The 56,388-nt window shown below is 52.8% G+C and carries 56 protein-coding genes (2 of these 56 running past the window's edge); 27 read left to right on the top strand and 29 right to left on the bottom strand.

Annotated elements, in window-relative coordinates; translation table 11 throughout:
• The 3 genes in view from nifS to DFK18_RS11380 are tightly spaced (at most 14 nt apart) and all read right to left on the bottom strand, a layout consistent with a single transcriptional unit that may run on beyond the window.
• On the bottom strand, window positions 1-568 hold the beginning of the coding sequence (nifS, locus tag DFK18_RS11370) for a cysteine desulfurase NifS (RefSeq protein WP_114418383.1). The gene continues 632 nt to the left of window position 1, outside the view; 568 of the gene's 1,200 nt are visible here — the first part of the coding sequence; it begins with the start codon at window positions 566-568; its stop codon lies off the left edge, out of view.
• A gap of 2 nt (window positions 569-570) precedes the next feature.
• Window positions 571-1,551, bottom strand: coding sequence for a Fe-S cluster assembly protein NifU (gene nifU, locus DFK18_RS11375; protein ID WP_114418384.1), 981 nt, complete (start codon window positions 1,549-1,551; stop codon window positions 571-573).
• A gap of 14 nt (window positions 1,552-1,565) precedes the next feature.
• Entirely contained in the window at window positions 1,566-1,889 is a 324-nt protein-coding gene (locus tag DFK18_RS11380; RefSeq protein WP_114418385.1) for a HesB/IscA family protein, read from the bottom strand.
• 379 nt (window positions 1,890-2,268) lie between these two features.
• Here DFK18_RS11380 and DFK18_RS11385 point away from each other — a divergent pair, with 379 nt between their 5' ends.
• The 3 genes from DFK18_RS11385 (at window position 2,269) to DFK18_RS11395 (ending at window position 7,096) form a co-directional block, all read left to right on the top strand.
• On the top strand, window positions 2,269-4,497 hold the full coding sequence (locus tag DFK18_RS11385; protein WP_114418386.1) for a flagellin: 2,229 nt from the start codon (window positions 2,269-2,271) through the stop codon (window positions 4,495-4,497).
• 251 nt (window positions 4,498-4,748) lie between these two features.
• Complete coding sequence (locus DFK18_RS11390; RefSeq protein WP_114418387.1) at window positions 4,749-5,864, top strand: hypothetical protein; 1,116 nt, start codon at window positions 4,749-4,751, stop codon at window positions 5,862-5,864.
• Window positions 5,865-5,896: 32 nt separating this feature from the next.
• On the top strand, window positions 5,897-7,096 hold the full coding sequence (locus DFK18_RS11395; RefSeq protein ID WP_114418388.1) for an MFS transporter: 1,200 nt from the start codon (window positions 5,897-5,899) through the stop codon (window positions 7,094-7,096).
• A gap of 15 nt (window positions 7,097-7,111) precedes the next feature.
• Here the strand turns inward: DFK18_RS11395 and fdxB are convergent, their stop codons facing one another.
• From fdxB to nifE, 7 genes are read right to left on the bottom strand one after another with little or no spacing between them, the layout of a single operon-like run.
• A complete protein-coding gene (gene fdxB / locus DFK18_RS11400; protein ID WP_114418389.1) occupies window positions 7,112-7,393 on the bottom strand; it encodes a ferredoxin III, nif-specific in 282 nt (93 codons plus the stop codon).
• On the bottom strand, window positions 7,393-7,605 hold the full coding sequence (locus DFK18_RS11405) for a CCE_0567 family metalloprotein (RefSeq protein WP_114418390.1): 213 nt from the start codon (window positions 7,603-7,605) through the stop codon (window positions 7,393-7,395). Before DFK18_RS11405 ends, fdxB begins: the two co-directional genes overlap by 1 nt.
• Before the next feature lie 44 nt (window positions 7,606-7,649).
• Entirely contained in the window at window positions 7,650-8,111 is a 462-nt protein-coding gene (locus DFK18_RS11410) for a NifX-associated nitrogen fixation protein (protein ID WP_114418391.1), read from the bottom strand.
• On the bottom strand, window positions 8,098-8,520 hold the full coding sequence (locus DFK18_RS11415) for a SoxR reducing system RseC family protein (RefSeq protein ID WP_114418392.1): 423 nt from the start codon (window positions 8,518-8,520) through the stop codon (window positions 8,098-8,100). Before DFK18_RS11415 ends, DFK18_RS11410 begins: the two co-directional genes overlap by 14 nt.
• Window positions 8,517-9,014, bottom strand: a complete 498-nt coding sequence (gene nifX / locus DFK18_RS11420) for a nitrogen fixation protein NifX (protein WP_114418393.1) — start codon at window positions 9,012-9,014, stop codon at window positions 8,517-8,519. Before nifX ends, DFK18_RS11415 begins: the two co-directional genes overlap by 4 nt.
• A complete protein-coding gene (gene nifN, locus DFK18_RS11425) occupies window positions 8,992-10,383 on the bottom strand; it encodes a nitrogenase iron-molybdenum cofactor biosynthesis protein NifN (protein WP_114418394.1) in 1,392 nt (463 codons plus the stop codon). The genes nifX and nifN overlap by 23 nt, the downstream gene beginning before the upstream one ends.
• Before the next feature lies 1 nt (window position 10,384).
• Complete coding sequence (nifE, locus tag DFK18_RS11430) at window positions 10,385-11,773, bottom strand: nitrogenase iron-molybdenum cofactor biosynthesis protein NifE (protein ID WP_114418395.1); 1,389 nt, start codon at window positions 11,771-11,773, stop codon at window positions 10,385-10,387.
• A gap of 460 nt (window positions 11,774-12,233) precedes the next feature.
• On the opposite strand from nifE, the gene DFK18_RS11435 reads away from it, so the two are divergent.
• The 7 genes from DFK18_RS11435 to DFK18_RS11465 are packed head-to-tail and all read left to right on the top strand — an operon-like array spanning window position 12,234 to window position 22,065.
• Window positions 12,234-12,866 (top strand): restriction endonuclease subunit S, encoded by a 633-nt coding sequence (locus DFK18_RS11435; RefSeq protein ID WP_114418396.1) that lies wholly within the window; start codon window positions 12,234-12,236, stop codon window positions 12,864-12,866.
• Window positions 12,867-14,393: a type I restriction-modification system subunit M gene (locus tag DFK18_RS11440; protein ID WP_114418397.1), complete on the top strand. Its 1,527-nt coding sequence runs from the start codon at window positions 12,867-12,869 to the stop codon at window positions 14,391-14,393.
• Window positions 14,383-15,579 carry a restriction endonuclease subunit S gene (locus DFK18_RS11445; RefSeq protein WP_114418398.1) on the top strand — a complete coding sequence of 399 codons (1,197 nt, stop codon included), beginning with the start codon at window positions 14,383-14,385 and terminating at the stop codon, window positions 15,577-15,579. The genes DFK18_RS11440 and DFK18_RS11445 overlap by 11 nt, the downstream gene beginning before the upstream one ends.
• A 14-nt stretch (window positions 15,580-15,593) precedes the next feature.
• Window positions 15,594-16,928, top strand: a complete 1,335-nt coding sequence (locus tag DFK18_RS11450) for an anti-phage deoxyguanosine triphosphatase (RefSeq protein ID WP_114418399.1) — start codon at window positions 15,594-15,596, stop codon at window positions 16,926-16,928.
• A gap of 9 nt (window positions 16,929-16,937) precedes the next feature.
• A complete protein-coding gene (gene rhuM / locus DFK18_RS11455) occupies window positions 16,938-17,942 on the top strand; it encodes a RhuM family protein (protein WP_114418400.1) in 1,005 nt (334 codons plus the stop codon).
• Complete coding sequence (locus DFK18_RS11460) at window positions 17,939-21,283, top strand: type I restriction endonuclease subunit R (protein WP_114418401.1); 3,345 nt, start codon at window positions 17,939-17,941, stop codon at window positions 21,281-21,283. The genes rhuM and DFK18_RS11460 overlap by 4 nt, the downstream gene beginning before the upstream one ends.
• Before the next feature lie 29 nt (window positions 21,284-21,312).
• Entirely contained in the window at window positions 21,313-22,065 is a 753-nt protein-coding gene (locus DFK18_RS11465; RefSeq protein WP_114418402.1) for a M48 family metallopeptidase, read from the top strand.
• Window positions 22,066-22,071: 6 nt separating this feature from the next.
• Here DFK18_RS11465 and DFK18_RS11470 read toward each other — a convergent pair whose 3' ends face one another.
• The 5 genes from DFK18_RS11470 to nifL all read right to left on the bottom strand — a co-directional run bounded on the left by DFK18_RS11470 (window position 22,072) and on the right by nifL (window position 27,679).
• Entirely contained in the window at window positions 22,072-22,638 is a 567-nt protein-coding gene (locus tag DFK18_RS11470; protein WP_114418403.1) for a nitrogen fixation protein NifQ, read from the bottom strand.
• A gap of 12 nt (window positions 22,639-22,650) precedes the next feature.
• Window positions 22,651-22,902 carry a 4Fe-4S binding protein gene (locus DFK18_RS11475; RefSeq protein ID WP_114418404.1) on the bottom strand — a complete coding sequence of 84 codons (252 nt, stop codon included), beginning with the start codon at window positions 22,900-22,902 and terminating at the stop codon, window positions 22,651-22,653.
• Between the two features lie 9 nt (window positions 22,903-22,911).
• Window positions 22,912-24,393: a nitrogenase cofactor biosynthesis protein NifB gene (nifB, locus tag DFK18_RS11480; RefSeq protein WP_114418405.1), complete on the bottom strand. Its 1,482-nt coding sequence runs from the start codon at window positions 24,391-24,393 to the stop codon at window positions 22,912-22,914.
• Window positions 24,394-24,564: 171 nt separating this feature from the next.
• On the bottom strand, window positions 24,565-26,148 hold the full coding sequence (gene nifA / locus DFK18_RS11485; protein WP_218563950.1) for a nif-specific transcriptional activator NifA: 1,584 nt from the start codon (window positions 26,146-26,148) through the stop codon (window positions 24,565-24,567).
• A complete protein-coding gene (gene nifL / locus DFK18_RS11490; protein WP_114418406.1) occupies window positions 26,141-27,679 on the bottom strand; it encodes a nitrogen fixation negative regulator NifL in 1,539 nt (512 codons plus the stop codon). Before nifL ends, nifA begins: the two co-directional genes overlap by 8 nt.
• A gap of 322 nt (window positions 27,680-28,001) precedes the next feature.
• On the opposite strand from nifL, the gene rsxA reads away from it, so the two are divergent.
• From rsxA to DFK18_RS11525, 7 genes are all read left to right on the top strand, one after another.
• Window positions 28,002-28,577: an electron transport complex subunit RsxA gene (rsxA, locus tag DFK18_RS11495; protein ID WP_114418407.1), complete on the top strand. Its 576-nt coding sequence runs from the start codon at window positions 28,002-28,004 to the stop codon at window positions 28,575-28,577.
• Between the two features lie 21 nt (window positions 28,578-28,598).
• Window positions 28,599-29,123 carry an RnfABCDGE type electron transport complex subunit B gene (locus tag DFK18_RS11500; RefSeq protein WP_114418408.1) on the top strand — a complete coding sequence of 175 codons (525 nt, stop codon included), beginning with the start codon at window positions 28,599-28,601 and terminating at the stop codon, window positions 29,121-29,123.
• A 31-nt stretch (window positions 29,124-29,154) separates the two neighbouring features.
• The gene (gene rsxC / locus DFK18_RS11505; RefSeq protein WP_114418409.1) at window positions 29,155-30,624 is read left to right on the top strand and encodes an electron transport complex subunit RsxC; all 1,470 of its coding nucleotides are present in this window, start codon (window positions 29,155-29,157) and stop codon (window positions 30,622-30,624) included.
• The gene (locus DFK18_RS11510) at window positions 30,621-31,715 is read left to right on the top strand and encodes an RnfABCDGE type electron transport complex subunit D (RefSeq protein WP_114418410.1); all 1,095 of its coding nucleotides are present in this window, start codon (window positions 30,621-30,623) and stop codon (window positions 31,713-31,715) included. The genes rsxC and DFK18_RS11510 overlap by 4 nt, the downstream gene beginning before the upstream one ends.
• Window positions 31,712-32,338 carry an electron transport complex subunit RsxG gene (gene rsxG, locus DFK18_RS11515; RefSeq protein WP_114418411.1) on the top strand — a complete coding sequence of 209 codons (627 nt, stop codon included), beginning with the start codon at window positions 31,712-31,714 and terminating at the stop codon, window positions 32,336-32,338. Before DFK18_RS11510 ends, rsxG begins: the two co-directional genes overlap by 4 nt.
• 3 nt (window positions 32,339-32,341) lie before the next feature.
• A complete protein-coding gene (locus DFK18_RS11520; protein WP_114418412.1) occupies window positions 32,342-33,034 on the top strand; it encodes an electron transport complex subunit E in 693 nt (230 codons plus the stop codon).
• Window positions 33,035-33,102: 68 nt separating this feature from the next.
• The gene (locus tag DFK18_RS11525; protein ID WP_114418413.1) at window positions 33,103-33,375 is read left to right on the top strand and encodes an RnfH family protein; all 273 of its coding nucleotides are present in this window, start codon (window positions 33,103-33,105) and stop codon (window positions 33,373-33,375) included.
• Window positions 33,376-33,519: 144 nt separating this feature from the next.
• Here the strand turns inward: DFK18_RS11525 and DFK18_RS11530 are convergent, their stop codons facing one another.
• From DFK18_RS11530 to nifH, 8 genes are all read right to left on the bottom strand, one after another.
• On the bottom strand, window positions 33,520-34,491 hold the full coding sequence (locus DFK18_RS11530; RefSeq protein WP_114418414.1) for a hypothetical protein: 972 nt from the start codon (window positions 34,489-34,491) through the stop codon (window positions 33,520-33,522).
• A 2-nt stretch (window positions 34,492-34,493) separates the two neighbouring features.
• Window positions 34,494-34,763: a hypothetical protein gene (locus tag DFK18_RS11535; RefSeq protein WP_114418415.1), complete on the bottom strand. Its 270-nt coding sequence runs from the start codon at window positions 34,761-34,763 to the stop codon at window positions 34,494-34,496.
• The gene (locus tag DFK18_RS11540) at window positions 34,760-35,467 is read right to left on the bottom strand and encodes a NifB/NifX family molybdenum-iron cluster-binding protein (protein ID WP_114418416.1); all 708 of its coding nucleotides are present in this window, start codon (window positions 35,465-35,467) and stop codon (window positions 34,760-34,762) included. Before DFK18_RS11540 ends, DFK18_RS11535 begins: the two co-directional genes overlap by 4 nt.
• A gap of 216 nt (window positions 35,468-35,683) precedes the next feature.
• Window positions 35,684-35,875 (bottom strand): 4Fe-4S binding protein, encoded by a 192-nt coding sequence (locus tag DFK18_RS14825; protein WP_114418417.1) that lies wholly within the window; start codon window positions 35,873-35,875, stop codon window positions 35,684-35,686.
• A 179-nt stretch (window positions 35,876-36,054) separates the two neighbouring features.
• Entirely contained in the window at window positions 36,055-36,267 is a 213-nt protein-coding gene (gene nifT / locus DFK18_RS11550; RefSeq protein ID WP_114418453.1) for a putative nitrogen fixation protein NifT, read from the bottom strand.
• 145 nt (window positions 36,268-36,412) lie between these two features.
• Complete coding sequence (gene nifK / locus DFK18_RS11555; RefSeq protein ID WP_114418418.1) at window positions 36,413-37,984, bottom strand: nitrogenase molybdenum-iron protein subunit beta; 1,572 nt, start codon at window positions 37,982-37,984, stop codon at window positions 36,413-36,415.
• A gap of 58 nt (window positions 37,985-38,042) precedes the next feature.
• Window positions 38,043-39,515, bottom strand: coding sequence for a nitrogenase molybdenum-iron protein alpha chain (nifD, locus tag DFK18_RS11560; RefSeq protein WP_114418419.1), 1,473 nt, complete (start codon window positions 39,513-39,515; stop codon window positions 38,043-38,045).
• 66 nt (window positions 39,516-39,581) lie between these two features.
• On the bottom strand, window positions 39,582-40,460 hold the full coding sequence (gene nifH / locus DFK18_RS11565; RefSeq protein ID WP_114418420.1) for a nitrogenase iron protein: 879 nt from the start codon (window positions 40,458-40,460) through the stop codon (window positions 39,582-39,584).
• Window positions 40,461-40,732: 272 nt separating this feature from the next.
• On the opposite strand from nifH, the gene DFK18_RS11570 reads away from it, so the two are divergent.
• The 3 genes from DFK18_RS11570 to DFK18_RS11580 all read left to right on the top strand — a co-directional run bounded on the left by DFK18_RS11570 (window position 40,733) and on the right by DFK18_RS11580 (window position 42,573).
• Window positions 40,733-41,587, top strand: a complete 855-nt coding sequence (locus DFK18_RS11570) for an SIR2 family protein (RefSeq protein ID WP_114418421.1) — start codon at window positions 40,733-40,735, stop codon at window positions 41,585-41,587.
• Window positions 41,580-41,996, top strand: coding sequence for a bacteriohemerythrin (locus tag DFK18_RS11575; protein WP_114418422.1), 417 nt, complete (start codon window positions 41,580-41,582; stop codon window positions 41,994-41,996). The genes DFK18_RS11570 and DFK18_RS11575 overlap by 8 nt, the downstream gene beginning before the upstream one ends.
• A 217-nt stretch (window positions 41,997-42,213) precedes the next feature.
• The gene (locus DFK18_RS11580; protein WP_114418423.1) at window positions 42,214-42,573 is read left to right on the top strand and encodes a 2Fe-2S iron-sulfur cluster-binding protein; all 360 of its coding nucleotides are present in this window, start codon (window positions 42,214-42,216) and stop codon (window positions 42,571-42,573) included.
• 41 nt (window positions 42,574-42,614) lie between these two features.
• On the opposite strand, the gene DFK18_RS11585 is transcribed toward DFK18_RS11580, so the two are convergent.
• Window positions 42,615-43,430 (bottom strand): TOBE domain-containing protein, encoded by an 816-nt coding sequence (locus DFK18_RS11585; RefSeq protein WP_114418424.1) that lies wholly within the window; start codon window positions 43,428-43,430, stop codon window positions 42,615-42,617.
• A 390-nt stretch (window positions 43,431-43,820) separates the two neighbouring features.
• Here DFK18_RS11585 and modA point away from each other — a divergent pair, with 390 nt between their 5' ends.
• The 3 genes from modA to modC are packed head-to-tail and all read left to right on the top strand — an operon-like array spanning window position 43,821 to window position 46,332.
• Complete coding sequence (modA, locus tag DFK18_RS11595) at window positions 43,821-44,585, top strand: molybdate ABC transporter substrate-binding protein (protein ID WP_114418426.1); 765 nt, start codon at window positions 43,821-43,823, stop codon at window positions 44,583-44,585.
• A 3-nt stretch (window positions 44,586-44,588) separates the two neighbouring features.
• Complete coding sequence (gene modB / locus DFK18_RS11600; RefSeq protein WP_114418427.1) at window positions 44,589-45,275, top strand: molybdate ABC transporter permease subunit; 687 nt, start codon at window positions 44,589-44,591, stop codon at window positions 45,273-45,275.
• Window positions 45,268-46,332, top strand: coding sequence for a molybdenum ABC transporter ATP-binding protein (modC, locus tag DFK18_RS11605; RefSeq protein WP_114418428.1), 1,065 nt, complete (start codon window positions 45,268-45,270; stop codon window positions 46,330-46,332). The genes modB and modC overlap by 8 nt, the downstream gene beginning before the upstream one ends.
• A gap of 133 nt (window positions 46,333-46,465) precedes the next feature.
• On the opposite strand, the gene DFK18_RS11610 is transcribed toward modC, so the two are convergent.
• Both DFK18_RS11610 and DFK18_RS11615 read right to left on the bottom strand, forming a co-directional pair.
• Window positions 46,466-47,920 carry an ATP-binding protein gene (locus DFK18_RS11610; RefSeq protein WP_114418429.1) on the bottom strand — a complete coding sequence of 485 codons (1,455 nt, stop codon included), beginning with the start codon at window positions 47,918-47,920 and terminating at the stop codon, window positions 46,466-46,468.
• Window positions 47,921-47,940: 20 nt separating this feature from the next.
• Window positions 47,941-48,825, bottom strand: coding sequence for a LysR family transcriptional regulator (locus DFK18_RS11615; protein ID WP_114418430.1), 885 nt, complete (start codon window positions 48,823-48,825; stop codon window positions 47,941-47,943).
• 99 nt (window positions 48,826-48,924) lie between these two features.
• Between DFK18_RS11615 and DFK18_RS11620 the strand changes: the two genes are divergently transcribed.
• Together DFK18_RS11620 and amt are read left to right on the top strand one after the other, a co-directional pair.
• Window positions 48,925-50,121 (top strand): MFS transporter, encoded by a 1,197-nt coding sequence (locus tag DFK18_RS11620; RefSeq protein WP_114418431.1) that lies wholly within the window; start codon window positions 48,925-48,927, stop codon window positions 50,119-50,121.
• 196 nt (window positions 50,122-50,317) lie between these two features.
• A complete protein-coding gene (gene amt, locus DFK18_RS11625; RefSeq protein ID WP_114418432.1) occupies window positions 50,318-52,657 on the top strand; it encodes an ammonium transporter in 2,340 nt (779 codons plus the stop codon).
• Here the strand turns inward: amt and DFK18_RS11630 are convergent.
• On the bottom strand, window positions 52,628-53,386 hold the full coding sequence (locus tag DFK18_RS11630; RefSeq protein WP_114418433.1) for a sulfite exporter TauE/SafE family protein: 759 nt from the start codon (window positions 53,384-53,386) through the stop codon (window positions 52,628-52,630). The genes amt and DFK18_RS11630 overlap by 30 nt on opposite strands.
• A 101-nt stretch (window positions 53,387-53,487) precedes the next feature.
• Here DFK18_RS11630 and DFK18_RS11635 point away from each other — a divergent pair, with 101 nt between their 5' ends.
• Window positions 53,488-54,129: an MBL fold metallo-hydrolase gene (locus DFK18_RS11635; RefSeq protein ID WP_114418434.1), complete on the top strand. Its 642-nt coding sequence runs from the start codon at window positions 53,488-53,490 to the stop codon at window positions 54,127-54,129.
• 24 nt (window positions 54,130-54,153) lie between these two features.
• Here DFK18_RS11635 and DFK18_RS11640 read toward each other — a convergent pair whose 3' ends face one another.
• Both DFK18_RS11640 and DFK18_RS11645 read right to left on the bottom strand, forming a co-directional pair.
• Window positions 54,154-55,149: a lipid A deacylase LpxR family protein gene (locus DFK18_RS11640; protein ID WP_114418435.1), complete on the bottom strand. Its 996-nt coding sequence runs from the start codon at window positions 55,147-55,149 to the stop codon at window positions 54,154-54,156.
• Window positions 55,150-55,164: 15 nt separating this feature from the next.
• A complete protein-coding gene (locus tag DFK18_RS11645) occupies window positions 55,165-55,527 on the bottom strand; it encodes a 4a-hydroxytetrahydrobiopterin dehydratase (RefSeq protein WP_114418436.1) in 363 nt (120 codons plus the stop codon).
• A 107-nt stretch (window positions 55,528-55,634) separates the two neighbouring features.
• On the opposite strand from DFK18_RS11645, the gene DFK18_RS11650 reads away from it, so the two are divergent.
• Window positions 55,635-56,388: the 5' portion of a WD40/YVTN/BNR-like repeat-containing protein gene (locus DFK18_RS11650; protein ID WP_114418437.1), read on the top strand. The gene runs 371 nt beyond the window's last position; 754 of the gene's 1,125 nt are visible here — the first part of the coding sequence; its start codon is at window positions 55,635-55,637; its stop codon lies beyond the right edge, outside the window.

Genomic DNA, 56,388 nt, shown 5'->3' on the forward strand with positions numbered 1-56,388 from the left:
ATTTCAGATCCATGGGAATCTTGCCCACGGCCTGAACTGCATCTGTATGAAACATGACACCGGCTTCCCAGGCCATTTCAGCCATTTCCACTACAGGGAAGAGGGTGCCGGTTTCATTGTTGGCCCACATAACACTGACAATCGCGACCTGGTCACTCAGCAGCTTGCGATAGGCATCCAGATCCAGACGCCCCTGGCCATCGACCTCCAGGTAGTGAACGGTATAGCCTTCTTTTTCCAGGTACTCACACAGAGCCAGCACTGCAGGGTGTTCAACCACGCTGGTAATGATCTCGCGACGGTTGGGCTGAGCCTTGAGTGCAGAAAGGATTGCAGTGGAATCACTTTCAGTGCCACAAGAAGTAAACAGAATTTCGCTGTCATGCTCGGCACCCAGAAGGGATTGCACCTGTTGGCGTGCCGTTTTCAACGCTTGTCCCACCTGATTACCATACTGGTGCAGAGATGAAGGGTTACCGAACTGTTCGGTAAAATAAGGCAACATGGCATCCACGACTTCCGGATCAACCTGCGTGGTGGCATTATTATCCAGATAGATGGTATCCATGATCAGGCTCCCATTCCGGCAGGTGCTTTACTGACTGGCACCAGTTGTACGAATTCTTTCAACTCTTCCATCATTTGCTGCTGAATACCGGTCAGCGTCATGCTGGCCATCTGGCAGCCACTGCAAGCACCCGTCAGCTTGACGTAAACCCGACGGCCATCAACATCAATCAGTTCGATATCACCGCGATCCCGCTGCAGAGCCGGACGGGCGCGCTCAATCACCTCCTCGATCTTGCGAATCCGCTGCAGATTGGTCAGCTTGGGACCTTCACCCGCAGGTGGAACCGCCGCTTCAGGCGCGGGAGTTGGCATTTCGATCTGGGTCAGAGCCGCTTCAGCATCTGCCGCCACACTCGCTGCATTCTTGGCGGGGGCTACAGGGTTGGCTGCACCGGCAGAGAAGACTTCACCGCGCTCGGCCATCACTCGTGCCAGGATATCTTCGATGCCTTCGTGACAAGCGGAACAGCCACCACCGGCCTTGGTGTAGTTGGTGACTTCTTCCACGCTGCTCAGGTTATTGGCACGAATAGTGTCTTCGATCATGACTTCATCAATAGCGAAGCACTTACAAACCAGCGCCCCTTCTTCATGATCATCGTGCCATTCCTCACCGCGGTAGTTGGCAATGGCCGCCTGCAGGGCTTCACGACCCATGACCGAGCAGTGCATCTTCTCGGGAGGCAGACCATCCAGAAAATCGGCAATCTCCTGGTTGCTGACCTGAAGCGCTTCATCCAGGGTTTTGCCCTTGATGATTTCAGTCAACGCAGAGGAAGAGGCAATGGCCGAACCACAACCGAAAGTCTGGAAACGGGCATCCAGAATGGTATCGGTCTTTTCATCTACCTTGAGCATCAAGCGCAAAGCATCACCACAGGACAGGGAACCAACATCCCCCACACCATTGGCTTCTTCCAGTTCACCGGCATTACGCGGGTTGAAAAAATGTTCTTGAACTTTTTCTGAATAATTCCACATGATCTTGTCTCCCCTCAGGCGGCAAAAGATTTGCCACAGTTACAAGCGGCTTTAGCGTTGGGATTGGAAAATTTGAAACCACTTTCTTCCAGGCTTTCTACAAAATCGACCGTACAGCCTTCCAGCAAGGGCTGGCTTTCAGGATCTACCAGCAAGGTCACTTCTCCGACCTGAAGCGTCAGGTCCTGCTCACCAGCCTGGGTTTCCAGCTGCATGGCATATTTGTGGCCTGAACAGCCACCATCAGAAACGGAAATACGCAAACCGGCCAGGGGGGTGCCTGCCTGTTCGATAAAACGGGAAATAGCTTGTTGTGCACTGGGTGTAAGAGTGACCATGAAGAACCTCCGGACATCAATTGAAAGGTGCAGTTGTTATCACTGCTCTGCTATTGAAGTGGCAAGCCTTGTGCCAAACCTACAAAAAGATTATCCAATTGATATAAAAGGTTTTTTTACAAACTGCGCGTTGTGTCGGAGTGTTCTTTAGAGTACGGCTTCAGGTTTTTGTCGGATTCCACACAAATACATAAAAATCAGTTTTTATTGCTCCGCATCAATAAATAACCCATCGGTGCACCTTTAACAGTGGTGACAAGCGAGTTACTATCTGGAAACAGAAAATAAACAAACTCTGAAATTCTGATAACACATAAACAAAACATATTTTAATGGGAATGCCCTAGGGAAAACCCTCTGGATAAAGGGGAATAGAGTTATGGCCGTCGATTCACAACCTGATCTAGCTTCAACCATTATTCAATCTATTATGGGAGCGGGTATAAAACAGCAGGAAGCTGTAACCTCACCATTTAAAAAGGATAAAGAACCCCAGCTACTGGAAAGGCTTTCATCCAGCCTTAACGAATCCTTTTCCCATCCCCGAAAAATTCAATTCCGAGAGGCCGCTGGCCTGACCCGGGATATTTCCGGCCTGAATGTGGCGAAACGCAATCTGGGTGAAGGCGTGTCCATGCTCCAGACTGCAGACTCCGGCCTGGAACAAATTGAAAAGAACCTGCAGCGCATTGGTGAACTGGCCCAAAAAGCCATGGATCCCTATCTGACCCAGGAAGGCCGCCAGAGCCTTCAGGTTGAAGTCGATGAACTGACGCAACAAATCCAAAAAATCACCGAAAACACCGAATACAAGGGGCTGCAACTGCTCAGTACAGATGCTCTCAGCACGACTTTGCAAATCGGTCATAATGATTCCAGAAGTAGCCGCTTTACGATCGGCCTAGATCAAGGGCTTATGGGGCGCATCACCGCTGCCGAAAACCAGACCAGCAACTCCAGTGGAAGCTCAACCACTGGTGATAGCGGAACCACCACAGATAGCGGCTCCACAGATGGCAGTACGGCTACTGGTGATACAGGTACCGGCACCGGCAGTGATGGCACTACAGATACGGGCACCAATGGAGATGGCAGCACCGATACAGGTACGGGCACGGATACCACCACTGATTCCGGCAGTACCACAACCACGACAGAAACCGTGGCACTTTCCGAACTGGAAACCAACCAGCAACTAGCCGATGCGTTGGGCTGGGAAGTGGATGGCTCGGGTGAAATCAAGGTAGGGCAGGCCACCGCCGATGCCTTGAATAGTCTCTGGACTGACCTGGTAGGGCGCAGTGGCAACCAGACAGCTGGACTGGCCGAGCGTCTGGATCTGGACGCTGCCACTGAAGGTGAAGTCAATCACCAGTACATCTCCGAAACCATCAATGTGAATGGCAAGGATGTCGAGTACAGCTTCAAGGTATCCTTTACCGTCAGCACCAACGGTTCTGGTGAAAAACAGCTGGATGAAGTCATGCCCACCCTCTCATATGAAGAGGAATGGCAAAACGGCAGCCCCATCAGTGTCACCTATGGTGATCAACAGCTGGCTGTTGTCTTTAACCGCAACCTCAACCGCAATCAGCAGCAGGGTTATGACTACCTGGGTGGCGAGCAAAAGGGCGGTTTTCAGAATTTTGGCGTCCTGACCCCCAATTACGAGCCAGTGACCGTCGATAATGTCCAGGAAGTCGCCTCGGAACCCACGACAGGTGGCGATACCTCGACGGGTGACAGCGGCAGTACCGACACCTCAGGAGACGGTACTACAGGTGGTGGCGATACTGGCGGTACCGATACCTCCAGTGACGGCACCAACACCGGTTCTCAGGATTCAAACACTGATACCACCACAGGCGCAGGCTTTCTCAAATCCATCCTGACCAGTGAAACCAATGCCAGTCAGCCTGCCCAGGTGACCAGCGTTGCTGCCGCCCAAACAACTCTGGAAGGTAGTCGTGAAGCTCAGGAATTTATTTCCAGCGTGCGTGAAGACCTGGAAGGTGCCATCCAGGAACTGAATGGTGTGATGGCCGGCAACCAACGCTACAACGATGTTCTTAACGAAAAATCCAATCGAATCCAAGACACCTTGACTGCAGAACAGATGTCTGCCAGAGCTCAGGAGCAGTTGCTGCAGAACACTGAACTGGCAGCTCTGGGCCTGACTCATACAGATCAAAGATCAGTCGTTTCCCTGCTCAAGGATGAAGAGCGCAGCGCCAAGGAACTGCCCTATAGCTTCCCGCCTGAAAAAGATGACGAGAAGGCTGCTCCAGCAACTAAAGCTGCTTCTCTGGAAGAAGATGAGGAAACTCCTGACTACTCAGCCCAGGCAGTGACCGCCACTGAAGAAAGCAGCAATCCCTGGTTGCAGGCAGAGGAAGAAAGCTCAACCAGCCCCTTCGGACAGCTGGCCCCTTCTGAAGAAGAAAAGGACAAAATGCTTGCCAGCCTGATCCAACAGGATGAGGATGAAGAAGATCAGCTGCAAAAGGATGAGGAAGATCAGGACTCTCCGGCCACCAGTCGGGTCACTGATGCCTCCCAGGCCAGTCTTTATGCTCCCTCTGATCTGGGACAATTGGTTTACGGCTAAGAAGCTTTTCGGGGACTAGGCCGGCACCTTAGGCTGCCGGCTTTTTAATGGCCTGTTTTTTAGCCCAGCCGACAATAAATGCTTTTATAAAACACCTTCTCACCCTTAGCTTTCCCCGTTAGGATTAGTCCCTAAATCTTTAATAACAGACAGGTTATTAACCGGGGTTTCCTTTGCAGGCACTGAATCCAAAATATCTGGGCATTAATCTGCTAGCGGTTTTATTTATCGGCATCTGCTGGAGCGGATTAATGGATCTGCTGGCCTTGGACGATATTAATAACTCCCTCAAGGATGCAGCTATCCTTTACGGTATTGCCCGCAGCCTCAATGCCGCCGTGTCGGTATTACAAACGCTGGAAATTGATGCCATTATTGGCAGCCTGGCCATCGGTGAAGTACTCGATCCCTTCAATGATATCATCGAGCGTTTCTCCCAGGTTATGACCACGGCTCTGGCTTCCCTGGCAGCACAAAAAGTACTGATGGTCCTGGTCAGTAATCAGTTTTTCAATCTTCTCCTGACCCTGAGCTACGGCCTCTATTTACTCATCCACCTCTTTTCTGCCCGTCTGGCCCCGGGATTTTTCCGGGTTTTCCTGGTCTTTGCCTTTATCCGAGCCTCCTTTGCTTTGGTTGTAATGGTCAATGCCCTGGTGGATGCTGCGTTTATCCAGCAGCAGGAAGCAGAACACCGGGAAAAAAGCCTGGCCCTGGAAGAGCAAATCACCAGCAATGCCAGTGCCCTGCAAGCCGACCAGGCCGAATTTGAACAACTACTCAGCGAGATGGATCAGCAGATCACGGCCCTGCAGGCTGAACAGCTGTCCACTCGCAGCCGCTTGGATACCCTGACCACAGAAAAGCAAGCACTCACTAACCAGCTGGATGAACACCTCAGATCCCGCGGTGTACTGCAAAGATTCAACCCGCTTAGAGAGCCCGCTCCTCTGGAAACCCTGCTCGAGGAAGCCCTCACCCGCCTGGAAAACCAAGAGCAGTTGGCCCGACAGCAATTGCGACGCCAGCAACAGGAACAACTGGCCCTGGAAGAACGCCAGGAATGCCTGGCAACCCGTCAGGAGGGGGGAAGTTGTACCCTGGGTGAATGGCTGGCAAAAAAGACGGACATCACCGGCATCAAAGAAGAAGTCAGTAATACGCTGGCCGCTCTGGATTCAGCTTTTGAGTCCTTGATCTACCTGATGGCTATAACCCTGCTCAAGAGCCTTCTCCTGCCACTGCTCTTCTGGTTCCTGCTGTATCGTGGCCTCAAGAAAATCTGGTCGTTAAAACTGGTATTCTCTCAGGCTTCGACTTCGGGCAGAAGCAAAACAAAACCAGCGGCACCCAAACACGCCCACTAAATAACCACTGACATTTTATATGGAGACAAGGGATGCTACCCCTCAGTGTATGGGGGCTTGCCTTGGGGCAGGCTCTTTTAATCACCGGCAATATTCTTCTGGTATCGGTGACCGCCTTGATCGGCCAACAATTGGCACCCGCCGCTGCACTGGTAACCCTGCCGGTGGCCCTGCAATTTCTGGGTTTAATGGGGGTGACCCTGCCAGCAGCCCTTTTGATGCGCTGGCTGGGTCGCAAAAAAGGGTTTCTTCTGGGCAACCTGATTGGGGTCGGTGGCGCCCTCCTGGCTTACACTGCCCTAGCCAATGAAAACTTCTATCTCTTCTGTCTGAGTACCTTTCTTTTGGGGATGGCCATCGGTGTCGGTCAGCAATACCGTTTTGCCGCGGTGGAAGCCTGCTCCAGCAGACAAAGTGCCCAGGCGATTTCACTGGTCATGGGTGGTGGCGTACTGGCTGCGTTTCTTGGTCCAAATCTGGCCGTCTGGTCTCAGGGCTTTTTTCCGGACAACGCCTTTCTCGGTGGTTTTGCCGTCCTGGCCGGCCTTTACCTCTTTACCCTGGTTTTGATTTTAAGCCTGCCACTGCACCAGCCGACCCAGGCGGAACTGGCCAGAGGCGGGCGTGGCTATCTGGAGCTACTTAAACAGCCCCGACTGATTGCGGCCATTACTTCGGGCAGCATCGGCTATGGCGTGATGGTCCTGGTCATGACGGCAACTCCCCTGGCCATGCAGGCACAAGCCTTCGCCTTTCAAAATACGGCCAGTATTATTCAATGGCACGTACTGGGCATGTTCCTACCCTCGTTTTTTACCGGACGACTGATTACCCGCCTGGGAGCTCCCCTGGTCATTCAACTGGGCTGCAGTTTGTTATTGCTGTGTGTAGTGGTTACCCAACTGGGTCAGGCATATAGCCATTACTGGTTTGCTCTGGTGGCTTTGGGAGTTGGCTGGAACTTCACATTTATCGGTGCCACCAGTCTGTTGACTTCCACCTATGCAGCCAATGAAAAAGCCAGAGTTCAAGGCATGAATGATTTTCTGGTGTTTGGATTTTCTGCGCTGGGCAGTTTATTGGCCGGTCAATTGCAGCAGGCTTTGGGCTGGGAACTACTCAATATGATGATGCTGCCACCGATTCTCCTGGCTATGCTGCTGGTGGCTTTTAATTTGAGAAAAAAAAGAGCCGGGGATGACCCGGCTCAAGAGGCTACTTCCACCCACTAACTTCACTTTTTGACATCAGGCTGCGGCCATGGGCTCATGGGTATGGCAATTCTTGGGGCATACCCGAGCACAGGAGCTGCAGCCAATGCAGTCATTTGCATCGGCAATGACCATGACGCTCATTACATCATCACAATCATCATCGTCATCCGGTTCTCTTTCTTCCAGATCAAATACATTGCGTGGACACACCTTGAAGCAACGGCCACAGCCGATGCAGGTCTCGTCGTCCAGCGCAGTAACAAAAGTTGGTGTCCACTCATCCCCACCACGGGTCAAACCAGTAATATTACTCATCAGGCTTCCTCCTGGGCTTTTTCCAGTTCTTGCCGGGAAGTATCCCAGGCTTTACAGGCTGCATAGGTTTTCTCTGCAATTTCCGGAAGTTGCTGATAAGCACCGGGCAGAGCATCTTCGACCAGATCGTGCAATTCCATGGCGGCTTCACTGGCACGGCGCTTGGCTTTACGCACTTCCTTTTCGAGTTTTTTCAACTCTTCAGGCGTCATGGTTTTCTCCTCATCATCATCAAATCTTTGAGCCGGCGGGTCCCTCAGGCCGCAGCAGCATCAGGATAGCTTTCCACCAACTTAAGGGCGTTATTGACCAGCTTGTCTGCGTCTTCGCACATTTTTTCCAGGCTGGGAAAACCGAAGCGGTGAACATCTCTCAGGGAACGATCCAGAACCATCAGTTTGCCGACACTGATAATCACGCGACCGAAGCCTTCATGGGTAATATTGAACATGGGCGCAGCCATCTTGCCGCAGCCAGCCTCGATGCGCATGGCAATGGCACTGTAGTAGGCCTTAAGGCGTGCGATCAGCTCTTCATCCGGATCACCGATCACCGGCATTTCCCGACGCTGCTCCTTGGTCACCACGTAAGGCTCAAGAATTTCAGCCTTGCCCAAATCCTCATTCACGCCGTAGCTATCAAACGCACGGGTCTGGCGAACCATTTCCGGAATAAAAGGGTGATCAGGCAAACTGACCGCTTCACTATTTGGGCTCATGAATCATCTCCGTTGTTAAGGGATAAAAATAGACCTTGGGAGGACGCTTGCGAGTGATCCAGCTGCTGGATAAAACCCCCAGAGCCAAACCGGCTACACCACCCAGGGCGGTTGCCAGGTCTCCCCAGGGTGAAGCCACCAGAGCCAGAACCACCAAAAACAGGCAGGGCAGAAAATAGGCCAGAAGGGTCAGCCGTAGCAGTTCTTCCTCGGCCAGTTCCACTTGTAGCTGTTGCCCTTCAAAATAGTCCTCGGCGATCTCGGTACTGGGAAAGTCCATCAGCATGGAGCGTTTACTCCCGCCACAAACCTTTTTTACACCGCAGCTTTTACAGCTGGTCTGGCAGTTGGCCTGGACAGCCAGCTTGCCGTTGGAATCACGGATTACTTCAGCTTGAGTCGGAATCATGATTGCCACTCCTCTTCCTGCCAGCCTTCGCTGGCCATGGCTGCAAAACGTTCTTCGGCAGCAGGGCGTTCCAGTTGACGCAAGGAGCGCTCCAGCCACACCGGGGGCTGGTCTTCCCAAACCGACTGCAAGTCCTTGAGCAGTGCTTCTATGTCCTCATGCGAGTCCACTTTCAAAGGTTGTATATTGGCGGCCAGCAGCTGACGAATGGCTGAAGCCCCTACCGCGTTACAATAGACGGCAGCGCAGCCATCCAGCAGGCGAATCTTGGCGGTCAGCTTGTCTTCCTGACCGTCCTGTAGCGTGGCATCACCGGAAAACTCCACCACCTCGACCAAATGAAAGCCTTTAGCACCCAGTTCATAAATTACGAAGGCCTGGGCCGCGCCAAAATGTTGATTGACGGTTTTTCTGTCGCTACTGGCAAAAGCAATCTTCAGCGAAGACTCCGGCTCTGCCGATGACTGGCTACTAACCAACTTTAAGTGCCGCATGGGAAGCCTCGCTCATCGAATCTGCCGTTGAATAGATAGAAACCCGGGCGGGAATTTCGTGCTTGTGGCCTTCGGACAGCATTGCATTGGCCAATTGAATCAGGGTATTGCGACTGCCTTGATAACCGATCCAAAGCTGATGTTGGGCACCCAGACGGTCGTAGATGGGCCAGCCACAGCGAATCAGGGGAATATCCAGCCGCTCGGCTGTCTGCTCGGCATGGGAGTTACTGATCAACACCTGCGCCTTGGCTTCAGCCGCTTTCTTCTCCAAATCTTCCAGATCACCGATGATCACCTGATCGGTTGCAACCTCTTCAAGCAATTCGGATTTGTGAGGGCTGACTGCGGCCACGACTTCACTACCGATTTCCTTAAGCAGCTGGCTCAGGGAGTACAAGAGATCCGGATCGGCGGCTAGGGCAAAACGCGCCATCCCCAGCATGAAGTGACTGTCCAGTTGGGCATCCTGAAGTTGACTACGCTGACGCTCCAGGCGTGCAGGTACCGGCTTGCCGGTCAATTGATGCAGAGCCAGAACCAGCTTATCGGTGGCGGCAACACCCATGAGGCTGTCCAGACGCAAATCCTGCACCCCGGTTTTTTGTTTCAGCAGATCCGCCGCCTTGAAGAGGGAGTGACCAATCACCAGGGTATGGGCAGCCTGTCCCAGTTGAGCAAAAGAGCTCACCGGCGTTCCCCCGGTAGTGACTGCTACAAAATCCTCTTCCATCAGGTGGCCATCGAGAGAATCCCCGACATCCGGCAGGAAAACAGGCTCAAGACCAAAACTTTCCAGTAAATCGCGCAGGTATTCCAGATCCGCTGAGGTCAACATGGAGGGGGCCAGCACATTGATCTGTTCCGGCTTCTGCCCGACTCGGCTCAGGTCTTCGGGCACCAGATATTCAATCATGGCTTCCAGGGTGCGGGCATAGCCCGTTTCCATACCCCCGACATAATCCGGAGCTTCCACCGGTACCAGCGGCGTCTTTTCTTCTGGATTTTGCTGATAGAAGCGTCGAACCAGACCGCGAACATCACTGCCCTGGGTTTCAGACAAACCGGTTGTGGGGATACCGATCAACGCCGGTTGGCGTTTTTCAATCACGGTTTTGATGCCCTGGAATACATTGTCATCCGCCCCCATGACCGTACTGGTCTGGTCCATGGCCGTGGTTTGCAGGGGAATGGGCTCACGAAAGTGGCGAACAAAGAAAACCTTGGCAAAGGCACTGCAACCCTGGGAGCCATGTAGCATGGGGACACAGCCTTCGATGCCCAGCAAAGCCAGAATGGCGCCCACCGGCTGACTCACCTTCAGGGGATTCACCGCCATGGGCTTGTTGCTCTTGATTACTTCAGCCATCTTACACCTCCCCTGCACTTTGCCAGGGAGCAGGCTGACGCAACTCCTCCCAGATGGGTGATTCCAGGGTCAGACACAGCTGTCTGGCCAGTTCCAGCATGCCGTCATAGCCGGCATAGCCGAATTCGCGTTCCTGGTTGATATCCAAAAAGGGAATTCTGGCCTTAAGGGCGGTGTACATGTTGCGCCCCCCGGCAAGCAGCAGATCAGCCTGGTATTCTTCGATCGTATCCAGCAGGGCTCTGGGGCTGCCTTCGTTCAGCATCTTGGCATCTTCACCCATGATTTCGCGGATGCGAGCCTTGTCCTCTTCGGTGGATTTTTTGGTGCCGGTGGCGACCACGGTCATGCCCAAATCCTGCAGCGCGGAAACAATCGACCAGGATTTCACCCCACCGGTGTAAAGCAGAACCCGTTTACCCCGCAGTCTTTGCCGCCAGGGTTCCAGCAGCTCGTTGATACGTGCTTCTTCACGGGCAATCACTTCTTCAGTGCGCAGCGTCAGGCTGGAATCCTTAAGCAGAAGAGCAAAACTGCGCAAGGCATCGGAGGTATCCTGAACCCCGTAAAAACTACCCTCGAACCAGGGAATCCCGTAGGTTTCCTGCATCTTGCGAGCCACATTCAGCATGGCCTTGGCGCAGACCACCATGTTGGCTTCGGCCCGGTGCATGGTTTGCACCTGATGAAAACGGGCATCGCCGGACAGGGTGCAGAGAATTCTCAGGCCCAGCTCATCCAACAGCGGCAAGACCTGCCAGAATTCACCGGCGATGTTGTATTCACCGATCAGGTTAATATCGTGAACCTGGATTCCGGGGCGCTGTTGGGAAGCAGGCACGGGTTCAGGCTCTGCAGTGCCGATGACATACTTGAACATGGCTTCGCCAGCCAGGCGATTACCCAGATTTTTGGTACCGTAAAAACCCGCTGCATCCACGGGCACCACCGGCAGACCAAAGTGCTCACTGGCCGCCTTACACACGGCTTCAAAGTCATCCCCGATCAGGGCAGGTACACAGGTGTTGTAAACAAAAACTGCGGCTGGTGAGTAATTTTTGATGGCCTGATCAATACTGTGAAAAAGGCGTTTTTCACCCCGCCCCATGATCACATCCTGCTCACTCAGGTCGGTGGTCATACCGATCCGGTAAAGGTGGGGACCGGATGAGCGCGTCCCCCGGTTATCCCAGGAACTGCCTGCACAGGCAATGGAGCCGTGCACCAGGTGAGCCACATCGGCAATGGGAAGAAGGGCGATCTGGGCACCATCAAAAGCACAACCGCCGTCAGAAGCACCGGGTTTGGCCGGGGCACAGCCGCTCTTGGCCTTGGTGTTATGGCTGCAAGCCGGCTCATCCATCAGCACAGCTAGATCTTTTGCTTGCATGGGCTTCCCCTTAATTTCACCTGGATGAATTGCTTGTCGTTTTTTCGACTTACTGATTATTAACGCAAGCCCTGTGCCATGAATAAAAAAGCCGCAAAATTAGTTTAACCAACTGTTTTTAAAGGATTATGTTTAATAATGGCGGTCTGCTAGGAGCTGGAGAGGTTGTTGCTCAAACACAAAAAGGCGGGATTGTTCGACACCTGACAAAAGGCCAATATGGCATTGCATTGAAGCTCTCCTTACCTGATAAAAGTAGAAGCTCTACTGCAAATAAAAGCTTGACATTGATCTACCAAGACTCCAAACTTAGCAATCATTAAGCACCTACTGCAAAATAAATTGGCAGATAGAAGCACCAACGATCTTAATGCGACCAGACAAAGAACACCCTCAGACAAAAAGGAAAAACCAGCATGAGCAATCTCGCAAACCATCACCTCACCATCTTGTGAAAAACATGACAGCGACCAGCATAATTAAAACCCTGGGTGAGTTAGCCACTATTCGGACCGGCTTCACCTTCCGTGGCAAGGTGACCGAGCTGAGCGAAGGCGGTAATGCCCATATCGCTCAAATTAAAGATGCACGCAGTACCTGGGAGGCAACCAACAGGTCAGCACTGGATGCAGATCAGTTACCCAGGATTCAGTGGGATGGCAAGGATAAAGCCCTTGTCAGTGCTGGCTCCGTCATTTTGCCAGCCAGAGGCTCTAAAGGTGGGTATTTTCGGGCATCATATATCACCAGAAATAAGGATGATGCCCTCCCTATTGTGGTCAGCAGTCAGTTTTTAATCATTACACCTAATGATGCTGTATTACCTGAATTTCTCTGCTGGTCTCTGAACCAACCGGCACTGCAATACTGGCTGGCGGAAGGGGCTGGCAGCCAAGGCAGTAGCATTGTGATGCTGACCGCCAAGATGGCAAAAGAGTTAACACTGGATATCCCCAGTCTGGAAACGCAACAGAAAATCCTGCATATCAACCAGTTGTGGGAGCAGGAACAGGAGCTGACACAGGCTCTGCTAAAAAATCGTGAAACCCAAATGCAAGGCATGTTTCAGCAACTGCTTAAGGAATCGAAATAGATGAGTACCGATAAGATCAATCAAGACAACATCAACAAAGCCCTCTGGAACGCTTGCGACACCTTCCGGGGCACTATCAGCGCGGATACCTACAAAGACTTTATCCTGACCATGCTGTTTCTGAAGTACATCTCAGACGTTTGGCAGGATCACTACGATGGCTACAAAGCGGAATACGGTGATGAGCCGGAGCTGATCGAAGAGATGATGAAGAACGAGCGTTTTGTTCTGCCATCTTCTGCCAGCTTTTACAGCCTTTACGAAAAGCGCCACGAGCCAGGTAACGGTGAGCGTATCGATCAGGCGCTACACGCTATTGAAGAGGCCAACGGCACCAAGCTGAAAGACGCCGGTAAAAGTGTGTTTCAGGATATCTCTTTCAACACCGACAAGCTGGGTGAAGAGAAGCAGAAAAACACCATTCTGCGTCACCTGCTGGAAGACTTTGCCAAAGAGGATCTTAACCTGAAGCCCAGCCGTGTGGGCACGCTGGATGTGATCGGTAACGCCTACGAATATCTGATCAAAAATTTCGCTGCCAGTGGTGGCCAGAAGGCTGGTGAGTTCTACACCCCGCCAGAGGTTTCGGATCTGATTGCCGAACTGCTTGATCCGCAACCGGGCGATGATATCTGTGACCCGGCCTGTGGTTCTGCCTCTTTGCTGATGAAGTGCGGCAGCAAGGTTCGTAAGAAACACGACAGCAAGGAATACGCCCTGTACGGTCAGGAAGCGATTGGCTCTACCTGGTCGCTGGCAAAAATGAATATGTTTCTGCACGGCGAAGACAATCACAAAATTGAGTGGGGTGACACCATCCGCAACCCCAAGTTGCTGGATCAGAACGGCAACCTCAAACTGTTTGATATTGTGACCGCCAACCCACCATTCTCGCTGGATAAATGGGGTCATGACGAAGCCGCAAACGACCCGTTCAGCCGCTTCCGTCGTGGTGTGCCGCCAAAAACCAAAGGTGACTACGCCTTTATCCTGCACATGATTGAAACCTTGAAGCCAACCACAGGCCGCATGGGTGTGGTTGTGCCCCATGGTGTCCTCTTCCGTGGCTCATCTGAGGGCAAAATCCGTAAACAGCTGATTGATGAAAACCTGCTGGATGCGGTGATCGGCCTGCCGGAAAAACTCTTTTACGGCACCGGTATTCCCGCTGCGATTCTAGTCTTCAAAAAGCAAAAGACCAAAGAGGAAGTCCTCTTTATTGACGCCTCCCGTGAGTTTAAAGCCGGTAAAAACCAGAACCTGCTGACCGAAGCCAATATCAGCAAAATTGTGGACACCTTCCGCAGTTGTGAAAACGTCGATAAGTACGCTTATGTAGCCACCCTCGACGAGATTAAAGAGAACGACTACAACCTGAATATCCCCCGTTACGTGGATACCTTCGAGGAAGAAGAAGAGATCGACCTGATGGCCGTACGCGCCGAACGTGAAAAGCTGAAAGCTCAGCTGAACGAACTGGAAGGTGAGATGGATAAGTACCTGAAGGAGCTGGGTTATGGTGCCTGAGGGGTGGGAAAAATACCTTGTTGGGAAAATATGTAAGTCGATTGTTCCCGGGCGTAATAAACCCAATGTCTTTGATGGCGATATTCCATGGGTGACTACTCCTGAAATAAAGGGACGCTACGTACCATCTATCCGTCAAGTTAACTATGTCTCCGAGGTAGTCTTAAAAGAGGCGGGAGGAAAAGTCGTGCCAGCGGGAGCAGTTATAATGGCTGCTGTCGGAGAGCTAGGGCTTGTGGCTTTGGCAAGTCAGCCCGTTGTGCTCAATCAGCAGCTACATGCTTTTGTTTGCTCCGATCATGTCTACAACGAGTATTTGGCATATTGGTTAGAAACTCAAAAGCCTTATATGGAAAGTATTGCTTCTAAGACGACCATTCCATATTTAAATAAGACGAACTGTGAAAGCATTCCAGTACTTACCCCCCCTATCCCTGAACAAAAGAAAATCGCCAAAATCCTCTCCACTTGGGATAAGGCCATTACCACCACTGAGCAGCTGCTTGCGAACAGTCAGCAGCAGAAAAAAGCCCTGATGCAGCAACTTCTGACGGGTAAGAAGCGCCTGCTGGATGAGAATGGAGAGAGGTTTCAGGGGGAGTGGAAGAAGGTAAGGCTGGGGACTGTGGCAGATATGAATAGCGGGGGCACACCAAAATCCAATATCGAAGAGTATTACGGAGGAAATATTCCGTGGGTATCTATCGCTGACATGACCAAGCAAGGTAAGTGGATTGCTTCAACCGAAAAATACCTTACCGAACTTGGCTTGGAAAATTCATCCGCCCGTATTTATCCGAAAAACAGTGTTCTTTATGCGATGTACGCATCGATTGGGGAATGTAGCATAGCGGAAGTGCCATTAAGTTCTTCACAAGCAATTTTAGGTATTAGACCTAAGTCTGGGCTTAACTTTGAATTTTTGTATTTCTTTTTAACCTCTTTGAAAGAAAGAATAAAACTTCAAGGCCAGCAAGGAACTCAATCAAACCTAAATGCAGGAATGGTTAAAGGCTTTCATCTTTACCTACCCAATATGGAAGAACAGAAAAAAATTGCTGCCGTTCTCTCCTCTGCCGATCAGGAAATCACTAACCTGCAACAGCGGCTAGAGCACCTGAAGCAAGAGAAAAAAGCCCTGATGCAGCAATTGTTGGCAGGTAAACGCCGGGTTCAAGTTAATTAAACAAGGAGGTCATTATGAATATGTCTATTTGGGAAGAACGACGCTTTAAAGAAGATGCTAAAACTAATGAAGTGCGTAGCCCGTGGGAGCGGGACTATGCTCGGCTTGTCCACTCCGCTGCATTTCGTCGCTTGCAATCCAAGACTCAGGTTTTAGGACTTGGTGAAAGTGACTTTTATCGGACCCGATTAACACACTCGTTAGAGGTCGCGCAAATCGGTGTTGGTATTGTGCGCTGGCTTGCTGCCAAACATAAAGATTGCACTGAAATTGTTGATGCCTTACCACCTTCTGCTCTGATGAACTCGATTTGCTTCGCCCACGATATTGGCCACCCACCGTTTGGCCATGGTGGTGAAGTTGCACTCAATCTCTGCATGCGTGGCCATGGTGGTTTTGAGGGTAACGGTCAGACACTGCGTATTCTCTCTAAGCTGGATAAATACACTGCACAGCATGGCATGAATCCAACCCGCCGGTTATTACTTGGGGTTCTGAAGTACCCAGTTGCTTATGGCGATGCGGTCAATGCTGAAGCTTACGGTAATACGCCTGAAAAGATTTGGTTGAGTAAAGCAGGTGAGCAGCACCCTCCGAAATGTTATTTGGATGATGAGCGCGACGTTGTTAAGTGGGTTTTTGAGGGACTGGAAGAAGCTGAAAGAATAGGTTTTGCAAAACTGAAATGTGATAAAAAAACTGCCCATCTTAAGGCTGCATACCATGCTTTTGATACGTCTATTTTGGAGCTTGCGGACGATATCTCGTACAGCTTGCACGACCTGGAAGATGCTATCGCTGTGGGCATGATACGTCGAAAGGACTGGGATAAGCATTTTGCTTCAGATGAGCATAAGAAACTGTTTATCGCCTGCGAATTAGATGCAGAATCTGTTGGTACAAAACTGTTTTCAGATGCCAGTCACGAACGTAAAGAAATGATCGGTCAACTGGTACACAAGTGTATCACCAGCACCTATGTTGATGAGTCAGGAATACCCAATGCGGTCTCACCTTTGCTCAAATGGAATGCGAAGATGGATGCGGTGACTGAAGAGTTACGAAAGCATATTTTTGCACTTGTAAAAGCAAAAGCAATTAAAAGCACTGGTGTGCAGCAATTGGAGTTTAAGGGGCAGAAACTGGTTGTGGAGCTGTTCGAAGCACTGGCCTCTGATCCTGAGCGCCTGCTACCGGAATCTACGTTAGCACGTTATACGCAAGCTGCTAACGAGAGCAAAATGCGTGTGATTTGTGATTATGTTTCCGGTATGACCGATGAATACGCCACCCGCATGTACGAGAAGATTTATGCCCCTCATAAGGGATCAATTTTCGACCGGTTGTGAGAATAAGCAATGGATAACAACCTGATTCTGTACACCACTGACGACGGTAAAGCTCAGCTGGTTTTACGTGAGCTGGGTGGGCAAGTTTGGCTGACACAGCTGGAAATGGCAGAGCTTTATCAGACCAGTAAACAGAATATCAGTAAGCATGTAAAAGCCGTATTGTCAGATGGTGAGCTGGCTGAAGGGGCAGTTGTAAACCAAAAGTTTACAACTGCCGATGATGGCAAAGAATACCTGACGAAGCTTTACGCCCTGCCAATGATTATTGCCGTGGGCTACCGTGTTCGTTCGAGCCGGGGTACTCAGTTCCGCCAGTGGGCAACGCGAACCTTGGGTGATTTTCTCACCAAAGGCTTTGCCATGGATGACGAGCGCCTGAAAGATCCCAAATGGGACTATTTTGATGAACTGCTGGAACGTATCCGCGATATACGTTCCTCAGAAAAGCGTTTTTACCAGAAAGTCCGGGATCTTTTGGCACTATCAGAAGATTACAGAGCCAATGAAAAAGAGACCGGACAGCTTTTTGCTGAAGTGCAGAACAAATTATTCTTCGCTGTAACCGGACATACAGCAGCGGAACTGATTGTGCAGCGAGCAGACTCTAGCCAGCCCAATATGAATCTGTACAGTTTTTCCGGCCAGAGAGTACGTAAAGCAGATGTTGTTGTCGCTAAGAACTATCTGAAAGCAGATGAGCTCGAGCACTTGAACCGTTTGGTCAATATGTTTTTCGAGTTTGCTGATTTTCGGGCGAAGAACCGTCAGCACCTTAGGCTTGCGGTTTGGCGAAAATACGTGGATAGCTTTATGGAGTTTAACGAACAACCCTTGCTCAATAATGCAGGCCGGATTAGCAGAGCCCAGATGGAGCAGGTTGTTTATCAGCGATACAGCGAGTTTGATCAGCAACGAAAACTGTCAGAGGCAGAAGCGGAAGATAAAAATGAACTGGTAGAGCTGGAAAAGCTGCAGGCCCGACTGCAAGAGCGACGTAAGGATAAGGAATGACCACTCTAACTGCCCCTAAATTCCAGGAAGAATACAGCGCTAAACTGCCTGCTTTAGCGTTACTGACCAACCTTGGCTGGTCTTTTTTGCCACCGGATCAGGCATTAACCGCCCGTGGCGGCAAGTTCGATCAGGTGGTACTGCGGGAGATCCTTCAGGCAGAGCTGCAAAAGCGCCGTTTTACCTACGCCGGTCAGCAATATCCTTTATCCCAGAAATCCATCGACAACCTGATTGCTGAGATCTGCAGCCCTGCACTGAACAAAGGTCTGCTAAGCGCCAACGAAAAGATCTATAACCATCTGCTTTACGGTATCTCGGTAACAGAGTTCGTAGACGGCAAAAAGGTCAGTCCGACCATCGCTTTGATTGACTGGCAAAACATCACGAATAACAGCTTCACCTTTACCGAAGAGTTTACCGTTAGTCGCTCCGGTGGAGTGGGTTCTTCCCATCAGGATAAGCGCCGCCCGGATATCGCCTGTTTTGTGAACGGTATTCCGCTGGTGGTGATTGAGGCTAAGCGTCCAGATGGTAATAAGGGGCCAACGGTTGGTGAGGGTATCTCCCAATGTCTGCGCAACCAGCGCCCGGATGAGATCCCTCATCTGTTTGCCTACAGCCAGCTGCTGCTGTCGATTAACGGTTATGACGGTCGTTATGGCACCTGTGCAACTCCGGATAAGTTCTGGGCGACCTGGCGTGAAGAAGAGCTGACAGATACCGATAAGCTGGCGATCAAAAACACCAGACTCAGCTCAGCTCAGCTGGATAACCTGTTCAGCCACCGTAAACCGGCAGACCGGGATTGGTATGAAAGCCTGATAGCAGCTGGGGAACTGTCAGTTTCCGGGCAGGATGAATTGCTGATCAGCCTGTTAAGCCCTGAACGCCTGTTCGAGATGGTGCGCTACTTCACACTGTTTGATAAGAAAAACGGCAAAATTGTTGCCCGTTATCAGCAGGTTTTCGGTATTAAAGCCCTGATCGACCGTATCAAAATGCGTAAACCTAAGGGTGGTCGTGAAGGCGGTGTTATCTGGCATACCACAGGCTCGGGCAAGTCGCTGACCATGGTGTTTTTAAGTAAAACACTGATCCTGCACGACGACCTGAAACAGTGCCGTATTGTGGTGATTACTGACCGGGTAGATCTGGAAACCCAACTAAGCGCGACCTTTACCTCGGGCGGTGAGCTGGCCAGTAAAAAAGACAAAAGTGCTGCCATGGCAACCTCTGGCCGTCGCCTGGCGGAGCAGATTGTCAAGGGTAACGAGCGCATTATCTTCTCGCTGATCCAGAAGTTTAATACCGCGACCAAGCTGCCGGAATGCCGCAATGACAGCTCCGATATTATCGTTCTGGTGGATGAGGGGCACCGCAGTCAGGATGGTGAAAATAATATCCAGATGCGTCAGGCGTTGCCCAATGCGGCCTTTATTGCTTTCACCGGTACTCCTCTTTTGAAAGAAGATAAAACCGAGAACAAGTTCGGCAAGATCATTCATGCCTATACCATGCAGCGGGCGGTTGAAGATAAAACCGTCACTCCTCTGCTGTATGAAGAGCGGATTCCCGATCTGGATGTTAACGAGCGGGCTATAGATGCCGGTTTTAACCGCATCACGACCAGTCTGACAGAAGAACAGAAGGCGGATCTTAAACGTAAGTACGCCAAGAAAGGCGAGCTTTATCAGGCCAATGACCGTATCCAGCTGATTGCCGGTGATATCGCAAGCCACTTTGTCGATAACCTGGATGATGACCTGAATGGCCAGCTGGCCTGTGACAGTAAATCCTCTGCGGTTAAGTACAAAAAGTATCTGGACGAGGCGTTGTCCCTGCTGCCGGCAAGCAGCCGTTTTGAATCCACCATTATTATGAGCCCACCGGATACCCGCGAGGGTAACAGCTCCATTGATGAATCAGCACTTCCGGAAGTCACCCGTTGGTGGAAGGAAAACGTCGGCTCTGAAGATGAGAAGGTTTATACCCGTCGCATGTTGGAGCGTTTTGCCGATGACAAAGATCCACTGCGTATGCTGATTGTGGTGGATAAACTACTCACCGGGTTTGATGAGCCCAAGAATGCGGTGCTCTATATCGATAAACCGTTAAAAAGCCACAACCTGATTCAGGCGATTGCCCGTGTGAACCGACTGCATCCGAAAAAAGAGTTTGGTTATTTAATCGACTACCGGGGCATTCTGGCTGAACTGGATACCACCATCGGCAAATATCAGGATCTTGCTTCCCGTACCCAGGGTGGCTATGACATCGATGATATTAAAGGTCTGTACGACCAGATGAGCACGGAATATAAGCGTCTGCCTCAACTGTATAAAACCTTGTGGGCTATTTTTGATGGCGTAAAAAACAAGCAGGATATTGAGCAGCTGCGTCAGGTGTTGGTGCCGAAAATAGAAGAACGCGGCGGTGATGCTACTGCGGGGATTCCCGGAGAGCTGGTGGATACCCATCTTAAAAAACGGGAAGACTTCTACGAGGCCCTGACCAACTTTGCCAGTTGCCTGAAAGTTGCTTTGCAATCGACCACCTTCTTTGAAGACAAGAGTTTCACCCCTGAAGACCGTCAGCACTACAAAGAAACCGTTAAAGAGATGTCCAATCTGCGCCGTCTGGTAAAACAGGATACCGGTGAACAGGTGGATTACGATGCTTATGCCGCGCAGGTGAAAAAACTGTTGGATAAGCATGTGGTGGGTGTTGATATTCGGGAGTCCGAGGGGGCTTACGAAGTTGGCAAAATGGGTCAGTCTCAGGAGCCGGAAAGCTGGTCTGAGGAAAAGACCCGTAACGAGACAGATATTATCAAAACCCGTGTCACGCGTATGATTGAGCAGGAGATGCAGGATGATCCTTATGCTCAGGAGGCCTTCTCAAAACTGCTGCGTCAGGCGATTGAAGAGGCAGAAAAACTGTTTGACCATCCGTTAAAGCAGTACCTGTTGTTTCAGGAGTTCGCTGAACAGGCGGAACAACGCAGGTTGTCTGAAATACCGGATGCCTTTCAGAACAATCGTCATGCCCAGGCTTATTTCGGTGTTTTCAAAAAGGTACTGCCGGAAGTTTTCTCTATTACTGATCAGCAGGTGCAGGACAAGTGGGTGGCTCTGGCATTTGAGATTGATGCTCATGTGTCCCAGTCTGTTGCTGAGAACTCCATCAACCCAGATAACATCGAAGCGGATATCCGCAAAAAGTTACTGCCTCTGATGTTCAAAGAAACCAAAGCAGTGGGTGCGGGAATGGATCAGGCAAAGAAACTGGTCGAAATGATTGTACAGATCACCCGTGTTGGACTTAACCATGCTCGCTGAGCTCATTTGTTGCGGTAACCAAAAATAGAATGAGTGTTCCTATCTATCCGGAAGGCCGGTCACTGAGTTTTTACTATGGCGATGAGCGTATCTCTTTTTTGCGCGAGAAACGCCCGAAAGCTACCGGCAAGGTTCAGATCAAAGTCCATCCGGATTGCCGGGTCGTTGTGGCGGCGCCGGAATCTGCTGAAGATACTTCTGTACTGCAGGCGGTGAGAAAACGCGCCCGCTGGATTTATGAGCAACTGCGGGACTTCCGCCTGCAGCTGGAACACATCACCCCGCGTCAGTACATCAGCGGTGAAAGCCATTATTATCTGGGTAAGCAGTACCTGCTGAAAGTGATCGAGACGACAGACCAGCCTCAGGGCGTGAAGCTGCTGCGAGGCAAACTGGAAGTAACAGTACGCCAGAAAAGTCCACAGAAGGTGCAACAGCTACTGAACGACTGGTACAAGGCTCGTGCCAAAGAGCTCTTTGCCAAACGCCTGAATGACCTGTTGGAACAGACGCTATGGGTCACTGGTAAGCCACCAATCCGTATCCTAACGATGAAAACCCAGTGGGGCAGCTGTTCTCCTAACGGGCGCATTACTCTGAATCCCCATTTGGTAAAAGCCCCGCGCGAATGCATTGATTACGTGATTCTGCATGAGCTTTGCCATATTGCAGAGCATAACCACAGTGAGCGTTTTTACCGGCTGATGCATCAAGTAATACCCGATTGGGAGCCAATTAAAGAGCGGCTGGATGGAATGGCTAGCTATCTACTGCTGACCTAAAGTAAATCACTCAGGGCCAAAACAATCTTCGTACTCGTTGCAATCCTGACAAGAGGGTGAACGGCAGAGAGTGACACCGGTATCCAGGCACAGCTGGCGATAGAGAAATTTCTTCCACTTCATTTCCAGATGGTTTTTGCGCGCCAGTCCGGGAAAGTTATAACGGATCAGGGCCTGGAGATCATCACGGCTCCAAAGCCCCAGGTCATACCAGAGGTGCTCACTGCCTGCACAACCCTGGGCCAGGATCTTGGCCAGCCAGATCTCGCTCTCATCCCTGGCTGCCCGGTAGTTGAGCAGCAGGCGGATCAGGCCTTCGGATTCGGGAATATCCGCTACTGGCGCTGCTTCGGCGTGGTTATCCGGCAACTGGCTGGAACCGGGAAAGTACTGCTGCATCAAGCGGGTAAACTCTTCGTAGGGCAACCCCAGGGTACCGCTGAGTACTGAATGGCCCGCCACCTGGGCGGCCAGCATTCTCGCCAGATAGATGGAATTGATTTCACCATCGGACAGTCCTACCCAATAGCTATAAAGCGACTGTATCCGGGGTGGCTGGACCTGAGCATTCATTGTTCCTCTCCTTCACGCAGCAACCAACGGGATGATTCCTGTCAGGGAACCCGGAGGATTCACCGCCTCACCCAGCTCATCCAGAATTGCCCCTTCCACAGGGCAAATACTGGTGCATTGGGGATCAGCAAAAGCCTCGGCACATTCAGTGCACAACAGCGGGTCAATGTTGAACTGGTTGACATCCGCACTGATGGCATCATTAGGGCAGACCATTTCACAGGCGGTGCAGTTCACACATTTATCAACGATTTGGTAAGCCATAAGAATCTCCTAGGCAGTTTGCAAACTTGGTTGCTTGGCTTGCAGCTGACCTTCAGCCTGCATCTTTTGGTAGACAGCCAGAATGGCTTCTTCGATGCCTTCCAATGCATGTTCACCATTGGGCTGAATACCGGCTTCTTCCAGCGCACTCCAGGGCTCAAAGCCGACACGCGAAGCTAGCAGCACTTCACAGTCCTGCAATTCCCTGATGACAATTGCCATCAGGCTTTCGGCATCTTCCCCGCAGGTGTCGCCACCTTCACAGTAGGGGCGTGGCAGGGTGCGGTGATTCACAAAACGCACCCCTTCAGGGGAGGCTTCATAAACCAGGAATTCACGGGCATGGCCAAAGTGCTGATTGATCAGTCCCTGGCCCTTGGTGGCTACGGCCATGCGTACTGGCCGCGAGGCTGCAGGCACTTGTGGCTGAACGGCTGCACCGGAATCAGCATCCAGCTTTTCCAGAATTTCTTGATGCACCTGGGCGCGTTTTTCCATCGCTGCGGGGTAATCGATTTCCATGGCTTCGATCTTATCGAGCGTAAATTCTTCACCGCGATCTTCACCCAGCAGACCCACGGCATCCGCCCGGCACTGACGGCAATGACGCATCATGTTCATATCGCCGGAACAACTATTCTGGATTTCTTCGACCTCGGCTGCTGTGGGCTCACGCTGCCCGGTCAGACCGTAGTAGGTGCCATGCTCGGCTTCGGCTATCAGGGGCATGACGTTATGCAGGAAGGCCCCCTTCTCTTTAACCACGCGAGAAACTTCTTTCAGGTGCTGGTCATTAACGCCAGGGATGAGTACCGAGTTGACCTTGACCAACACCCCGCGCTCAACCAGCATTTCCAGCCCCTTCTGCTGCTGTTCAATCAGAATGGCAGCAGCTTCCTCACCGCGAATACGGCGATGATCCCAGTAGATCCAGGGGTAGATCTTGGCCCCGATTTTGGGGTCCAGGCAGTTGATGGTAATGGTCACATGATCAATGTTGTGCTTGCAGATTTCTTCCACGCTGGCTGGCAGATTCAAGCCGTTCGTGGAGACACACAACTTGATATCCGGTGCTTCATCACTGAGGCGACGGAAGGTTTCAAAGGTTTTTTGAGGATTGGCCAGGGGATCACCGGGTCCGGCAATCCCCAGCACGGACATCTGGGGAATCTCAGCTGCAACAGCCTTGACCTTCTTCACGGCTTGAGCCGGAGTCAGCACCTCTGAAACGACCCCGGGCCGGGACTCGTTGCTGCAGTCGTATTTACGGTTGCAGTAGTTGCACTGGATGTTGCAGGCCGGAGCGACCGCAACGTGCATCCGGGCAAAATAATGGTGGGCCTTTTCCGAAAAACAGGGGTGGTTAGCCACCTTGTTGCGGATTTCTTCAGGCAGATGGGTTAGCGAGTCATCACTGCTGCCGCAGCCACTGGACTGACATCCTTCGGATGTCGCCAGGGAGGTATCATTATCAAGAACAGGCAGTTTCACGGTCAGCTCCTCATTATCATGTTTAACCAGTGAGTGGCAATTTCCGTACCTATTTGCAATCTTTAAAACAACCTGTTGTTTTTATTGTGAAAAAAGTTTTTTGAAGCAAACTTTGTCAAGAAGTTAACACCCTCGGGACTTGGACTTGTCCGACAAATGACAGACACCTGACTACAATTGTTTAACCTTGATATTCAGGGTTTGTACCCGGTAGGCAATCTGGCGGGGCGTCATCCCCAACAGGCGGGCTGCCTTGGCCTGAACCCAACCGGCCTGTTCCAGAGCGGCAATGACACGCTCGCGCTCATCCAGGGTTTCATCCTGCAGATCGATCTGACCACCGTGGGAACCAGTGACCTGCTCTTCAATGCCGGTCAGGAGAACCTGATCCCGATCGATCACGCCGTCATAGGACATGACAGCTGCCCTTTCCAGGCAGTTTTCCAGCTCCCGCACGTTGCCCGGCCAGCTGTGGTGCATCAGCACGCGCAGAGCATTGTCGGTAATACTCAGGTCACGCCCCTGGGCCTTGGCAATCTTCTGCAGCAGGAAGTTGGCAATATCGGGCACATCTTCCAGTCGATCCCTCAGGGTCGGCATAAAGATGGGCATGACATTCAGGCGGTAATAAAGGTCTTCGCGGAAATCCCCGCTTTCCACGTCGGCTTCCAGGTCGCGGTGGGTGGCAGCCACCACGCGCACATTGACCTTGATGGTGCGACTGCCCCCGACTCTCTCCAGCTCGCCTTCCTGCAAAACACGCAGCAGCTTGGCCTGAAAGGCCGGTGAAACCTCGCCCACTTCATCCAGAAACAGGGTGCCCTTGTCGGCCTGTTCAAAACGCCCCTGGCGCTGACTCACCGCGCCGGTAAATGCACCCTTTTCATGGCCGAAGAGTTCTGATTCCAGCAGATTTTCCGGCAGGGCCGCACAGTTGAGTTTGACGAAAGGCCCCCGCGCCCGCGGCGAGTTATAGTGGATGGCGCTGGCGATCAGTTCTTTACCCGTACCGGTTTCACCGCGAATCAGTACCGTGGTATTCCATTTGGCCACCTGGCGAACCTGTTCAAACACCTGACGCATGGCAAAGGAGCGACCGATGATGTTGTCGAATCCATACTGGCCTCGCACGGTGCGCTTGAGTTGATCCCGCTCGTCCTTGAGAGCACGCTTTTCGTTTTCCACTTCCCAGGACAGGCGTACGGTTTGCCCGATCAGGTTGGCAACCATCTCCAGAAAGCGGGCCCTTTCCCCCAGCAACTCCTTTTGTGAACTGCTGGGCTGGGCGGCAAATACCCCCAGAACCTCGCTCCCGCTACGGATGGGCACGCCGATAAAGGGCCGCTCCGGGTCATAGATGCCCAAACGCCCAAGAAAGCGGCTATCATCGGTAATCCGGTTCAAGACCAAGCTTTCGCCCTGGCGCAAGACCTCACCCACCACGCCTTCGCCGGATTGATAACTGATCTCCCCGGCCGTCAATTCGGGCATACCATGCAGGGCATAGACCACCAGCTCATCTTTTTCCGGTGGCACCAGGCCGACAAAACCTCTTTCCAGGCCCACGCGCTGGTCGAGCACTTCCAAAACATTGCTCAGGGTGTCCTGCAGATTCAGGGAACGCGACAGTACCTGACTGACCTGAAACAGGGTTTCCAGCTCGCCAACCAGGATGGCTTGTAGCATTTCCGGGGCCAGACGCTCCCCGGAATCGGAAGAGTCACTCTTTTTGGGTACAGAATCAGTGTTATACATAGGGAAATTGCACCTTGATACGACAGCCTTGATTAAACTCAGGATCTACTTCCAGCAGGCCCTGATGGCTAATAACAATTTCTTGTGCCAGGGTCAGTCCCATCCCCAGATGCTTGTTACTCTGGTTGTGTGTGGTAAAGAAGGGTTCAAAGACACGCAGCTGGTCAGCCGTGGGAATACCCGGGCCGTTATCCTGCACAATCACTTCAATAAATTCCTGGTGCTGACGAGTCTGCAAATGCAGATCGCGCTGATCACTGCGACTCTCCTCCAGAGCATCCAGGGCGTTATCCAGCAGTTGCTTGAACAGGGTGGCCAGTGCTGTAGGTCTTGCCTTGATGCGTGGCAAATCACTCTGCGGCTGCCAGTCCACCACCACACCAGCCGTCAACAGGCGCGGGGTTAAAAGGCTCAAGCTGTTTTTGAGGAGTTCATTCAAATTGACGACCTGGGTTTCCTCCTGAAGGGCTTCCGGCAGACAGGCGGTCAACTGGGAAACGGCTTCCTGACCGGCCTGCTGAACATCACCCAGCAGTTGCAGGAGTTTTTCCGACCCTTCTTCATTACGGCGACTAACCAGGCGGGCCGCAGCATTGACCAGATTCAAGGGCCCTTCCAGTTGATAAAGTGCCCCGGAGAGCGCTTCTCGTACACTCTGCAGGCGCTCCTGTTCGGCCAGTAATGCCTGAAGACTGGTCAGCTGCAGCTGCTTTTGCTGATGTTTGAGATGCGAAATATCCTGCAGGGTCAACAACAAATACTGTTTGGATTTTGTCTGATAGAAGGCGTCAGCGCTGGGGTCCTTCTCTTCGATGATTTCCCCCGAGCAATGAAACCAGAGTTCCGGTTCTTCCTGACCGGAAAGACAAACTTCCAGAGGGTAAAAGCCCTGGGTCAGCGCCTTGCCTTCGCTGCCGAAGCGGTCCGGCCAGTGTTTTTTCAGAGTCAGCAATAAGGGCTCCAGGGGTGGGCAGCAGAGCTTTTGTTCCAACTGCTTGTAGCTTTGGTTGGTCATTACCGGCTGCAGCTGCGCATCCACCATGACCATGGCCGCCTGGGTGGTATCCAATGCCGATTCAATCAGGGCCTGTTGATTGACCACCTGACTTTGCAACTGGTGCTTCTCGGTCACATCCCGTTGAACCGCCAGATAGTGAGTCGTCTCCTTCTGGTTATTCAAAACCGGTGTAATCGTCAGGTCAGCCACATAACGGCTGCCATCCTTGCGCCGATTAACCAGCTGGCCCTTCCAGGGCTTCTGTTCTTTCAGCTCATCCCAGAGGTTCTTGTATACCTCCTTGGGCGTCACTCGATATGAAAGTATGGATTGATTTTTGCCCAGCAACTCTTCCTGGGAGTAACCCGTCACCCGCGAAAAACTGGGGTTGGAATAAACAATACGGGCGCGAGTATCGGTGATGGAAATGGCGACTGCCGCCTGCTCTACGGCCAACCGGAAAATCTCGGGTGGCAAGTGTTCAAAAGCGGCCTGAAAATTCAATGCACGGCTCAGGTTTTCTGATTCACCCATAACTGCTAATACCCCCTCGTTCCAGAGCAGACCTACTGCTCATTGATAGAGAGACAAAAGCAAAATATATACCAGCCAACCGAAAACAAACGCCAAATCAAGGAGTCGCCCTGCCGCGACTGCTTGTGTATCCGGACTCTACAGCGAGGGGTGCAGCAACCGACCCCATGCTTGTTGTTTTTACGACAAAGCTGCGCCAGTTTGTTGCTCCCGCACAGAAAATGCCTCTTTTTAGCCCGTAAAAAGGCTCTTGCCTCCATGGCACACTCCTTGCTCCAGCTATACAAAAGCCATTTTCTAGGCGCTGCTGCGGAGAAAAACCATGTCGGACTATTTACTCATGCTGGTTGCCACTGCCCTGGTCAACAACGTCATCCTGATCAAGTTTCTGGGGCTCTGCCCACTGATGGGGGTGTCGACCAAGATGGACGGTGCCCTGGGCATGGGTATGGCCACCACCTTTGTATTGACCCTGGCGGCCGCCGCCAGTTGGATGCTTGAGAATTGGTTGCTGCAACCGCTGGGCTTGGAATACCTGCGCATTCTTTCTTTTATTCTGGTGATCGCCACCGTGGTGCAGTTCACCGAGATGCTGATTCGCAAGATGAGTCCACCTCTCTATCAGCTATTGGGGATCTACCTGCCGTTGATCACCACCAACTGTGCCGTTCTGGGGGTGGCTCTGCTGAATATCCAGGAAGGCTATTCCTTTATGCAAAGTCTGATTTTCGGTTTTGGTTCCGCCATGGGTTTCACCCTGGTTCTGGTTCTCTTTGCCGGTCTGCGTGAACGCCTGGCCATCCTGCAGGTACCTGCTCTTTATCAGGGCGCTCCAATTGCTTTTATCGTCGCCGGTCTGCTTTCTGTGGCCTTTATGGGCTTCGCCGGTCTGGCCTGATTACTCAAGGGGGATAACAAGATGCTGGTTTCAATTTTACCTTTAGCGGGTTTGGGCGGTCTCTTGGGTCTGCTGCTGGGTGTAGCCTCCCGGGTACTGCATGTTGAGCGCAGCAATGTTGCTGTGGAAATTGAAGAACTCCTGCCGGGCACCCAGTGCGGCCAGTGCGGCAACCCCAGCTGCGGGGCCGCTGCAGAAGCCTGTGCCGTAGGTGAGTTGCCACCAACCTTCTGCCCACCTGGCGGGCGTGCCGTGGCTGAAGCCATTGCCAACAAGCTGGGGGTAGCTCTGGATGCCAGCGCGCTCTGTGATGAGGGCCCCAAACTGGCAGAAATCAATGAAGATCTCTGTATCGGTTGTACCCGTTGCTACAAGGTCTGCCCTACAGATGCGATTGCCGGGGCAGCCAAGCAGCTTCACGTGGTTTTTGCCGATGCCTGCACGGCCTGCGGCAAGTGTGAAGATGTTTGCCCGACCGAATGTATTCAACTGGTCCCTGTGACCCCCACTCTACAGACTTGGGCCTGGAGCGAACCGACTCTTTGAAGTCTGTCCATTTCTGATCAGGAGTCCCAAAATGTTTAAGCAAGCATTACGCGGCGGCGTCCATCCGTCAGGCTTTAAAGAATTGAGCAATCAGGAGGCGATCAAGCGCTTCCCCTTGCCCGATACGCTGTATCTATCCCTACAGCAGCATCTGGGTGCCCCCGCCACCCCCTTGGTCAAAGTGGGTGATAGAGTTCGCAAGGGCCAACTGGTTGCTGCCAGTCAAGGCATGATTTCCGCACCGGTTCACGCGCCGACCTCCGGTCGTGTCACGGCACTGGCCGAGCATACCGCACCCCACCCCTCGGGCCTGCCGGTACTGGTCATTTCCCTGGAACCGGACGGCCTGGATGAATGGGATGACATTGAGCCTGTCTCCGACCCTTTTGCACGAGATCCGCAAGAAATTTGTACCCGAGTTGGCGCTGCCGGGATTGTCGGCCTGGGGGGGGCGACTTTTCCGGCAGCCGTCAAACTGGGCAGCAGTCTGGAAACCGGTGTTGAGACCTTGATTCTCAATGGCGGGGAATGCGAGCCCTACCTCACCTGTGATGATCGCCTGATGCGGGAAAAGGCAGACGAGATTATCCGTGGTGCCTGCCTGATGCAGCATGCAGTGCAGGCCAAGGAAGTCATCATCGGTATTGAGGACAACAAGCCCGAAGCCCTTGAAAAAATGCAAGCTGCAGCAGCGGGTTCCGGTATTCAGGTGAAATCCGTTCCCAGTCGTTATCCCATGGGCTCGGAAAAACAACTGGTCCAACAGCTCACCGGGATTGAACTGCCAGCACGTAGCCGTGCTGCGGCCTCCGGGCTGGTGATGCACAATGTCGCCACTGCCCGTGCTGTAGCCCAGACCATTGATCAGGGCCGTCCGTTGATTTCCCGAATCGTCACCCTGAGTGGCCAGGCACTGACTCACCAGGGCAACTGGGAGGTTCCTCTGGGCACCCTGGCCAGTCAGTTGATTAACTACGCCAGTGGTTTTGATTGCAAGCCGGCCCGCCTGATCATGGGGGGGCCCATGATGGGCATTCAGCTCCCTAATCTGCACGTACCCATTATCAAGGGGTCCAGCGGCATCCTGGCGCTCACCGAAGAAGAAATCAATCCGACCCAACCCAGCCCCTGTGTTCGCTGTGCGCGCTGTGTTCAAGCCTGCCCCATGGGCCTCTTGCCTCTGGAAATGGCCGCCAATATCCGCAAGGGCGATGTTGAGGCAGCTCAGGAATTGGGCCTCAGTGACTGTGTGGGCTGCGGTGCCTGCAGCTATACCTGCCCCGCCTCCCTACCTCTGGTTCACCTGTTCAACTACGCCAAGGGTGAATTGGCCAACCGCGAAAAAGAAGCGCGCAAGATGAAGAAAACCCAGGTTCTTGCCCAGCGTCGCGAAGAAAGGGTGGCCCGTCAGGCCAGAGAAAGAGAAGAACTCCTGGCAGCCCGTCGCGCGGCTGCCGCTAAAAAGGCAGCTGAAGAAGCTGCGGAGGACAACCCCTCATGAACCAACCTGTACACGGGCCTCATGCCCATAGTAATGCCAGTCTCAGCGCCCTGATGTTTCAGGTGATCCTGGCGCTGACTCCTGCAACCCTTTATTCTTTTTGGCTTTATGGCTGGCCCGCTTTCAACCTCTGGGTTGTCTGCGTTGGTTCGGCACTCTTTTGGGAAGCCCTCTTCCTGAAAATGTTTGGCAAGGCCATTTTCCAACATCTCAGGGATGGGTCTGCGTTGGTGACCGCCTGGATTCTGGCCCTCTGCCTCCCTCCCTGGGCCCCCTGGTGGTTGGCCTTCCTTGGTAGCTTCCTGGCCATTGCCATGATCAAACAGATCTTTGGTGGTCTGGGCCAGAATGTCTTTAACCCGGCGATGGCTGCGCGCGTCATGCTGCTCATTGCTTTTCCCGTGGAAATGACCACCTGGATCAGCCCGCAAGCCGTCACCTCGGCACAGCCGGATTTTGCCACCAGCCTGGCAATCACTCTGGGCCAGGCTCCACAGGCGATCGATGCCTATTCCGGTGCCACCTTCCTGGATACCGTGAAAAACCAACTAGGTCAGGGCAAGCTATTAAGTGACCTGCTAATCAATCAGGATTACAGCCTGGGTGCCACCTTCCAGGGCATGCACAGTGGCAGCTTTGGTGAAAGCAGTGCCCTGCTGCTGCTGCTCGGCGGCCTTTTCCTGCTGTGGCGACGTGTGATCAGCTGGCAGGCCCCACTAGGCGTTCTGCTGGGTGCCGGTGTACCCGCTGCCCTGGCTCACTTTTTCCATCCGGAAGTCTACCCTGGCGCAGCTTTTCATCTCCTGACCGGCGGGGTCATTCTGGCCGCTTTCTTCATCGTTACCGACCCTGTTACCGCCCCCACCACGGCACGCGGCCGTCTGCTCTTTGGTCTGGGCTGTGGCCTCCTGGCCTGGTTGATCCGTACTTTCGGCAACTACCCCGAAGGCATCGCCTTTGCCGTGATGCTGATGAACTCGGCGGTTCCTGTTATCGATCGCTATATCAAACCGCGTATTTACGGGCGCACACGCAAGGGTGATCCCCTCCCGACTCGTCCGGCCAGTAACAAGTCAGGAGGTGAGGTATGAGTGAGACCAGCTTGCAGGATCGCCTGGGTTACCAGTCCCTGTTTTTGGGTGTCGTTGTGTTTGTTACCTGTGCACTACTGGCTTTTGCCTACCAGATGACCCGTGAACCTATTCGTCTGGCCCTGGAAAACGACCTGCTGAATAACTTTTCCCAGGTACTGCCAGCCGAGATTTACGATAACAATCTGCTGGAGACCAAAACTGACATCCAGGCACCCTGGGGGGAATTCTCCTGGTACCAGGCTTCACTCAACGACGAAGTCACTGGCGTGGTTTTTCCCCTGACCGCTTATGGCTATGCCGGGGATATCGAAATGCTGATCGCCGTTCGCAGTAATGGCGAAATCTCCGGTGTTCGCGTTCTGGTTCACCGGGAAACGCCTGGCTTGGGCGACAAGATTGAAGTCTCTCGTGATCCCTGGATCACCGAATTCAACGGCCTTTCTTTGCAGGACCCACCCCCGAGTGATTGGGGTGTTAAAAAGGATGGCGGTGTCTTTGATCAATTCACAGGTGCCACTATCACACCTCGTGCCGTAGTTGCGGCCATTAAACGGGGACTGGAGTTCTTCGAGGCAGAAAAAGCCACCTTCCTGACGCCTGTTGCCCTTTCGGAGGAATAGACCATGACTGATTACTCACGCCTGGCCAAGAATGGTCTTTGGACCAACAACATGGTGTTTGCCCAGCTACTCGCCCTCTGCCCGGTAATGGCAGTGACGGGTACAGCGACCAACGGCCTGGGAATGGGCTTGGCCACCTTTTTTGTACTGGTCGGCTCCAATCTGGTTGTTTCCCTGATTCGTCACTGGGTCAGTCAGGCTGTACGTATTCCGGTATACATCGTCATTATCGCCACCCTGGTGACCCTGACCGATATGCTGATCAATGCCTTTGCCTACGAACTCTACAAGGTTCTGGGCCTGTTTATCGCTCTGATCGTGGTGAACTGTGCCATTCTCGGGCGGGCGGAAGCCTTTGCCTCCAAGAACACCCTCTGGGATACCCTGGTTGATTCCACCATGATGGGCATCGGCCTGACCTGGGCCCTGGTAATGATCGGTGCCTTCCGTGAAATCCTGGGCAGTGGCACCCTCTTTGCCAATGCCGATTTGCTCCTGGGTGAGAGCTTTGGCTTTCTGGAGATCACCCTCATCCCTGATTACAAGGGCTTTTTGATTCTGCTCTTGCCACCCGGTGGCTTTATTGCCGTAGGTTTCCTGTTGGTTGCCAAGCGCTGGATCGATCAACGTTTGAGCAAGGATAAGAAAGAACCCACCGAATCGGCTGGCTGTAGTGTTGAAGGCCACGGTGCCTAATCCGGACTAGTTCAAAGGCCTGCCAGCAGATGAGCTGGGCAGGCTGAGCGTCAAGAGGAGTTAACATCATGCAAGTCAGTGTTGCCTATGCCAACCCCAAGGGGGAACAGGCCTGGATCGAGATGGAAATGGAAGATGAGGTCACTGCCGAAGAAGCCATCAAGGCCTCAGGTATCCTCAATCGCTTCCCGGAAATCGATCTGGACAGCCAAAAGATTGGCATTTACGGAAAATTGGTTAAACTTAACCAAAAGCTTAATGAATTTGATCGCGTGGAAATCTACCGCCCCATCACCGCCGATCCCAAGACAGTGCCTAGAAAAGACAAGCAGGAAGCCTGATCCTGCCCTTTTCCCAGGCTAGCCAGCCAGAGGCAAAGAATTTTTCAGGAAGAAAAGTAGGGGACAGCAAAAAGCCGGATAGGACATCCGGCTTTTTGCTGTCTGGGTAACTGAAGTAAGCAACGGCTTACTTCAGTCCCAACCTCAGAGAGTATAGGGTTGATGTAGCCAGCTAACCACCAGGGCGTGCTGGTTTTCCGAGATATAACGGAAGTCACTCAACCAGTCTTCCTGCAGACGTGATGCCAGTTCACGGGGCACCAGATTGCCTGCGACCAGGCCGAAATACCAAGCGCCGGAGTAACCGGCTACCTTGTCATAAGCCCGTAACTGGGTAGAAACACCTGTAGCATCGGCATCCAGATCCCAGGGTAGGGTTTTCAACTGCTTGGCATTGATGGCATGAGGTTGCAAGCGCAGTTGATTAACACCATAGCGTGACAGGGATTCATGCCTCTGGAAGAACCAGAACTGTTGGAAGTCTGCATTGGAAGCAGGCCCCCGCTGCCACTCCTGGAAAAAACGCCGAAGTAAGGGCTCATTCACCGCATCAGCCAGGGCTTCATGCAGATTGATCAGACAGCCCAGTTGATAAACGGGTGCCCCCATGGGCTGACCATCGAGCAGAGCAGGTTGCAGCGGTTCCAGCAGGTCGGCAATATCCTCCGGTAAATCCCCCTGCTCATTCAGCAAGCGACGATCCATCACCTCTTGGAGCTCTTCCACCTCCAGTTGCCAACAGGCTTCAGGACGGTCTGCATAGCGAGCAGTAAAGAAGTGAGTGGCCCCATTATAGCGAGTTACCAAGGGTTGAATGACTTCCAGATCCACCAGCAATTGATCAAAATCCTGCACCTTTTCCAGCGACTGGTTCAACCAGGCTTCCAGATCCTTGCCCAATTCCTGCCCGGTTGAGCTTAAAACGCCGCCGGGACGATACCAGCCGGAGCGCGTCAGACGATGCTGAAACTCCATCTCCGGCCAGACTTCGCGCAGGTACTCCAGCAGTGGAGCATGGTGCGGGCGAGGTTTAACACAGCGGATTCCTGCCGCCAGATCGGAGATCTTGGGGGTGGAAGTCGGGACAGGGCGAGCTTTTTGTGTCATCAGTGCCATACTCAGTCCTCATCATCATGCAGGGCGACAACCACGCCGCAGGCTGTTTCCAGATCATTGGTCAAACTGGCACATTCCTGACTGGCATCGACCAGATAGATATCAAAGCCCTGCCCCTGGTAAACCGGCTTGGCCATGCCAGGAATATCATCTTCCATACACAAGGTAACCCGACCTTCTTCAAAGGACTCGTTAAAACGCTCGTCACGCTGGTTTTCAGGAGTTTCTTCGATTTGAGCGGCCAGTTTTTGCAGACCTTCAGCAGAAATCATTCTTCCACCTCCCCGGTGAAGCGCAGGCTCACCGAACTATCCACACCCAGTACCCGAGCCAGCCAGGGCGGAGGATTATCCAGGTGCCCTTGCAACTGAGCCAGGGCATCACGAGCGGGGCCAGGCAGCGGGAATTTGACCGGATGCACGCCTGCTCTCACCACCTTGGCTGCAGCAGGTCCACCAATGGATTGCACATAGAGCAGCTGGCAATCCTTCAGCAGTTCGGCTCTCAGAGCATTGCGCTCACTACCGCGATCCAGATGTGAGGCCTCACGAACCTCCTTGAGGTAAACACCTTCCTTGCTGACCTTGTAGATCAGGAAACGCAGGCAGGAACCAAAGTGGCCATCCAGCTGTTGTTCCTGATTCGATGCTACGGCCACCAGCAACCCGGCTTTGCCCTTGAGTTCAGCCGGTTCTTCTTCCACCTCGGGTGGCGGTTGTTGACCACTCTCATCACCCCAAAGGTGACGCAAGGCCAGCTGCATACTGGCATGTTGATAGTTTTCCGGAAGCAGACCGTCTTCACCGCTGAGGATACGATTCATATCTTCAACGGTCAGGGTTTTCAGTTTGTCTTCGGTGATTGGCAGCCCCAGGTGGGAACCCAGGGCAAGAATAAAGTTGGCAGGATCATCTTCGGAAAGAACGCGGGCTGCGTGAGACAGACGCTGGGCTGCAACCTTGCTGATACTGGACATGATCTTCACCTTGCATGGTAGCTTAGGAAACCTAGGATTAACTATTGCGCTTGTTTATTCTGCGTTGAAATTGGCCTCAAAATGCTCATTTACTTCTTGTAAACTCCGCGTTCTCGTTCAATTTCGCCTTGTCTAAACTGCGCTCATCACGTTGATCAGAGGCTCCTTAGAGAGAAAAAAGGCCACCCTTGCGGGGTGGCCCGGACCAGCTCTGGATTAAGCGGCCTTGGAGATGCAGTCAACGGGGCATACTGGAACGCAGCGTGGTTCCCCCTCATCAACACACTCATCACAGGTTTTGGGGTTGATGGCGTAAACGCCGTTTTTAGGGGTTATGGATACTGTGGGGCATTCCACTTCACAATCACCACAAGCGGTACATACGTCTGGATCGATTTGCATTGCCATGATTAGATTCTCCAAAGTAAAACAGGTTGCAAGGCCAAAGAAGCCTCTGATTAACGTAATGAGCGAAGGTTAGGTAAGGCAAAATTGATCGAAAAAGCGGAGTTTACAAACGGGTAAACGAGCATTTTGAGAGCAATTTTAACGCCGCATAACCAAGCGCAATAGTTAATCAGTGGTTTCTAATCCATCCGCCGGGCACGCAAGGACTTAGGCAACCGAGGCTCAGCCATGGGATCGATGTAGTAGCTCTGGCCACTGGCCAGTTTTAGCTCTCCGCCCCATTTGTCAGCTTCGGTAAATTCCAGCGAAAGCACCTTTTCTTCCAAGTCTTTTTTGGGCATATAGAAGGTCAAGCCTCCGTCCACTGCCTGGCTGATGATGATATTGGCCATGTAAAACTCCTGTGATTCATCAAGCGTTAGTTGGGTTGTACCCCTGAGCAGCACAAGGCTGACTGCTTTTTTGCGTTGCAAATCACAGCCAACCTTGAGCACCAGGTTCAAACGCCGGGAAGCTCAGAAAGCTTCCCGGATCGCCTTAGCGGACCAGATCGTAGTTGTAGTCGGTCTGACCCATCAGGCGGGTATCGTCATCAAGGCGCTCCAGTACAGAGTTGACCAGAGTAGTCAGCATCTGCATGGCACCTTCGTAACCCAGGGTAGTGGCACGGTGCATGTGGTGACGGTCAAAGATGGGGAAGCCCAGACGGATCAGGGGAACTTCGAACTCTTTGCCCTTGTGCAGGGTGTCACGCTGAATGAACTTGCCATAGGAGTTACCGATCATGAAATCAGGCTTGTCGGTGAACATCAGCGAACGGAAGTGCCAGAGGTCGTGACGTGAATACAGCTTGACGTCCATACCGGCAGGTGCTGAAACTTCCAGCATTTTCTTCATTCGCTTTTCCCAACGCTTGCTGCCGCTTTGGCAGAGAACGTGGGTAGGTTCAGCACCCAGCTCCAGCAGGAACTTGGTCAGACCGTAAGTGAAGTCAGGATCGCCGAACAGAGCAAACTTCTTGCCATGCAGCCAGGTGTGGGAGTCGGTCATCATGTCGACCAGACGGCCACGCTCTTTGGCCAGAGAGTCAGCAATTGGCTTGCCACTGATGCGGGATACTTCCATCAGGAAGGCATCGGTGTATTCCAGACCCATAGGAATGTTCAGGTCAGGTACTTCGTGCTTCCAGGTACCGGTAACCAGTTTCTTGGTTTTAACCAGCTGTTGAGGCTGCAGCAGGATGGTATCCAGGGCGTTAGGCGCGTCCTTGATTTCATCCAGGCTGGTGCCGCCTTCGTACATGCGGTATTCACCATCAGCAGGTGTATCCAGTACTTCGGAAGGATCGGACAGCAGGCTGTACTCAACACCCATGTCTTCCATCATGCGACGGATAACACGGTAGTTGCCCAGGTAGGTTTCAAAACCGGGAACCAGGTTGATTTTGCCGTTGCTGCCAACCTTCTTGTCTTCCATGTAGTTCAGGGTGAAGTAACGACCGATCCCTTCGAACATGTTGTCCCAACCGGTAATGTGAGAACCAACGAAGGAAGGTGTGTGAGCGAAAGGAGTAGGGAATTCCTGTTCAACAGCACCGTCTTTCTTGGCATTACCGATGAAGGCGTTGAGGTCATCACCGATAACTTCCGCCATACAGGTGGTGGAAACGGCAATCATCTCTGGCTTGTACAGAGCCTTGGCATTTTCCAGACCGGCAACCATGTTTTTCTGGCCGCCGAATACCGCCGCATCTTCCGTCATGGAGTCAGAAACACAGGCAACTGGCTCTTTGAAGTGACGGTTGAAGTAGGTACGGAAGTAGGCAACGCAACCCTGGGAACCGTGAACGTAAGGCAGTGTTTTTTCAAAGCCCAGTGAACACAGAACCGCACCCAGAGGCTGACAAGCCTTGGCAGGGTTAACAGTCAGCGCTTCACGCTGGAAGTTAAGATCCTGATACTCTTCAGAAGTGGTCCACAGGAAGGTTTCATCAACCTTTTCCTTGGCGTGACCTTTTTCATAGTCGGACTTCTTGCGAGTCAGTACATCCTTGTATTCGTCTTCACGAAACAGAGGATAGCTTTGTTTGATATCGTCTACGTTTTGCATGACCTTCTCCTAGCCCGGCCGCTAATCTGCGAACGCGGGCCTAAGGTAAATAGTTAAATTAAGCAACAGCCGCTTTGTCAGCTTCTTCAGAAGCTTTCCAGGGTGGTGTCATGCTGCTCCAGCAAGGATTGTTCAGCGTCATGTCCATATCCTTGGCAAAGATGGCGAAACCATCGTAGCCGTGGTAAGGACCGGAATAGTCCCAGGAGTGCATCTGACGGAAAGGCACACCCATTTTCTGGAAGATGTACTTTTCCTTAACCCCGGAGCCGACCAGGTCAGGCTTAACGCGCTTGACGAACTCTTCAAACTCAAAGCCGGTGACGTCATCGTAGATGAGGGTAGCGTTACCCACATCCTGGTTGGTGCGCTCATAGTCATCTTTGTGAGCGAACTCGTAACCAGTACCAACCACTTCCATGCCCAGATCTTCATAGGCACCGATAACGTGGCGAGGACGCAGACCACCGACGTAAAGCATGACTTTCTTGCCTTCAAGACGAGGCTTGTACTTGTCAATCACTGCTTGCATCATGGGCTGATACTTGGCAATGACCTTCTCGGCGCCTTCTTTGATGCTGTCATCAAAGTAGGAAGCGATCTTGCGCAGGCTCTCGGCAATTTTGGTAGGACCGAAGAAGTTGTACTCAACCCAGGGAATACCGTACTTCTCTTCCATGTGACGAGAGATGTAGTTCATGGAACGGTAGCAGTGCAGCAGGTTCAGCTTCACTTTAGGAGTTTGTTCCATTTCCGCCAGGGTACCGTCACCGGACCACTGGGCTACAACGCGCAGACCCATTTCTTCCAGCAGGATACGGGAAGACCAGGCATCACCACCGATGTTGTAATCGCCCAGGATGGCAACATCATACTGGCCAGGCTCGACATCATTGCCACCGCCTTCGCGATCAAAAACGTGGTCACGAATGGCATCGTTAGCAATGTGGTGACCCAGAGACTGGGAAACACCGCGGAAGCCTTCACAACGAACAGGGATAACGGGCTTGCCGATTTCCTTGCTGCTGGATTTGGAAACGGCTTCGATGTCATCACCGATCAGACCGATTGGACACTCGGACTGAACACTCACACCCCGGTTCAGAGGGAAGAGCTGGTCGATTTCACCAATCAGCTTGGACAGTTTCTTGTCGCCACCGAATACGATGTCTTTTTCCTGGAAATCGGAAGTGAAGTTCATGGTGCCGAAGCTATCCACACCGGTCGTACCTACGTAGTAGTTACGACGACCGGCACGTGAATACTGACCACAACCAACAGGACCGTGGGAAATATGGATCATGTCCTTGATAGGACCCCAAACCACACCCTTGGAACCCGCGTAGGCACAACCACGAATGGTCATTACACCGGGCAGGGATTTACGGTTGGACGTTACGCACTTTTGAGATTCGTCACTGGTATCGTTAACGCTCAAGTGCTTGGCACGATCCTCTTTGGCCTTCTCAGGATAAACCTCAAGCACTTCCTGAATCAGCGCCTGGGCTTCGTCTTTATTCAACTTAGTCATGCTACTTATCCTCCAGCGTGGCCTGCCCATCCGCAGGCACGCTCATGAGTCAGTATTAGTCGTTGCTTAGGCAACCACTTCGTCAGCTTTTTTACCCACGATGCTTTCGTCTTCTTCTTCAAGAATACCGAATTCCATCAGCAGGTCTTCCAGGTCGTCCATCTCCAGAGGAGTAGGAACAACGAATTTTTCGTTATCGATTACTTTCTGAGCCAGAGTACGGTACTCGTCGGACTGCTTGGCCTTGGGATCGTATTCGATACAAGTCATACGACGGATTTCAGCGTGCTGTACAACATTGTCGCGAGGTACGAAGTGGATCATGGTGGTGCCCAGACGGCTTGCCAGAGCTTCGATCAGTTCGTCTTCACGGTCAGTGTTACGGCTGTTACAGATCAGGCCGGCCAGACGTACACCACCGGAGCTGGCATACTTCACGATGCCCTTGGCGATGTTGTTGGCAGCAAACATGGCCATCATTTCGCCGGATACTACGATGTAGATTTCCTGAGCCTTGTTTTCGCGGATAGGCATAGCGAAGCCACCACATACAACGTCACCCAGTACGTCGTAGAAAACAAAGTCCAGCTCTTCGTCGTAAGCACCTTCTTCTTCCAGGAAGTTGATGGCAGTGATTACACCGCGACCGGCACAACCAACACCGGGTTCTGGACCACCGGACTCAACACACTTAACATCGCCGTAACCCACAGCCATTACATCTTCCAGTTCCAGGTCTTCTACGGAACCAGCGTCTGCAGCCAGGTGCATTACAGTGGTTTGAGCTTTAGAGTGAAGGATCAAACGAGTCGAGTCAGCCTTGGGGTCACAGCCCACGATCATGACTTTCTTACCCATTTCAGCCAGTGCAGCCACCAGGTTCTGGGTCGTGGTCGACTTGCCGATACCGCCTTTACCGTAAATAGCAGCTTGACGTAGTGCCATTGTCTTTCTCCTCATAGGTACACAAGTTTTAAGGTACAAGTGGCGAAGCCTTCTCCGCCGCTACTTAGGTAATGGCAAGGCACGTGCCAGCCTTCAAAAAATCTTTAATCAACTGTTTTTAAAAGACTTTTATAAAAACCCTAGGTTTTGTGTGGGCGTACAGGAGGCGACAAACAAAATTTCCTTGTCGTACTGACGACAACAACCCCTGCGTGGCATGGGAATTGCTCTGACCCTTAAGACTTTTTTCTAGCTAAAGCAGGAGTAAAAGCATGACTCAGCCATTACCGACCAGCCTGTTGGAAGCCTGGGATGCCGGGCGCTGCGTGCCAGTTCTCGGACATCAGGCTCTGGAAGGCATCACCGACAAGGACGGCAATGCCATGCCTGCAGACAGCGACAGCCTGATCATTGCCATGAATCAGGGCCGCCCCATGGCACCCAAACTGATGTATGAATTTCCCCGCGCTGCCATGAATATCGAACTCAAGCGCGGTAGAAAGGCCGTCACCCGCTTTCTGGATACCACCTATCGCGACACGGAATGGAGCCAGTCAGACCTGCATCAAAAAATCAGTCAGGCAGGCCTGGACTATGTAATAGATTTGAACCGGGATACCCAGATACAAGACCACTGGCAAAAAACGCCTCACCTGTTGGTGGTCGGCGTGGCCCGCATCGGGGGTGGCACTGAACGCTATCGTCTTTTCCAGCATGATGGTCAGAGTTACCAGGCGGTTGATCTGGAAAACGCTGATTCCAGCCTGCCCATCCTGTTCAAGCCTGTGGGGACACCTCTGCCCGAATCTCTCTACGTGGCCTCGGATGCCGACTATGTCGACTACCTGACAGAGCTGATGGGTGGCTTTGGCATGCCACCTTTTCTCAAGCAGAAACGTAAAGGCATGCAGTATCTGCTGCTGGGTCTGAGACTGGATCGGGATACACCCAGAATGTTGATCAATGACATTGTTTATGATGCCGGTAATCCGGCAGGATGGGCCTGTATTGAAGATCCCACCCCCAAGGAAGCCAAGTTTCTGGAACGTCAGGGGTTTGAAATTCTCAACCTGAACCACGATGATTGTCTCAACGCCCTGTTAGCCGAGGTCTCTGCCCATGCCTGATATCACGCCCACTTTGAGATTACAGCACTATGATTTACCAGCCATGGACAAGGCTCATCATCTGTTCACTGCCCTGCTGGGCGCCTTGCCACTGGTTTCCAGAACGGCTTTGCCCTGCCTGCTGAACAATCTGGTGATGAATGTACGCGAGCATTTTGATCAGGAAGAACGCTTTATGCTGGCCACCCAGTATGCCGGTTACGATGCCCATCGCAGCCAGCACCAGCAGCTGATTTCCCTGCTGACCCACTACCAGCATCAGTTGGAATTGGGTGAAGATCTGGACCCTCTGGAGTTGCACATGCAGCTTTGCAGCTGGCAGGACGAGCACCAGCAATCCTGGGATGACCCCCTGGCACATCACCTGCGCCATGCTACCTGCTGGAAACCCGCCTCAGAAGTTGCTTAATCACCTCAAAACCTCTGTCGGGTTTGTAGCAAAAAAGACTACAAGCCCGACAAAAGGTCGCCTTAGCGACAAAGCTTTTTTATCTCTCCACCTCCCTCGCCGCCTAAACCCTGAAGATCAAAGGGTTATTATCAAAGCACTGGTACAGTTATTGCCCTAGCTCTCTCGGCTATCCCTGGAGGAAAGCCCTAATAATCCGATGAGAGGAGCAGAAACTATGGCAAAAGTAACTTTTAAAAGTAGTCTGCATCAGGACAAAACCACCTACGCGGTGGCTGGAAGTCATAAGCAAACCATTCTGCAAATGGCCAAGGAAAATCATATTCCCATTGATTTTGGCTGCCAGAATGGCGAGTGTGGAACCTGCATGGTCAAGGTGACCAACCTGGAAGAAAACACCCCCATGGGTGGTCCCTTGAACCCACGGGAAACTGCTGTACTCAAGGAAATGGGTAAAATCGACCAGGATCAGATTGACCAGATGCTGGTGGATGACCTGCCACCCGCTCCCTGGCGTCTGGCCTGCCAGATGATTCTGCGCGATGAAGACGTACTCATCGAGTACCCCAGTGAGTAAGTGATCCGTGCAACCGCATCCACGGATGCGGTTGTTGGCTTTCAGTCACAAGCCACCAGGATCACCTGCTCGGCATCAAAACAGGCGCAGGCCTGCTCACCGATCTCGATTCCCTCACTGTCACCAGCCGCGATCACCGCCACCAGCGTCAGCCCCCCCGGCAAAGCCAGCTCCACCTCCAGCTGTTCCTCTTGCGGTGTTCTGGCCACCACTTCGCCCCAAAGCTGGTTGGCATAGCCCTGTATAACCGTCTGCTGAGTCGTCACCTTCAGCCCTGCCGCCTTGAAGAGTGCGAAATATTCACGTCCGAGTGATAACTGCAACTGCTCGGCACTGGCCTGGGTGATCAGACAAACCAGCTCCTGGCCTTCGCAGAGCTGCAGATTAACCTGATAATTCAGCCCCCTGGCTCTGAGTGCCACCACCGAACCGATAAACTGATTCCGTGCACTGGCCCGCATGGACAGGCGTCGCATCAGTTGTTGGAACTCACCCAAGCTCCCCTGTTCCAGTCCATTCATGCCCTCCAGCATGCGTTTCAGGGTCGCCTGATATTCGCCTTCCAGTGCCCGGTAAAGGGAAACCATCCGTCGCCCGTAATCCGTTAGCTGCGTCCCACCGCCACGTCTTCCCCCGGCAGTCTTTTCTACCAGGGGTTGAGGCGAAGTGTTATTGAGCAGATCTATGGCCTCCCAGGCCGCCTTGTAGGATAGAGGTACCGCCTTGGCTGCCTGATTGATCGAACCCAGACGATCGATTGCTTCCAGCAGCTGAATACGACTATCGGAAAGCGCAGCACCGGCCGAGTTTTCCAACTGCAGACGACTGACAAAACTTTCATTAAACGAGGGAAGCATGCGATTTCTCCAATGTCGGGAAGCCCGGGTCACCAGCAACCACTGAATGACTTTCCAGTCGGGCTATTACTACCAGGCTACAGCGAAATCCATGCCATCCCTTCTTTCGGCTTTTAGCCCTTGTCAGTGACTTCTTCAGGCAAAAACCTCTGCCGGCTTGCAACAAACACCAACAAATTGTCGCAAAACCAACCTGAATGGTAGCGACCACCACCCCCTGGCCCTAGTAAAAAAGGCAGCGTTATATAGCCATGGAAATAATAAAAACCGGAAATGGCATGCTCCTTGCCAAATTCAACCTGCCAGGCACTAGCAGCTTCTGCTGAAAGGCCTCTATCCCGATAGCCGGTTGCTCTGCCTGCGGCCATTTAATCGATAAGGAGATACACCATGAAAAAAGTTTTTTTAACGCTGGTTGCGATTCTATTCGTCGCTACAACAGCTCAGGCTAAGGAAATACGCGTAGCCGTTGCTGCCAATTTTAATGGCACCCTGGAACAACTGGCCGAGCTCTATCAGGACACCAGCGGTCATCAACTGGTGATTAGCTCGGGATCGACCGGTTCCCTGTTTGCCCAGATTCAGAATGGCGCTCCCTTTGATGTTTTCTTTGCTGCTGATTCCCGCCGCCCCCAGGCACTGGTGGCCGATGGTCTGGCCCTGTCAGAATCCCTTTTCACCTATGCCCAGGGTGTGGTTGTGCTCTGGTCGGCCGATCCCAATCAAATCCAGGACGCAAGTGCCAGCCTGACCCAAGGTGACTACCAGTACCTGGCTCTGGCCAATCCGCGTAATGCTCCCTATGGTGCAGCGGCCCAACAGGTGCTTGAAGGTCTGGGCATCTGGGAGCAACTGGAAGCCGAGCAGCGACTTCTGCGTGGGCAGAATATCGGCCAGACCTACAGCCAGGTTGCTTCCCAGGCTGCACCCTTAGGCTTTGTTGCCCTGTCGCAAATCAAACATCCGCAAGTGGATGGCCAGGGTTCCTGGTGGCTGCCTCCAACCGACAGCTATGATCCCATCGTGCAGCAGGCTGTGATTCTTGAAACAGCCGAAGACCCGCAACTGGCTGCAGAATTCATGGCATTTATTCGCTCTCCCCAAGCAGCAGCCATCATCCGCGCTGCCGGTTATACCCCCGGTGAAGGAAATTAAGCCATGCTCCTTGCGCCCAGTGATTTAACAGCCTTGGGAGTGACCCTGAAGTTGGCCGTCACCAGCACCTTCTTTTTATTGCTGCTGTCGATGCCACTGGCCTGGTGGCTGGCCCAGAGCCAGAGCCGTTTCAAGGTTCTGGTGGAAGCTCTTGTTGCCTTACCGCTGGTTCTACCTCCCACGGTCATGGGCTTTTATCTGCTGGTTCTTTTAGGACCCAAGGGAGCACTGGGCGGACTGCTGGAATCCCTGGGCATCGGCCATCTGGCCTTTACTTTCACCGGCCTGGTTCTTGGGTCCATGCTCTTCTCCCTGCCCTTTGTCGTCCAGCCTTTGCAAAATGCCTTTGCTGCCGCCGGAGGGCGGGTACTGGAAGCAGCGGCCAGTCTACGCGCCTCGCCTTTGGATCGTTTTTTCACCGTGGTGCTGCCGCTATCACGTCGGGGCCTGCTTACCGCCTGCGTACTGTCATTTGCTCATACCCTGGGTGAGTTCGGCATGCTCCTGATGATTGGCGGTAATATTCCCGGTCGCACCCAGGTGGCCTCGATTGCCATCTACGATCATGTCGAAGCCATGGATTACGCTGCAGCCCATCAGCTATCCCTGGTTCTGGTCGCGGCCTCTTTTATCCTATTGATGCTGGTATTTGCGCTGAATCGGCGTTTTCAGGGGGTGAACCTTGCTTGATCTCGATTTTCAACTCCAACGGGGCGAATTTCGCCTGCAAGCCCGATTGCAACTGCCCACTCGCGGAGTCACTGCCCTCTTTGGTCGCTCCGGGTCGGGAAAAACCACCCTCTTACGCTGCCTGGCAGGACTGGAAAGAATTGAAGACGGCTACCTGAAATTCAATAGCCAGGTCTGGCAACAGGGACGCTATTTTGTCCCTCTGCACCAGCGCCCCCTGGGCTATGTCTTTCAGGAAGCCAGTCTCTTTCCCCACCTGAGTGTGCGCAAAAATCTCCTCTATGGTTATCAACGCACGGCTAAAAGTGAGCGCAAACTCCACCCCGAGGAAGTGACCCGCCTCCTGGGGCTGGAAGCCCTGCTCGATCACTGGCCTGCCCAATTATCCGGCGGCCAGCGCCAGCGGGTAGCCCTGGGGCGATCTCTATTGACCAGCCCCCGGCTGTTGCTGATGGATGAACCCCTGGCCTCACTGGATACCACCAGCAAGGCGGAAATCCTCCCGTTTCTGGAAAGGCTCAAGGAAGAACTGGAAATCCCCATCATCTATGTCAGCCATGCTCTGGAGGAAGTAACCCGCCTGGCCGATCATCTGGTGGTGCTGGATCAGGGCCGGGTTTTGGCCCAGGGCCCCCTGCAGGAACTACTCACCCACCCCGAATTACCCTTTACCCAAACTCAGGAAGCATCCAGCGTACTGGAAGCCCAGGTGAGAGAGGCGGATGCCGGAGAAGGCATGACTGCCTTGGAGGTGGAAGGTCAAACCCTGTTGATCAGCCGTTGTGGATTAAATGAGGGGCAAAAAACACGGGTAAGACTGCTGGCTCGGGATGTGGTCCTGGCACTAAAACCGCCCGAAGCCATCAGTCTGCTTAACTGCCTGGAAACCCGGATTGTGGATATCCAATCCGATCCCAATCCCAGCCAGCTCCTGGTGCGCCTGCAAATGGGGCAACAGACTTTGCTGGCCCGGGTATCCCGGCGTTCGGTTCAGCGTCTGCCGCTGGGCCCGGGGATGAAAACCTTTGCCTTGATTAAAGGCGTTGCAGTTGACTAAGAGTGCTCGTTGGTAAGATCAAAACACGATCAAGAAAAAGTTATCCAAATTAAATCCTATATCGTTGTTTATAAAGAACTTCCATTAATCTCTCTGTCAAAAAACCTATAAGAATCAAAACACGATCAAGAAATCAGGCCCACCAGGGCACATAACCCGCCCTGGGGTGTTCAGGGTCAGCTTCACGAATCAATTCTGATTCTTTTGCTTTTTTGATAACGGTTGAAGCCTGAGCAGCATTACGGCTTTCAATACCAAAGCGCTCACAAAGGGTGGCATTTTTCATCCGCTCGCCACTCAGGAACTTGAGTACAGCATGATGATAGCAGGCACGAACCCGTTCCTCTGGAGTCATCTGAGCAAAAGTACGGGGACCATAAAGCACCACTTGCATTGCAGAGGCTTCCTCCCGAAACAAGGGAGGTGGCAACTGATACAATTCAATTGAAGCGATTACTTTATCCAGACCACTGCCCTGTTCTTCACACATTCCCATGCGTCGCATCAAGGCTGCTAAAGCCTCATTTCGGGAACGTGGTGGCAGATCTATCATTCTCTCAGCAGGCACCAGGGGTTTACCCGGATTGGTGATTTCCATACGATCCCGAAACACTTCCACCTGTGGCCCGGCACCGGTAATCGTCATGTCCTGATGGATCAGCGCATTGGCAATCACCTCACGAACTGCAATCGTGGGGAATAAGGGCTCTTCAGTTCTCAAAGCCAGATCAATATGTTCATTCTTGGGCAGAATATCCTTGATGTACTCGATCAAGCCCTCAAAACCAACCGCATAGCCTTTTTTACCTTCCACACGATGGCTGACCTGAGCCGCCTTGTTTTTACCTGCGTAGGCAATAAAGCGAACAGCCTTGCGCGCCAATGAATTACTGAACAGAGTCAAATCATGGGCGAAAAGAATCGCCCCCAGGTTGGTGATATTCCAATACTCACCCACATCCTTTTGAATCAGACGCTCGGCTTCCAGCTTGTCAAAAATCCCCTGTCGGTTATCAGGAAGTGGCTGTTGGGTCAGTTTGAAGTAGCTGCTGTAATCTAACAGGCTCAGCACTTCATCACCACTGACGTACTGGCGTGCCAGAGCATGCTCCCAGGTGTAAGGTCGTAATCGTTCAATCAGCTGTTGGTAACGTTCGGGGTAATCCGTTAGTTTGGGCATGGCACTGCCAATACGAATGTAGGGTATATTCTTGAAAGCAACAGGAGACGAGGTGGCTGCCGGAATTTCCAGTATTACCACCAGACCCTCTGGGTGCTCCACCCGACGAAACTCAAAAGCGATACTGGGTTGCAGTTGCCTTGCCAGCCAGAAAGCCAGTTCCTGACTATGGGCTTTCTGGATATCTGGGTTAAAACGAGTTCCCACGACGGCTGCCCTGGAGTCATCAATACCCCAGAGCATATACGCACAATCCTTACCGGCAAGACGAGCTGCATTGGCCAGGGCGGAAGTTCGCACCCCCAGCATATCTGGCTCAAAGTTATCTTTCTTGAACTCTAGCCAATCGGTTTCTACACCCGGAGCTAGTAACTGATTAATCAGATCAATATCACGCTGGGGATTCACACCATCACCTTTGTTCGTTTTTAATCCGCCGCAACTTCGGCGTGCTCCAGCAGGAAGTCGACAAAGGCACGGTCGGCAATGGATTGATAGGCCCCTTTCTTCCAGGCAATGGACATGTTCAAAAAGACTCTTTCCTTGAAGGGAACAGCGACCAGATCGGGTTCATCCTTGAGCACCATTTTCAGGAAGACGGTAATCCCGAAACCCTGGCGGACGATGGATTTGGTCAGGGGAATCAGATTGGATTCAAAAGCCACCCTCGGTGTGAGATTGCATTCTTCACAAACCCGATCGATGAATTCGCGATGGAAATAGCCTTCCTTGAAAAGAACCAGTTCTTCCTGCAGGAAATCCTCATAGGAAACAGCATCCAGCTCGGCAAAGGGATGGTCGTGAGGCACACAAACCACCATTTCTTCACGCAAAAAAGGAACCGCTTCCAGATCATTGGGAATCCGGTCAGCGACGATCACGCCCACATCCAGAGTGCCTTCACGAATTTTCTTCTGGATACTGCGGGTGCCATCTTCAAAAACAGCAAGATTCAGGTTCTGGTGGCGATGTTTGAAGGCCATCAGAATCGGCGGGAAGTAATAGGAGCCCAGCATGCTGGGAATACCTATCCGCACTTCGCCCTTGGTCAGTCCCCTGGCTTCGTTCAAGGCCAGTTCAGCCGCTTCGGTTTCATCCAGAATGCGACGTGCATGGGTCAGTAACAAGGCCCCTTCAGCGGTGGGTTTAACCCTTTTCTCACCGCGATCCAGCAGGGAGAGGCCCAGCTGTTTTTCCATATTACGGATGGACATGCTGACTGCCGGCTGAGCCACGCCCAGGCGTTCAGCGGCCAGCGTAAAGCTGCCTAAGTCAGCAACAGCAACCAGATAGCGTAGAGGACGAATATCCATAACATGGCCTTATTTTCAGAATCAACAAGATATATTTTGCTTATTTTAAAGCAAAACGTAAAGTCTGCTGCTCACTCATCTTGATATTGATTGGACTCCATGATCGAAGAAAGTACGCCAGCCTTCTGGCGAGCCACCCTGGCCTTGTGCTGTGGCTCCTTCATGATCTTCAGCAACCTCTATGTCACCCAGCCTTTGCAGCCCGAACTTCAGGCCTACTTCGGGATTACCACCCTGCAGGCCAACCTGCCGCTGGCCATCGCGACCCTGATGCTGGGTTTATCCCTGCTCGTCTATGGTCCGCTATCCGATGCTCTGGGCAGAAGCAGCATCATGCTGATCACCATGACCGGGGTGGTGCTGACGACCCTGGTGCTGGCTTTCGCCCCTGATTTTACCAGCCTGGTGTATCTGCGTGGGCTCCAGGGGTTTCTACTCGGCGGTCTGCCGGCCGTTGCCCTGGCCTACATGGGCGATGAGTTCAGTAAAAGAGCCATGGCCCTGGCCGTGGGCCTTTATATCAGCGGCAACACCCTGGGCGGTATTTGTGGTCGTCTGTTTTCCGGTTTTATTGCCGACAGCTTTGATTGGCGCGCCAGTTTTCTGGCAGCCAGCATGATCTCTCTGGTCTGCCTGGTGATTTTCTGGTGGGCCCTGCCCGCTTCTCGCCAGTTTAAACCCAAGACGCCTTCTATACAAAAAATGTTCAGGGATTTAACAGGACATCTACGCAACCCTCTGCTGGTGGCCGCTTATCTCTTGGGTGGTTTGAACTTTTTTATCTTTATCAATCAATACAGCTATGTCAGCTATCTGCTTGCTGGTGACCCCTGGTTACTGAGCAGCAGTTTTATCGGCCTTTTGTTTTTAACCTATTTAAGCGGCACCCTGGCCGCCTCAGTATCCGGACGCCTGGCCAGCCACCTGCCCCAACCCTTGTGCATGGCCTTGGGCGTAGGCTTGCTGATTATCGGCAGTCTGGTGCTTCTGGTGCCCCACTTGCTTGCCCTGCTGACGGGGCTGTTGATCAACAGTTTTGGTTTTTTCTACTGTCATTCGCACCTGTCCGGCTGGGTCAGTCGTCAGGCTCATCAAGCGCGTGCCAGTGCCAACAGCCTCTATCTGGTCTTCTATTACCTGGGGGCAAGTACAGGCGGTTTTTATCTGGATCTTTTCTGGAGTCGCTGGCATTGGTCGGGGGTCATTGCCGGATCACTGCTGGTATTGATGATCACCCTGGGCTTAAGCCTCTGGCTATGGCGACAGGACCCCAGATCCTTAAACCAGCTCAGCTAAAGGCCTGCAAGCAATCTGGAAGAAACCCTACTTTTTGTAGTGTTTTGTTGGATTGATGCCAAGCCAATCAAATCAGGGACCCCAATATTCTCTTCATCAAGTCATTTTTATTTATATAAAAAATCAATAAAGCGCTGTTTGGCACCCCTATTGCTTTGAGGCCTGAAAAAACAAACCTCACAGGAAGGGAACTCGCATGAAACCGCTCAGTGTTTTGGTGATTCTGCTCACTCTTTGGCCCACCGCAGCCTTGGCCAATTCATTTGCTGATCTTCAGGGTAAGCTGGATATTATCTGGATTGCTGCGGGCATCAGCCTGGTGCTTTTTATGCAAGCCGGTTTTACCGGGCTGGAATCCGGGCTGGTCAGGGCCAAGAACAGCATCAATGTGGCCATCAAGAATGTCACCGACCTTATCTTTTCCATTGCCGGTTTCTGGATTCTGGGCTTCGGTTTGATGTTCGGCTCTTCCACCTGGGGTTTGTTTGGGGTGGACAGCTTCATGCTACAAGGCAATGACGAACCCTTTGGATTGATTTTCTTCGCCTTTCAGGCGGTTTTTGCAGGCACCGCCGTTACCATCATGTCCGGTGCCGTGGCGGAAAGGGTAAAGTTTCACGCCTACCTGATCGTCGCCGTGGTCATTGGCGGTTTGATTTATCCGGTGGTCGGCCACTGGATCTGGGGCGGGGCTTACCTGCCGGGTGAGAACGGCTGGCTGGCCGAACGCGGTTTTATGGATTTTGCCGGTTCAACGGTGGTGCATTCGGTTGGTGGCTGGATGGGACTGGCCGGTATCCTGGTATTAGGTGCCCGTATCGGGCGTTTTGATAGCGAAGGCAAACCCCGAGATATTCCCGGCTGCAATGTCGCCATCGCCTCCATCGGTGTTTTGATCCTCTGGTTCGGCTGGTTCGGTTTTAATGGCGGCAGCACCCTGGAAGCCTCCAGTGATATCCCCGGCATCCTGTTGAACACCCTGCTGGCTGGTGCCTTTGGTGGGGTTGCTGTTTTCTTTGTGTCCATGATGATTCACCGGGTTCCCGTCGTCGAGCGTATTCTTAACGGTATTCTCGCCGGTCTGGTCGGGGTAACAGCCGGTGCCAATGTACTCACGCCAACCGGAGCCGTGATTATCGGGATTACCAGCGGTGTTCTGGTTTATGCCTGTGAGTGGCTGCTGCTGTATATTTTCAAGCTGGATGACCCTGTAGGCGCTGTTGCCGCTCATGGTTTCGGGGGAGCCTGGGGCACCCTGGCTTTGGCTTTTCTCGCCCCGGCGGAAAATCTGGCGACAGGCAGCCATGGCAGTCAATTCCTGATCCAGCTGATCGGTGTGGCAGCCACCTTTGGCTGGACCTTTATCATGGGGCTGGGCGTTTTTTACCTGCTCAAAAAACTGGGTAACCTTAGAGTACCACCTGATCAGGAACTCAAGGGTCTGAATATTTCCGAACACGGTGCCCACATGGCCTGGTTGGACACCATGGAAACCATTCGCGAAATCGTCAACAAGGGGGATCTGTCCAAGCGGGTGGAGATTGAAATCGGTACTGAAATGGGTGAAGTCGCCCAGAGTTTTAACCAGCTTCTGGATGAACTGGAAGATAAGGCCAAGCTGGCCAGGGCCGTTTCCCAGGGCAATCTTTCTCGCAGCATCCAACCCAAAAGCGACGAAGACCACCTGGGCCATGCCATCGCCGACATGGTGACCAATCTCAGCCAAGTGGTGAACCAGGTCAAGCTGGCCGCTGGCAATATCCATGAATATGCCGAATATCTGGGCAGCTCCAGCACCCAACTGAGTCAGGCCAGTAGCGCCCTCTCCTCCAGTGTTCACGATTTTCATCACAACATCGACCAGACCTGTGATGCAGCTCGCGAGATGCAGAACAATGCCGAGCAGGGCAGCCAGTTTATCGACAAGGGCATTGCCAATATGGACAGTGTCAGTGAAGCCCTCAGCAGGATGCTGGGCACCATTAACCGTCTGGATCAAAGCTCACAGAATATCAGCCATATTATCCAGACCATCAGTGAAGTCTCGGATCAAACCAATCTTCTGGCACTGAATGCAGCGATTGAAGCAGCACGTGCCGGAGAGCATGAACGCGGCTTTGCCGTGGTCGCCGACGAGGTGAGAAGCCTGGCCGAACGCACCCTGCAAGCGACCCGACAAATCATATCCTTGGTGGAAGTCATCACCCAGGATACCGCCGAGGCCGTCGCCTCCAGCCACCAGAGTGAACACCTGACCCAACAGGTGACCCAGGTATCCGGCCAGACCTTTGATGCCATCGGTAAAATCCGCCATTCAGCCGAACAGGTTCTGGGACGCATGCAGGAGATTGCAGACAGCATCAACCTTCAGTCCACTCACAGCGAACAATCCGCCGAGTCCGCCGAACAGATCAGCCGGATTGCCCAGAAGCTGCTAAGCCATGCTGACCAACTGACCTCCAGTATTCACTTCTTCTCGGTGAAGGAATCGGCAAGCCTGACAGGCTCAGCTAAAAGCCTGCCAGATCAGGCGTAAAGCCAGCAGCGTCAACAGCAGATTAAAAAAGCGGGCGAAGTTTTGGTTACTCTGGCGCGCCAGAAACTTCAGCCCCGCCCAGGTGCCCAGCGCGCCAGCTGCAATCATCAGGGCCAAGAGTCCCAGCCAGTCGGCAAAAACAAAACCGGCTGAACCGAAAATCACCGCCTTGGGCAGATGCTGCAGACTCATGGAGGCTGCAAAGTTGGCCACGGTGCGAAAGCGATCGCCCTGGTGCTGTTGCTTGACAAAGGCTGCCACCAGTGGCCCGGTTGCTCCCACAAACATACTGATAAAAGTGGTCAGGGCTGCCGCCAAAAAACTGCCCACCCGGCCCAGCGCCAGCGGTGGCACCTTGGGCCCCCAGCAAAGAAACAGGATAAAACCGGCAATACCTAGCTGCAGCCACTGCATGGGCAGTTGCACCAGAAACAGGCTGGCCAGCCAGGCTCCCACAAGTACTCCCGGAAAAAAAGCCGCCAGGCGCTTCCAATCCAGATGCTTCCAGGTCATCAGGGTGCGATTGGCATTGGAGCCCAACTGCACCATGCCGTGCAGTGGAATGATGGCCGCAGGGGGGACCAGCAGGGCCATGATCGCCAACAGCAGTACCCCGCCCCCGACTCCTAGCGCAGCAGTGACACCCGAGGTCAAACCGGCCGCCAGGATCAATAGCAGAGAAATTTCCGTAGACAGCTGTTCCGGCAGCCAGGCAGTTAAAAATTCCATACCCGTATCCTGTCTGGTAGAAGCAGTCACCCACCTGCTTCAGTGTTGAAAAGGCAGCATGTTATCCTGATCTGCAAGAAATCTTGTCCTTGGAGCCAGAAATGCTGAAATACGAAATTATACCCGTAACCCCCTTTGCCCAGAATGCCACTCTGGTCTGGTGCGATCAGACGAAAGAAGCGGCCATTATCGATGCCGGTGGAGAAGTCGATCGCCTGCTGGAAGCCGTGGAAAAACATGGCCTTAAATTGACCCAGCTACTCCTGACCCATGGCCATATCGATCATGCTGGCGGCGTGACCCAGCTGAAAGAGCGGACCGGCGTTAAAATTATCGGTCCACACAAGGAAGATGAATTCTGGCTACAGGGCTTGGGCGAGCAGAGCCGCATGTTTGCCTTTCCCGAAGCGCGTCCGGTCACCCCGGACCAGTGGCTGGAAGAAGGTGATCGGGTCAGCATCGGCCAAAGCGAACTCCAGGTTTTCCATTGCCCCGGCCATACACCCGGCCATGTCGTCTTCTACGATGCCGACAACCAGCTTCTGCAAGTGGGTGATGTCCTCTTTGCCGGTGGCATAGGCCGTACCGACTTCCCCAAGAGTGACGGCCCTGCCCTGATCCGCTCGATCAAGGAAAAGCTTTTCACCCTGGATGATGACGTCCGCTTTATTCCCGGACACGGCCCCATGTCGAATTTGGGCGAAGAAAAACGCAGCAACCCCTTTGTCGGAGCCCGTGCTTAAATCAGCATTGAGTGGAAGTACTTGTTAAAGGCTGAGGGAGAAATTCAGTGCCCCAAAAAAATCACCTTCTCCCTGGCCATCAAACTCGGGCGTGCGATACACACTGGTAAAGCTCACCCGCACCCGCTGGTAAATCAAGGCTGCTCCGGCAAAAGCCGAACCCACCTGGTTTTTCCGATCCACACTCGGGCCGGAACGCTGCAGGGAGCCATCCAGAAAGAGATTGTAGGCCACCTGACGTACCTCAGCGCCGGTAAACAGATACCAGTTCCAGGGCGTGCCCCGGGAAAAATAACTGGAACCGGGATAGTTGGGCTGCATCATGGGTGGGCCGTAGTCCAGACGCAGGTTATCCCCCCAACGCAGAAGGACTCCGGCTGAAGCCTGGGTATAGGGGCTACCCAGAGCCACGCTGACCAGAGGGGAGACTTCCACCTCACGGCCTTCGCCAGCCGGATAATAGTGCATCCATTTATAGAAATACTGCAGATTTAAGGTCGGCTCATTACCCAACTGGTGCTCCCAGCCTTCGGGGTCGGGTGAGCCGATCAGGGTGTGAATACTTTTTTGCGCCAGTTCCGCACCTGAATCCGGCCCGACATGACCCAGGGTCAACTGGATTTTCTGGCCTTCCTGACGATCCGTCGAGCGATTTACAGGCTTGTGCAACAGGGAATAGCTGACATAGACATAACCTGCCCAGGGGCGATCCTCTGGCTGGTCATCGGCCACCTCGATATCGGCTGGAGTAAAGATGGCCTGACCCAGGCCCCATTCCGAAGCCAGTTCACCGCCTCCCCGAGCTTCGGGAAAAAACACCTTGCCCCAGTCCGGTGGAGGCGATGCCGGCATGTAATTGAGCTGGGTGCCGTGGGTGTAGTGGCGGTCCACGCCCAGGACACCATCATTTTCAATTTGCAGACTGAGATAGCCGCCCTGAGCCAGGACCCAACTCGGGAAGAGGAGCAGCAAAAGAGTCGCAAGACCCTGCCAGCAACCCGAAAAACTTTTTTGCTTCACTCCTGCCCCTTAAAATCAATTAATGCGAAAGCTGGAGTATACCTCATCACTTCGGGCGGCCAGAATAAAATCATTCAAATGCAATCCATCTATTTTATGAGTCCACCAGTGCAGGGTCACCTTCCCCCATTCAGTGACAATCAGAGGATGATGATTGGCCTCTTCAGCCACCTCCCCCACCTTGACGGTAAAATCCAGCGCGGCAGAGAAATCCGGAAATGCATAAACTCTTTGCAGGCGTTTGGCACCTTCCACCTCGGTGACTGACCAGTCCGGCAATTCTTTAAGCTGTTTTTCCAGCTCTCTGCCCTCGACAGGGGGTGCATCCTCGCGACAGGCTTCACACTGCATAGCTGCCAAAGATGTTTCGGTGTTCATGATCCACCTCCTGATAACCAATGATTTTAAACGAGCGTTTGTCTGAACATCAAATTTAGTGCTAAAGTTAGCCACAGGCTTGAGCATAACAATAAAGGAGCAAGTCCATGCGGCTGTTACTTGGCTTTCCTGTTTTCAGTCTAGTCATCTTTTTGATTCTTGGGACTCTTCCCCTGACCCCAGTGGCGGCGGAGGAAACCCTTCTGCGTCCTGCACTGGAATCTGACAAGGCAAAATCCAGTTTGTTGCTGGATATCACCTCGGCAGGCGAACGTCTGGTCGCCGTGGGTGAGCGTGGCCATATCCTTTACCGTGATCCTGGCCAGGACTGGCAGCAGGCCCAGGTGCCGGTGATTGCCCAGCTAACAGGTGTCGACTTTGCGACCCCTCAGATCGGCTTTGCCGTGGGGCACGAAGGTCTGATTCTGCGCAGCCGCGATGCCGGTGCCCACTGGGAAATCGTGCATCATGAACTCCAGGCCGGTCCAGAAAGAGCCCAGGCTCGTATCCCGGAAATGGAAGAGCGCATCGCTGCAGCCGAAGAAGACGCAACCACCGACCCCGACCGGCTGGATGATCTCTACATGCAGCTGGATAACCTCTATTTTCAGGCTGAAGCCGAAGAAGTTCCCCCGCTACTGGATGTTCTCTTTATCAGTGAGCAGGAAGGCTTTGCCGTGGGTGGCTATGGCCTCTTTTTGACCACACGCGATGGTGGCGACACCTGGACCTCCCTGAGTCAGGCTCTGCCCAACCCCGAAGCCTTTCACAACAACGCCCTGGCCCAGGATAGCCAAGGCCGCCTGTTTATTGCCGGGGAAAGAGGCCGCCTCTATGTTTCCAGCGATGGCGGCCAAACCT

It is taken from the genome of Marinospirillum perlucidum, from assembly GCF_003336805.1.
In the GTDB taxonomy this organism is placed as follows: domain Bacteria; phylum Pseudomonadota; class Gammaproteobacteria; order Pseudomonadales; family Halomonadaceae; genus Marinospirillum; species Marinospirillum perlucidum.

What these genes read in the sequence shown, in the direction of transcription:
- DFK18_RS11630 (WP_114418433.1), bottom strand. Translation starts at nt 53,386, where the DNA reads ATGGAATTTTTAACTGCCTGGCTGCCGGAACAGCTGTCTACGGAAATT.
- DFK18_RS11500 (WP_114418408.1), top strand. Translation starts at nt 28,599, where the DNA reads ATGCTGGTTTCAATTTTACCTTTAGCGGGTTTGGGCGGTCTCTTGGGT.
- DFK18_RS11530 (WP_114418414.1), bottom strand. Translation starts at nt 34,491, where the DNA reads ATGGCACTGATGACACAAAAAGCTCGCCCTGTCCCGACTTCCACCCCC.
- nifU (WP_114418384.1), bottom strand. Translation starts at nt 1,551, where the DNA reads ATGTGGAATTATTCAGAAAAAGTTCAAGAACATTTTTTCAACCCGCGT.
- DFK18_RS11395 (WP_114418388.1), top strand. Translation starts at nt 5,897, where the DNA reads ATGCTACCCCTCAGTGTATGGGGGCTTGCCTTGGGGCAGGCTCTTTTA.
- amt (WP_114418432.1), top strand. Translation starts at nt 50,318, where the DNA reads ATGAAACCGCTCAGTGTTTTGGTGATTCTGCTCACTCTTTGGCCCACC.
- DFK18_RS11635 (WP_114418434.1), top strand. Translation starts at nt 53,488, where the DNA reads ATGCTGAAATACGAAATTATACCCGTAACCCCCTTTGCCCAGAATGCC.
- DFK18_RS11570 (WP_114418421.1), top strand. Translation starts at nt 40,733, where the DNA reads ATGACTCAGCCATTACCGACCAGCCTGTTGGAAGCCTGGGATGCCGGG.
- DFK18_RS11465 (WP_114418402.1), top strand. Translation starts at nt 21,313, where the DNA reads ATGAGTGTTCCTATCTATCCGGAAGGCCGGTCACTGAGTTTTTACTAT.
- nifD (WP_114418419.1), bottom strand. Translation starts at nt 39,515, where the DNA reads ATGACTAAGTTGAATAAAGACGAAGCCCAGGCGCTGATTCAGGAAGTG.
- DFK18_RS11380 (WP_114418385.1), bottom strand. Translation starts at nt 1,889, where the DNA reads ATGGTCACTCTTACACCCAGTGCACAACAAGCTATTTCCCGTTTTATC.
- fdxB (WP_114418389.1), bottom strand. Translation starts at nt 7,393, where the DNA reads ATGAGTAATATTACTGGTTTGACCCGTGGTGGGGATGAGTGGACACCA.
- rsxG (WP_114418411.1), top strand. Translation starts at nt 31,712, where the DNA reads ATGAGTGAGACCAGCTTGCAGGATCGCCTGGGTTACCAGTCCCTGTTT.
- rsxC (WP_114418409.1), top strand. Translation starts at nt 29,155, where the DNA reads ATGTTTAAGCAAGCATTACGCGGCGGCGTCCATCCGTCAGGCTTTAAA.
- modA (WP_114418426.1), top strand. Translation starts at nt 43,821, where the DNA reads ATGAAAAAAGTTTTTTTAACGCTGGTTGCGATTCTATTCGTCGCTACA.
- DFK18_RS11510 (WP_114418410.1), top strand. Translation starts at nt 30,621, where the DNA reads ATGAACCAACCTGTACACGGGCCTCATGCCCATAGTAATGCCAGTCTC.
- DFK18_RS11620 (WP_114418431.1), top strand. Translation starts at nt 48,925, where the DNA reads ATGATCGAAGAAAGTACGCCAGCCTTCTGGCGAGCCACCCTGGCCTTG.
- DFK18_RS11390 (WP_114418387.1), top strand. Translation starts at nt 4,749, where the DNA reads ATGGATCTGCTGGCCTTGGACGATATTAATAACTCCCTCAAGGATGCA.
- DFK18_RS11385 (WP_114418386.1), top strand. Translation starts at nt 2,269, where the DNA reads ATGGCCGTCGATTCACAACCTGATCTAGCTTCAACCATTATTCAATCT.
- DFK18_RS11415 (WP_114418392.1), bottom strand. Translation starts at nt 8,520, where the DNA reads ATGATTCCGACTCAAGCTGAAGTAATCCGTGATTCCAACGGCAAGCTG.
- nifK (WP_114418418.1), bottom strand. Translation starts at nt 37,984, where the DNA reads ATGCAAAACGTAGACGATATCAAACAAAGCTATCCTCTGTTTCGTGAA.
- nifE (WP_114418395.1), bottom strand. Translation starts at nt 11,773, where the DNA reads ATGCAAGCAAAAGATCTAGCTGTGCTGATGGATGAGCCGGCTTGCAGC.
- DFK18_RS14825 (WP_114418417.1), bottom strand. Translation starts at nt 35,875, where the DNA reads ATGGCAATGCAAATCGATCCAGACGTATGTACCGCTTGTGGTGATTGT.
- DFK18_RS11440 (WP_114418397.1), top strand. Translation starts at nt 12,867, where the DNA reads ATGAGTACCGATAAGATCAATCAAGACAACATCAACAAAGCCCTCTGG.
- DFK18_RS11450 (WP_114418399.1), top strand. Translation starts at nt 15,594, where the DNA reads ATGAATATGTCTATTTGGGAAGAACGACGCTTTAAAGAAGATGCTAAA.
- nifA (WP_218563950.1), bottom strand. Translation starts at nt 26,148, where the DNA reads ATGTATAACACTGATTCTGTACCCAAAAAGAGTGACTCTTCCGATTCC.
- DFK18_RS11585 (WP_114418424.1), bottom strand. Translation starts at nt 43,430, where the DNA reads ATGCTTCCCTCGTTTAATGAAAGTTTTGTCAGTCGTCTGCAGTTGGAA.
- DFK18_RS11525 (WP_114418413.1), top strand. Translation starts at nt 33,103, where the DNA reads ATGCAAGTCAGTGTTGCCTATGCCAACCCCAAGGGGGAACAGGCCTGG.
- DFK18_RS11575 (WP_114418422.1), top strand. Translation starts at nt 41,580, where the DNA reads ATGCCTGATATCACGCCCACTTTGAGATTACAGCACTATGATTTACCA.
- rsxA (WP_114418407.1), top strand. Translation starts at nt 28,002, where the DNA reads ATGTCGGACTATTTACTCATGCTGGTTGCCACTGCCCTGGTCAACAAC.
- nifT (WP_114418453.1), bottom strand. Translation starts at nt 36,267, where the DNA reads ATGGCCAATATCATCATCAGCCAGGCAGTGGACGGAGGCTTGACCTTC.
- DFK18_RS11410 (WP_114418391.1), bottom strand. Translation starts at nt 8,111, where the DNA reads ATGAGCCCAAATAGTGAAGCGGTCAGTTTGCCTGATCACCCTTTTATT.
- nifN (WP_114418394.1), bottom strand. Translation starts at nt 10,383, where the DNA reads ATGGCTGAAGTAATCAAGAGCAACAAGCCCATGGCGGTGAATCCCCTG.
- DFK18_RS11405 (WP_114418390.1), bottom strand. Translation starts at nt 7,605, where the DNA reads ATGACGCCTGAAGAGTTGAAAAAACTCGAAAAGGAAGTGCGTAAAGCC.
- DFK18_RS11445 (WP_114418398.1), top strand. Translation starts at nt 14,383, where the DNA reads ATGGTGCCTGAGGGGTGGGAAAAATACCTTGTTGGGAAAATATGTAAG.
- DFK18_RS11645 (WP_114418436.1), bottom strand. Translation starts at nt 55,527, where the DNA reads ATGAACACCGAAACATCTTTGGCAGCTATGCAGTGTGAAGCCTGTCGC.
- DFK18_RS11435 (WP_114418396.1), top strand. Translation starts at nt 12,234, where the DNA reads ATGACAGCGACCAGCATAATTAAAACCCTGGGTGAGTTAGCCACTATT.
- DFK18_RS11475 (WP_114418404.1), bottom strand. Translation starts at nt 22,902, where the DNA reads ATGGCTTACCAAATCGTTGATAAATGTGTGAACTGCACCGCCTGTGAA.
- DFK18_RS11580 (WP_114418423.1), top strand. Translation starts at nt 42,214, where the DNA reads ATGGCAAAAGTAACTTTTAAAAGTAGTCTGCATCAGGACAAAACCACC.
- nifL (WP_114418406.1), bottom strand. Translation starts at nt 27,679, where the DNA reads ATGGGTGAATCAGAAAACCTGAGCCGTGCATTGAATTTTCAGGCCGCT.
- DFK18_RS11460 (WP_114418401.1), top strand. Translation starts at nt 17,939, where the DNA reads ATGACCACTCTAACTGCCCCTAAATTCCAGGAAGAATACAGCGCTAAA.
- modB (WP_114418427.1), top strand. Translation starts at nt 44,589, where the DNA reads ATGCTCCTTGCGCCCAGTGATTTAACAGCCTTGGGAGTGACCCTGAAG.
- DFK18_RS11470 (WP_114418403.1), bottom strand. Translation starts at nt 22,638, where the DNA reads ATGAATGCTCAGGTCCAGCCACCCCGGATACAGTCGCTTTATAGCTAT.
- DFK18_RS11520 (WP_114418412.1), top strand. Translation starts at nt 32,342, where the DNA reads ATGACTGATTACTCACGCCTGGCCAAGAATGGTCTTTGGACCAACAAC.
- nifX (WP_114418393.1), bottom strand. Translation starts at nt 9,014, where the DNA reads ATGCGGCACTTAAAGTTGGTTAGTAGCCAGTCATCGGCAGAGCCGGAG.
- DFK18_RS11540 (WP_114418416.1), bottom strand. Translation starts at nt 35,467, where the DNA reads ATGTCCAGTATCAGCAAGGTTGCAGCCCAGCGTCTGTCTCACGCAGCC.
- rhuM (WP_114418400.1), top strand. Translation starts at nt 16,938, where the DNA reads ATGGATAACAACCTGATTCTGTACACCACTGACGACGGTAAAGCTCAG.
- nifH (WP_114418420.1), bottom strand. Translation starts at nt 40,460, where the DNA reads ATGGCACTACGTCAAGCTGCTATTTACGGTAAAGGCGGTATCGGCAAG.
- DFK18_RS11615 (WP_114418430.1), bottom strand. Translation starts at nt 48,825, where the DNA reads ATGGATATTCGTCCTCTACGCTATCTGGTTGCTGTTGCTGACTTAGGC.
- DFK18_RS11535 (WP_114418415.1), bottom strand. Translation starts at nt 34,763, where the DNA reads ATGATTTCTGCTGAAGGTCTGCAAAAACTGGCCGCTCAAATCGAAGAA.